At 71.3% G+C, this 52,449-nt stretch carries 36 protein-coding genes; 27 read left to right on the forward strand and 9 right to left on the reverse strand.

The annotated features are described in order from the left end of the window. Window positions 1–39: 39 nt before the first annotated feature. Window positions 40–1,131 (reverse strand): alpha/beta hydrolase, encoded by a 1,092-nt coding sequence (locus tag ESG85_RS07770; RefSeq protein WP_128977307.1) that lies wholly within the window; start codon window positions 1,129–1,131, stop codon window positions 40–42. A gap of 188 nt (window positions 1,132–1,319) precedes the next feature. Here ESG85_RS07770 and mqnC point away from each other — a divergent pair, with 188 nt between their 5' ends. The 4 genes from mqnC to ESG85_RS07790 all read left to right on the forward strand — a co-directional run bounded on the left by mqnC (window position 1,320) and on the right by ESG85_RS07790 (window position 5,504). Beyond that, window positions 1,320–2,534, forward strand: a complete 1,215-nt coding sequence (mqnC, locus tag ESG85_RS07775; protein WP_128977308.1) for a cyclic dehypoxanthinyl futalosine synthase — start codon at window positions 1,320–1,322, stop codon at window positions 2,532–2,534. 50 nt (window positions 2,535–2,584) lie between these two features. Then, entirely contained in the window at window positions 2,585–3,184 is a 600-nt protein-coding gene (locus ESG85_RS07780) for a hypothetical protein (RefSeq protein ID WP_128977309.1), read from the forward strand. Between the two features lie 53 nt (window positions 3,185–3,237). Continuing rightward, entirely contained in the window at window positions 3,238–3,933 is a 696-nt protein-coding gene (locus ESG85_RS07785; protein WP_128977310.1) for a demethylmenaquinone methyltransferase, read from the forward strand. Between the two features lie 284 nt (window positions 3,934–4,217). Beyond that, window positions 4,218–5,504, forward strand: coding sequence for a geranylgeranyl reductase family protein (locus ESG85_RS07790; RefSeq protein WP_128977311.1), 1,287 nt, complete (start codon window positions 4,218–4,220; stop codon window positions 5,502–5,504). Here ESG85_RS07790 and ESG85_RS07795 read toward each other — a convergent pair. Further along, the gene (locus ESG85_RS07795; RefSeq protein WP_128977312.1) at window positions 5,470–6,450 is read right to left on the reverse strand and encodes a GlxA family transcriptional regulator; all 981 of its coding nucleotides are present in this window, start codon (window positions 6,448–6,450) and stop codon (window positions 5,470–5,472) included. The genes ESG85_RS07790 and ESG85_RS07795 overlap by 35 nt on opposite strands. Before the next feature lie 103 nt (window positions 6,451–6,553). Here ESG85_RS07795 and ESG85_RS07800 point away from each other — a divergent pair, with 103 nt between their 5' ends. Further along, window positions 6,554–7,510, forward strand: a complete 957-nt coding sequence (locus tag ESG85_RS07800) for an NAD(P)-dependent oxidoreductase (protein WP_128977313.1) — start codon at window positions 6,554–6,556, stop codon at window positions 7,508–7,510. A gap of 65 nt (window positions 7,511–7,575) precedes the next feature. On the opposite strand, the gene ESG85_RS07805 is transcribed toward ESG85_RS07800, so the two are convergent. Continuing rightward, a complete protein-coding gene (locus tag ESG85_RS07805) occupies window positions 7,576–10,698 on the reverse strand; it encodes a VCBS repeat-containing protein (RefSeq protein WP_128977314.1) in 3,123 nt (1,040 codons plus the stop codon). Between the two features lie 376 nt (window positions 10,699–11,074). Here ESG85_RS07805 and ESG85_RS07810 point away from each other — a divergent pair, with 376 nt between their 5' ends. Both ESG85_RS07810 and ESG85_RS07820 read left to right on the forward strand, forming a co-directional pair. Next, window positions 11,075–17,743, forward strand: coding sequence for an RHS repeat-associated core domain-containing protein (locus ESG85_RS07810; RefSeq protein WP_128977315.1), 6,669 nt, complete (start codon window positions 11,075–11,077; stop codon window positions 17,741–17,743). Between the two features lie 106 nt (window positions 17,744–17,849). Beyond that, entirely contained in the window at window positions 17,850–18,818 is a 969-nt protein-coding gene (locus tag ESG85_RS07820) for a hypothetical protein (RefSeq protein ID WP_164986187.1), read from the forward strand. A 126-nt stretch (window positions 18,819–18,944) separates the two neighbouring features. Here the strand turns inward: ESG85_RS07820 and ESG85_RS07825 are convergent, their stop codons facing one another. After that, a complete protein-coding gene (locus tag ESG85_RS07825) occupies window positions 18,945–19,775 on the reverse strand; it encodes a C40 family peptidase (RefSeq protein ID WP_128977318.1) in 831 nt (276 codons plus the stop codon). 671 nt (window positions 19,776–20,446) lie between these two features. On the opposite strand from ESG85_RS07825, the gene ESG85_RS07830 reads away from it, so the two are divergent. The 14 genes from ESG85_RS07830 (at window position 20,447) to nuoN (ending at window position 36,495) form a co-directional block, all read left to right on the forward strand. Beyond that, window positions 20,447–20,806: an NADH-quinone oxidoreductase subunit A gene (locus ESG85_RS07830; RefSeq protein ID WP_030494815.1), complete on the forward strand. Its 360-nt coding sequence runs from the start codon at window positions 20,447–20,449 to the stop codon at window positions 20,804–20,806. Between the two features lie 17 nt (window positions 20,807–20,823). Then, the gene (locus tag ESG85_RS07835) at window positions 20,824–21,378 is read left to right on the forward strand and encodes a NuoB/complex I 20 kDa subunit family protein (RefSeq protein ID WP_053654534.1); all 555 of its coding nucleotides are present in this window, start codon (window positions 20,824–20,826) and stop codon (window positions 21,376–21,378) included. Window positions 21,379–21,466: 88 nt separating this feature from the next. After that, on the forward strand, window positions 21,467–22,198 hold the full coding sequence (locus ESG85_RS07840) for an NADH-quinone oxidoreductase subunit C (protein ID WP_128977319.1): 732 nt from the start codon (window positions 21,467–21,469) through the stop codon (window positions 22,196–22,198). Further along, entirely contained in the window at window positions 22,195–23,517 is a 1,323-nt protein-coding gene (locus ESG85_RS07845; RefSeq protein WP_128977320.1) for an NADH-quinone oxidoreductase subunit D, read from the forward strand. Before ESG85_RS07840 ends, ESG85_RS07845 begins: the two co-directional genes overlap by 4 nt. Before the next feature lie 71 nt (window positions 23,518–23,588). Beyond that, complete coding sequence (gene nuoE / locus ESG85_RS07850; RefSeq protein ID WP_128977340.1) at window positions 23,589–24,305, forward strand: NADH-quinone oxidoreductase subunit NuoE; 717 nt, start codon at window positions 23,589–23,591, stop codon at window positions 24,303–24,305. Beyond that, the gene (gene nuoF, locus ESG85_RS07855; RefSeq protein ID WP_128977321.1) at window positions 24,305–25,654 is read left to right on the forward strand and encodes an NADH-quinone oxidoreductase subunit NuoF; all 1,350 of its coding nucleotides are present in this window, start codon (window positions 24,305–24,307) and stop codon (window positions 25,652–25,654) included. The genes nuoE and nuoF overlap by 1 nt, the downstream gene beginning before the upstream one ends. Further along, window positions 25,651–28,176, forward strand: a complete 2,526-nt coding sequence (locus tag ESG85_RS07860) for an NADH-quinone oxidoreductase subunit G (protein WP_128977322.1) — start codon at window positions 25,651–25,653, stop codon at window positions 28,174–28,176. Before nuoF ends, ESG85_RS07860 begins: the two co-directional genes overlap by 4 nt. Window positions 28,177–28,205: 29 nt before the next feature. Continuing rightward, window positions 28,206–29,534, forward strand: coding sequence for an NADH-quinone oxidoreductase subunit NuoH (nuoH, locus tag ESG85_RS07865; RefSeq protein WP_246094874.1), 1,329 nt, complete (start codon window positions 28,206–28,208; stop codon window positions 29,532–29,534). Next, on the forward strand, window positions 29,527–30,144 hold the full coding sequence (nuoI, locus tag ESG85_RS07870) for an NADH-quinone oxidoreductase subunit NuoI (protein ID WP_246094872.1): 618 nt from the start codon (window positions 29,527–29,529) through the stop codon (window positions 30,142–30,144). Before nuoH ends, nuoI begins: the two co-directional genes overlap by 8 nt. Then, window positions 30,141–31,010, forward strand: coding sequence for an NADH-quinone oxidoreductase subunit J (locus ESG85_RS07875; RefSeq protein ID WP_128977325.1), 870 nt, complete (start codon window positions 30,141–30,143; stop codon window positions 31,008–31,010). Before nuoI ends, ESG85_RS07875 begins: the two co-directional genes overlap by 4 nt. Continuing rightward, a complete protein-coding gene (gene nuoK, locus ESG85_RS07880; protein ID WP_128977326.1) occupies window positions 31,007–31,306 on the forward strand; it encodes an NADH-quinone oxidoreductase subunit NuoK in 300 nt (99 codons plus the stop codon). The genes ESG85_RS07875 and nuoK overlap by 4 nt, the downstream gene beginning before the upstream one ends. 10 nt (window positions 31,307–31,316) lie before the next feature. Further along, on the forward strand, window positions 31,317–33,260 hold the full coding sequence (nuoL, locus tag ESG85_RS07885; protein WP_128977327.1) for an NADH-quinone oxidoreductase subunit L: 1,944 nt from the start codon (window positions 31,317–31,319) through the stop codon (window positions 33,258–33,260). A gap of 5 nt (window positions 33,261–33,265) precedes the next feature. Next, window positions 33,266–34,837 carry an NADH-quinone oxidoreductase subunit M gene (locus tag ESG85_RS07890; protein WP_128977328.1) on the forward strand — a complete coding sequence of 524 codons (1,572 nt, stop codon included), beginning with the start codon at window positions 33,266–33,268 and terminating at the stop codon, window positions 34,835–34,837. Continuing rightward, window positions 34,834–36,495: an NADH-quinone oxidoreductase subunit NuoN gene (nuoN, locus tag ESG85_RS07895; protein ID WP_128977329.1), complete on the forward strand. Its 1,662-nt coding sequence runs from the start codon at window positions 34,834–34,836 to the stop codon at window positions 36,493–36,495. Before ESG85_RS07890 ends, nuoN begins: the two co-directional genes overlap by 4 nt. Window positions 36,496–36,565: 70 nt before the next feature. Here nuoN and ESG85_RS07900 read toward each other — a convergent pair whose 3' ends face one another. Next, a complete protein-coding gene (locus ESG85_RS07900; RefSeq protein WP_128977330.1) occupies window positions 36,566–37,186 on the reverse strand; it encodes a hypothetical protein in 621 nt (206 codons plus the stop codon). 215 nt (window positions 37,187–37,401) lie between these two features. Here ESG85_RS07900 and ESG85_RS07905 point away from each other — a divergent pair, with 215 nt between their 5' ends. Then, complete coding sequence (locus tag ESG85_RS07905; protein ID WP_128977331.1) at window positions 37,402–38,352, forward strand: helix-turn-helix transcriptional regulator; 951 nt, start codon at window positions 37,402–37,404, stop codon at window positions 38,350–38,352. Window positions 38,353–38,488: 136 nt separating this feature from the next. Next, on the forward strand, window positions 38,489–39,313 hold the full coding sequence (locus ESG85_RS07910; protein ID WP_128977332.1) for a dioxygenase family protein: 825 nt from the start codon (window positions 38,489–38,491) through the stop codon (window positions 39,311–39,313). Window positions 39,314–39,571: 258 nt separating this feature from the next. Here ESG85_RS07910 and fahA read toward each other — a convergent pair whose 3' ends face one another. After that, entirely contained in the window at window positions 39,572–40,804 is a 1,233-nt protein-coding gene (gene fahA / locus ESG85_RS07915) for a fumarylacetoacetase (RefSeq protein ID WP_128977333.1), read from the reverse strand. A gap of 303 nt (window positions 40,805–41,107) precedes the next feature. Here fahA and ESG85_RS07920 point away from each other — a divergent pair, with 303 nt between their 5' ends. Further along, a complete protein-coding gene (locus ESG85_RS07920; protein ID WP_128977334.1) occupies window positions 41,108–42,367 on the forward strand; it encodes a COG1361 family protein in 1,260 nt (419 codons plus the stop codon). Window positions 42,368–42,690: 323 nt separating this feature from the next. Further along, window positions 42,691–43,986 (forward strand): LPXTG cell wall anchor domain-containing protein, encoded by a 1,296-nt coding sequence (locus ESG85_RS07925; protein ID WP_128977335.1) that lies wholly within the window; start codon window positions 42,691–42,693, stop codon window positions 43,984–43,986. 70 nt (window positions 43,987–44,056) lie between these two features. Here ESG85_RS07925 and ESG85_RS07930 read toward each other — a convergent pair whose 3' ends face one another. After that, window positions 44,057–46,108, reverse strand: coding sequence for a CocE/NonD family hydrolase (locus ESG85_RS07930; RefSeq protein ID WP_128977341.1), 2,052 nt, complete (start codon window positions 46,106–46,108; stop codon window positions 44,057–44,059). 283 nt (window positions 46,109–46,391) lie between these two features. On the opposite strand from ESG85_RS07930, the gene ESG85_RS07935 reads away from it, so the two are divergent. Then, window positions 46,392–47,402, forward strand: coding sequence for a polyprenyl synthetase family protein (locus ESG85_RS07935; RefSeq protein ID WP_128977336.1), 1,011 nt, complete (start codon window positions 46,392–46,394; stop codon window positions 47,400–47,402). Window positions 47,403–47,570: 168 nt separating this feature from the next. Next, complete coding sequence (locus tag ESG85_RS07940; protein WP_128977337.1) at window positions 47,571–48,758, forward strand: LolA family protein; 1,188 nt, start codon at window positions 47,571–47,573, stop codon at window positions 48,756–48,758. A 249-nt stretch (window positions 48,759–49,007) separates the two neighbouring features. Here the strand turns inward: ESG85_RS07940 and ESG85_RS07945 are convergent, their stop codons facing one another. Then, a complete protein-coding gene (locus ESG85_RS07945; protein WP_128977338.1) occupies window positions 49,008–50,339 on the reverse strand; it encodes a M28 family metallopeptidase in 1,332 nt (443 codons plus the stop codon). Window positions 50,340–51,082: 743 nt separating this feature from the next. Continuing rightward, on the reverse strand, window positions 51,083–52,057 hold the full coding sequence (locus ESG85_RS07955) for a helix-turn-helix domain-containing protein (protein WP_128977339.1): 975 nt from the start codon (window positions 52,055–52,057) through the stop codon (window positions 51,083–51,085). Window positions 52,058–52,449 lie beyond the last annotated feature (392 nt).

The following is a 52,449-nucleotide window of genomic DNA, read 5'->3' on the forward strand; positions in this document are numbered from 1 at the left end:
CGCCCGCCGGCCGCCCCGGCCCGCCCGCCGATCCTTCCGTCACCCCTCCGCCGCTGCCTCCGGCTCCGACCTGATCGGGCCCTGGATCTGCCGGCTGATCCAGGCGATCGTGCCGTCGTCCATGCCCCGCATGTACGAGCGGGCGTTGTGCTCGCCGTCCTGGATGACCTGGAGCCGGGTCTTGAGCGGGCCCTTCGTGTAGCGGCGCATGAAGGCCTTGATCCTGGCCATGCCCGACTCCTTGGTGCCGATCTGGAAGGCCACGTACGTCCGGTTCTCCGGCCTGTCGGGCTTCCGGCCGAGGGCGGCGGCCAGCTTCTCCGGGTTGTTGGCCTGGCGTTCGGCCTCGTGGCCCTTCCACAGCGGCGAGTCCGGAACGGTGTCCGGGCCGGAGGCGATGACGGCCTTGAACTTGTCGGGCTTCTGCAGCACGGACTTCAGCCCGGCGAAGCCGCCCGACGACGAGCCCATGAACGCCCAGCCGTCCCGGGAGTCGAACGTGCGGAAATTGGCCCGCACGAAATCCGGGACGTCCTCGGTCAGCCAGGTCCCCATTTTCGGCTGTCCGGGTATATCACTGCCGTCGTGGTAGAACTCGGCGCTCGGGTTGAGAACGGGCATCACGACGATGAACGGCTGGCTCTTCCCTTCCTCCGCCCAGCGGCTGATGTTCCCCTGGAGGTCGATGCCCTTGCCCGTCCAGTAATTCGTGGGGAAGCCCTTTCCGCCGGGCAGCGTGATGAGGACCGGGAAGCCGCTGTCGGCGTAGGCCGGGTCGAAATACTGCTTCGGCGCCCATACCCACACCCGGCCGGTGAATCCCGACTTCTCCCCGTGCAGCTCGGTGACGCCGATCCTGGTGCCGTCCTCGAGGGCGCGGTGCACGGTGAAGGACGACTTGGGGCCGGTGGGGAAGACGGTCCTCGGCACGGTGGCGCCCGTGCCCTGGCCCGTCCCCGCGCCGCCCGGCCCGTGCTGCTGGGCGGCCTGCTGCTGACCCGAGCGCTCGCCGCGCGGAGTGTCGAAGGAGAGCGGATCGCCCTCGTCGGAGCAGCCCGTGACCAGGCCGAGCGTGGTGCCGAGGGCGAGGGCGGCCGCGAGGATCCGGGCCGGGCGGCGGCGACGTTTCATGACGTGCTCCGGGTGCGATTCGGGCGATACGGAGGTTACGGGGGATTCCGGTAAAGGAGAGGGGCGGAGCGGCCGATCGGTTGGCTCAGGACCGGCACCAATCCGCGTGAGGGCCCTGGCGTAGGCTGGTTCGGTCCGTTCAGTACGCACCGGTTCGCGTACGCACGCCTCCGAAAGGGACACACCCGGTGACCGAGAACGCCGAACTCACGTCTTCTGATGTCACTGCCGTTCTCGACCGTGCCGCCGCGGGTGGCCGGATCACGCCCGAGGAGGCGCTCGACCTCTACCGCTCGGCGCCGCTGCACGCGCTGGGCGCCGCCGCGGACGCGGTGCGCCGCCGGCGGTACGCGGGGACCGAGCACATCGCGACGTACATCATCGAGCGCAACATCAACTACACGAACGTCTGTGTGACGGCGTGCAAGTTCTGCGCCTTCTACGCCGCGCCGAAGGACACCAAGAAGGGCTGGACCCGCGACCTCGACGACATCCTGCGCCGCTGCGCGGAGACCGTGGAGCTCGGCGGCACCCAGATCATGTTCCAGGGCGGCCACCACCCGGACTACGGCGTCGAGTACTACGAGAAGCACTTCGCGGCCATCAAGGCGGAGTTCCCACAGCTGGTCATCCACTCCCTCGGCGCGTCCGAGGTCGAGCACATGGCCCGGATCTCCGGCGTCTCCGTCGAGGAGGCCATCACCCGCATCCACGAGGCCGGCCTCGACTCCTTCGCGGGCGCCGGCGCCGAGCTGCTGCCCGCCCGGCCCCGGAAGGCCATCGCGCCGCTCAAGGAGTCCGGCGAGCGCTGGCTGGAGATCATGGAGATCGCCCACGAGCTGGGCGTCGAGTCCACCTCCACGATGCTCATGGGCACCGGCGAGACCAACGCCGAGCGCATCGAGCACCTGCGGATGATCCGTGACGTGCAGGACCGGACGGGTGGCTTCCGGGCCTTCATCCCGTACACGTACCAGCCCGAGAACAACCACCTGAAGGGCCGCACGCAGGCCACGATCTTCGAGTACCTGCGCATGATCGCCGTCGCGCGGCTGTTCCTCGACAACGTCGCCCACATCCAGGGCTCGTGGCTGACCGTCGGCAAGGAGGCCGGTCAGCTGTCGCTGCACTACGGAGCCGACGACCTGGGCTCGATCATGCTGGAGGAGAACGTGGTCTCCTCGGCCGGTGCCAAGCACCGCTCCAACCGCATGGAGATCATCGACCTCATCCGCAAGGCCGGGCGCGTCCCGGCGCAGCGGGCGACGACGTACGAGCACCTGGTCGTCCACGACGACCCGGCGAACGACCCGGTCGACGAGCGGGTGGTCTCCCACATCTCGTCCATCGCGATCGAGGGCGGCACGGCCCACCCCGAGCTGAAGCTGCTCGACGCCAACTGAGACCGGGCGGGGCGGGCCCGGGCCCGCGCGCCGCAGGAAGGGACAGGACTGTGCTGACGCTGCACGTCGCCGACGCCTCGCCCGAGGCCGCGGTCCTGGTCGACGGCGCGTTCGTCGCGGCCGTCGGCCCGTACGACGAGCTGGCCGAGGCGAACCAGGACGCCCGGCTGCGCCGCTGGCCCGGCATCCTCACGCCCGGGCTGCTCAACCCGTACGGCCCCGAACTCCTCGAACAGACCTACCACCCGGATCCGCGCGAGGCCGACACGTACGGCACCGAACCGATCTTCGGCGAGCGGGCGCGGGAGCTGTTCCACGCCGAGCCCGTACGGCTCGGCGCCAGCGCACGGCGCGGGGTGCAGCGGCTCCTCGCGCACGGGACGGTCGCCGTCGGCGGCGAGCTGCGCGGGCGGGCCGCCCAGGACGCGGTGCGCCGGGCCGGGCTGGCCGTGGGGCAGCGCCCGCCGAACCTGCCGGGCCCGCCGTCCCTCGCACCGCGCCCGCTCGTGCTGCTGCCCGCGCTGTCGGCGGGCCGCCCGGCGCGGTTCGCCGTCTTCGACGTCCCCGACCGCGCGGCCCTGGTCCGCCTGGGCCCGTCGACCTGCGTCGCCACCGTCATCGGCGGCCGCCTGGTCTACCGGGCGCGCTGAGCGCGGCGGGGCCGGTCCCGCCCGGAGGGAGGGGCGGCTGCAACAATGGTCCGGTGACCCGCGCATCCCTGGACAAGCAGCCGCACGAAGTCGCCTCGATGTTCGACGACGTGGCGGCGAACTACGACCTCACCAACGACGTCCTCTCGCTCGGGCAGGACCGGCGCTGGCGCAAGGAGGTCGCCAAGGCGGTCGACGCGCGCCCCGCGCAGAAGGTCCTCGACCTCGCCGCCGGCACCGCGACGTCCTCGCAGCCCTTCGCCCGCGCCGGCGCGTACGTCGTGCCCTGCGACTTCTCGCTCGGCATGCTCCGGGTCGGCAAGAAGAACCACCCGTGGATGCCGTTCACCGCGGGCGACGGCACGAAGCTGCCGTTCAAGGACGAGGTCTTCGACGCCGTCACCATCTCCTTCGGCCTGCGCAACATCCAGGACACGGACCAGGCGCTGCGCGAGCTGTACCGGGTGACGAAGCCCGGCGGCCGGGTCGTCATCTGCGAGTTCTCGCACGCCACCTGGGCGCCGTTCCGCACGGTGTACGAGGAGTACCTGATGCGCGCGCTGCCGCCGGTGGCGCGCGCCGTCTCCTCGAACCCCGACGCCTACGTGTACCTCGCCGAGTCCATCCGGTCCTGGCCCGACCAGCCGACCCTCGCGGGGATGCTGCAGAAGGCCGGCTGGGAGCGGGTGGCCTGGCGCAACCTGACGGGCGGAATCGTCGCGATGCACCGGGGCTTCAAGGCCGAGTAGGCGGCGCTTCGAGGCCGAGTGGGCGGGGCTTCGAGGCCGGGCAGGGCGGGGCTTCGACCCCGGCAGGGCGGGGCTTGGAGCCCGGGCAGGGCGGGGCCTGGAGGCCGAGCAGGACCGTCGGCCATCGGATGACCACGACAGCAGTGTCCGCGCACCGGCTCGAATTCCGCCGTGGGGGAACCGGACGGGCGGGACACCCTCGGGCGATGGCGCGATCGGCCCCCATAGACTGCCCCAGTACGTCCGTACCGCCCCCAACCGTCGAGTCTTCGGGAGACCCCGCCGTGACCGAGCAGCCCCTCTCCGAGCACAGCGCAGACGTGATCGTCGTCGGGGCGGGCCCGGCCGGCTCGACCACCGCGTACTACCTGGCCAAGGCGGGACTCGACGTCCTGCTCCTGGAGAAGACCGCGTTCCCGCGCGAGAAGGTCTGCGGTGACGGGCTCACGCCGCGCGCCACCAAGCAGCTCGTCGCGATGGGCATCGACATCTCCGAAGAGGCCGGCTGGCTGCGGAACAAGGGCCTGCGGATCATCGGCGGCGGCGTGCGGCTCGAGCTCGACTGGCCGGATCTCGCCTCGTACCCGGACTACGGACTCGTCCGCAAGCGCGACGACTTCGACGAGATGCTGGCCCGGCAGGCGCAGAAGGCCGGGGCGCGGCTGTACGAGCGCTGCAACGTCGGCGCCCCGATCGTCGACGACCGCACGGGCCGGATCACCGGCGTCCACGCCAAGCTCGGCGAGGAGAAGCGCGAGGTCACCTTCCACGCGCCGCTCGTCGTCGCCGCCGACGGCAACTCCACCCGGCTCTCGCTGGCGATGGGCCTGCACCGGCGCGAGGACCGGCCGATGGGCGTCGCCGTGCGGACGTACTTCACGACCGCGCGGCACCAGGACGACTACCTGGAGTCCTGGCTGGAGCTGTGGGACCGGCGGGGCCCGCAGGACCGGCTGCTGCCCGGCTACGGCTGGATCTTCGGCATGGGCGACGGCACCTCCAACGTCGGCCTCGGCATCCTCGACTCGTCCTCCGCCTTCCGCGAGCTGGACTGGCGCGAGGTCCTGAAGGCCTGGTGCGCGTCCATGCCGGAGGACTGGGGCTTCACCCCGGACAACATGACGACGCCGATCCGCGGCGCCGCCCTGCCGATGGCCTTCAACCGCCAGCCGCACTACACCAAGGGCCTGCTGCTCGTCGGCGACGCCGGCGGTCTCGTCAACCCGTTCAACGGCGAGGGCATCGCCTACGCGATGGAGTCCGGCCAGATCGCCGCCGACGTCATCGTCCAGGCCCACGCCCGCCAGACGCCCGCCCAGCGCGAACTGGCCCTGCGGAACTACCCGCAGATCCTCAAGGACACCTACGGCGGCTACTACACGCTGGGCCGCGCCTTCGTGAAGCTCATCGGCAACCCGAAGGTCATGAAGATCGCGACCCAGCGTGGCCTCACCCACCCGCTGCTGATGAAGTTCACGCTGAAGATGCTGGCCAACCTCACCGACCCGACGGGCGGCGACGCCATGGACCGCATCATCAACGGCCTGTCGAAGGTGGCCCCGAAGGCGTGAGCGCGAACGCGCGCCGGTAGCCGCCGGGGGACACCCCGAGCGCGCGGGTGAAGTGGCGGCGCAGGTTCGCCGCAGAACCCAGACCGCTCTCCCCGGCGACGCGTTCCACCGGCAGGTCGGTGGATTCGAGGAGCGTACGGGCCCGGGCCACGCGCTCGCCGAGCAGCCACTGCAGCGGCGTGGTCCCGTGCGCCTCGCGGACCCGCCGGTGGAAGGTGCGCGGGCTCATGTGGGCGCGGCGGGCCAGCTCCTCGACGGTCAGCGGCTCGTGGAGGTGCTCCACCGCCCACTGGAGGGCGGCCCCGAGGCCGTCCTCGCCGGACGGCGGCAGCGGGGCCTCGACGAACTGGGGGCGGTCGCCCGGCCGGTGGGCCGGGCCGACCATGCGCCGGGCGAGGGCCGCCGCGACCCCCGCGCCGAGGTCCTTCCGCACGAGATGCAGGCACAGGTCCAGGCCGGCGGCGGCGCCCGCGCTGGTGAGCACCCGGCCCTCGTCGGTGTACAGCACGGAGGCGTCGACGGTGACCCGCGGATGGCGGGCGGCCAGCGCGGGCGCGTAGTTCCGGTGGACGACGGCACGGTGGCCGTCGAGGACGCCGGCCGCCGCGAGTGCGAAGGCCCCGGTGCACATCGAGACCATGCGGGCGCCCGCCGCGTACGCCTCGCGCAGGGCCGCGCCGAGCCCGGCGGGCAGCTCCCGACGGCCCTCGGCCACCGCGTCCGGCACCGACGGCACGATCACGGTGTCCGCGCCCGCGAGTCCCGCCAGGCCGTGGGTCCCGAACGGAGCCGGGCCGCAGACCCGCAGCTCGTACCAGGGATCGGCCAGGTCGGCGTGCGGCGCCCCGAACACCATGGACACCGTGGACAGTTCGTACAGGTCCCACGGCGACAGGGTGCCCTGTTCGTCGGGCACGAGGACGACGGCGACCGTTCCAGCGCTCATGCCCACGACCGTACTCCAGCGGACTGACACCGTGGCAGGAACCGTGCGCCGCCCGTCAGTTACGCCGCTGTCGGCGGGCTCGGCGCGCTGCGAGCGTGGAGCCATGAACGAGACGCACAGCGACAACCACACCGACAACCACGGCGCCACGCACACCGACAACCACGGCGCCACGCACAGCTCCACGCGCAAGGAGAGCGTCACCGTCCTCGGCCTCGGCCGGATGGGCTCCGCCCTCGCCGGCGCCTTCCTCGACGCCGGACACCCCACCACCGTCTTCAACCGCAGCCCCGGGAAGGCCGACCCGCTCGTCGCCCGCGGCGCGCGCCGCGCCGCCACCGTCGCCGAGGCGGTCGCGGCGAGCGGGCTCGTCGTCGTCTGCGTCCTCGACTACGACGCCGTCCGCGGCCTGCTCGAGCCGGTCGCCGCCGAACTGCGCGGCAGGACCCTGGTCAACCTCACCTCGGGCTCGCCCGAGCAGGCCCGCGCGGAGGCCGAGTGGGCCGCCGGGCACGGCATCGGCTATCTCGACGGCGGGATCATGACCACCCCGCCCGGCATCGGCGACAGCGCCAACATGATCCTGTACGCCGGCGGTCCCGAGCTGCAGGCCGCGCACCGCCCGGCCCTGTCCGCCCTCGGCGACCCGGTCGACCTGGGCCCGGACGCGGGGCTCGCCTCGCTCTACGACGCCGGTCTGCTCGGCCTGATGTGGTCGGTCTTCGGCGGCTGGCTGCACGCGACCGCGCTCGTGGGCGCGGACGGGGTGCCGGCCAAGGAGTTCACGGCGGTCTCGGTGCGCTGGCTGCGCACGGTGTCCTGGTTCCTCACCATGTACGCCGACCAGATCGACGCGGGGGAGTACCCGGGCGACGACGCCACCATCGACATCCAGGTCGCGGGCATCGGGCACCTGCTGCACGCGGGCGAGGAGCGGGGGATCGACGGCCGGCTGCCGCGGCTGCACCTGGAGCTGATGAAGGAGGCGGTGGCGGCCGGACACGGCGGGGACAGCTACGCCCGGATCGTCGAGGCGTTCCGCGGGAAGCGGAGCGCGTGAGGAAGGGCGAAGGGCCGCCGCCCCCCGGGGGGAGCGGCGGCCCTTCGACGGCGTGACGACGCGGATCAGCCGATGGCCAGCTTGTTCTTCCAGCCGACGCCGCCGTCGGTGGCCGCGACGACCGTGACCGGTGCGCCGTGGACCTCCGCGCCGCCGGGGTAGAAGCGGGCGGAGTTGTCGCCCATCACGGCCCACATGTCCGGGATGCCGTCGCCGTTGGCGTCCGGCGTGCCGGTGAGCAGCCGGACGTTGGTCGGGGTCCAGCCGCCGGAGCCGTACACGCCGTCCTCGCCCTTGAGGGAGTTCGCGGCGGCCGCGAGCGAGGTGAGGCTGGTGCCGCTGCCGTCGCCGTCCTTCTTGCCGTAGCGGATGAGGAGGCGGTTGGAGGCGTACGTGCGGTAGACCAGGTCGACCGCGCCGTCCTTGTTGTGGTCGCCGACGGAGACGATGTCGCGCTCCGCCCACGGGCTGCTGGACAGCCGTACCGACTTGGAGACGGTGCCGCCGGTGTAGCCGAGGAGCGCCCAGATGGCGTCGCCCTCGGTGGCGAGCATGTCCGGCTTGCGGTCGCCGTCGATGTCGCCGACGGAGACGAGCTGGCTGAGCGCGGCCGGGCTCGGGGAGCCGGCCGGCAGCAGCATCTCGGTGCGGCGGCCGACGTCGACGCCGCCGAGGCCGTTGCCGGGGTAGATCCACAGCTTGCCGTCGGGCATCCGCGCGACGAGGTCCTGGAAGCCGTCGGCACCCCAGTAGTCGCCGTTGTGGGTGATCAGGGCGTTCTTCCAGTAGCCGCGGGCGACCTTGCCGTCCGCCTGGCCGGCCGCGTCGAGGGAGTAGTTGACGTCGCCCTTGGCCAGGTTGGGGTAGAGCCGCAGGTCGCCGTAGCCGTCGACGACGAACAGGTCGGCCAGCCGGTCGCCGGTGGTGTCGCCGGGGCCGTCGGTGCCGGCGGGCGGCGTGGCGTAGGTGAGGTAGTCGGCGCGGTCGGACCAGTTGCCGGCCTTGTCCTTGGTCTTCACGTAGAGGACGTTCGGGCCGGAGTGCACGGGCTTGAAGTCGATGTACCAGACGCCGTTCGCGTAGGTCGCCGGCTTGTCGTACGTGGTGGTGTCGACGCTGTACCAGTAGCCGGCGACGTCGTTGCCGCCGCCGGTGATGGTCACCCGGCCGGTGGTGCCGAGGGCCGGGCCCCACTTCTCCGTCTCGTCCCAGTCGGGCCAGACGGTGGAGGTGAGCACGGGCGGGCCGGGCTTGCCGGTGTCGACCGTGAAGTAGCAGGTGCTGGAGTACGCGGAGTGGGCGTCCTGGGTGTCCCAGGCCTGCGCCCGGTAGGCGTAGGTGCGGACGCTGTTCGCGGGGAAGGTCGCGGCGGTGAGCCGCTTGCTGACCGCGCCGGTACCGCTGAGGGTGGGCTTGCCGTCGTACAGGACGGGGCCGCCGGCCGGGCTGGTCTGCCAGATCTTCAGGTGGACGGACTTCAGGTTGTCGTCGGGGTCCGACGACTTGGCGGAGACGGTGACGTCGCCGATGCCGAGGCGCGGGCCGGGCGAGGTGGTGACGCACTTGCCGCCGGGGCTGGTGGCCAGGGAGCTCGGGGTCCGGGGCGGCCGGTTGTAGACGGTCGTCATCACCGGGTTGTCGCGGAACTTCTTCCACGAGTAGACGCTGGTCTCGCTGGTGGACCTGACGCCCAGGGTGATGTTGGGCCAGCCGGACGCGTTCGCCTTCACTGCGGCGTCCTTGGCGTTGAAGCCGATGTAGTCGTCCGGGCAGCTGGAGCTGTAGCCGTGCGAGGCGGACACCTTGTCGAGCTGGTCGGCCCAGGACGGCTGGTTGTCCCAGGTGGTGGACGAGGAGATGGAGCCGGTCAGCCACAGTTCGACGTCGCGCTTGGAGCAGGACCACGAGTGGGTCTCGTAGAGCCGGAACGTGGAGGACTTGATGATGGCGTCCTTGAGGTCCCAGTCGACGCGGAAGAAGGACCGGCCGGTGCCGTTGGTCTGGTTCTCGTAGCCGACGCGGGCCTCGTCGGTGCCGCCGTTGAAGCCGGCGCCGTTCCAGAAGTTGGACTTCGGGTAGCGCTTGTAGGCGAGCGTCCAGGCCTGGGTGTGGCCGTTGAACGACGGGTCGATGAAGACCGGGTAGGTGGTCTTCGGGTCGTCCAGGAGCGCGGTGTCGGGCTTCAGGGTGAGCGTGCCGCCCTTGAGTTCCGAGCCGACGACCGCGCTGTGCGTGCCGGGTTCGGGGCCTTCGAGGGCGTGCAGGCCTTCGAGGCCGGCGGGGAGGTTGGCGCGGTCCGGTGCGGCGCCGGTGTCGCCGGCGTCGTCCTTGCGGCCGGAGGAGTCCCACATCACGGGCGTGGGCGCGGTGACGACCTCCTTGCCGGAGGCGTCGGTGCCGGACAGGCCGCCGGCGGCGTTGCGCTTCAGGGCGAGCGTGGGGGAGTTCAGGGACAGCGTGAGCGCGCGGACGGCCGGACTGGCCGCCGCCTCGCGGTTCCTGACGATCCAGGACTGGGCGAAGCCGTCGTTCCTGGCCGTCAGGAGCAGGTCGACGCCGGGCAGGACGTCCGGGTAGAGCGCGCGCGTGCCGGCGACGCGGGGCGCGGGCAGGGCGGCGGGCCAGCCGACCTCGACCGTGTGACCGCCGGTGGCGAAGCGCACGAGAGGGCTTCCGGCGGGGACCGCGGGCTGTTCCGGGGTACGGGCGGCGGGGCCCGCGGCAGGTCCGGCCGCCGGTCCCGCGACCGGCCCGGTGGCCGGGCGGGCGGCGGCGCGGGCGGCCCGCTCGGTGCTGCCGGTGCCCGTACGCCCGTCGGTGCCCGTCCGTCCGTCGGTGCCGCCGGAGAAGGTCAGTGCTCCGGTCGTCGCCTTCGTGCGGAAGCCGCCCGCGCCGTCGGACCGGAGTGCGGTGTCGACCGCGGTCCAGGAGCCGTCCGGGGCCTTCACCCGGACCGGGGCCGTGGCCTGGTCGCGAGTGAACGTTCCGTCAGGGTTGGCGTACGTGGTGGCGTGGGTGGTGCGGAGGCCGGTCGCCTCGACGCGCTTGCCCGTCCTGCGGGCCTCCCGCATCGCGCCGTCCTCGTCGTACGGTCCCTTGGGCGCCGCCGCGGGCGACGCGGACCGGTGTTCCTCGTCGTCGAGCTGCGGCAGCACGGCGAGGCCCGTCGCGGTGACAGCGGCCGTCAACGACGCCGCCACCCACAGGCGTATGCGTCGTCGAGGCCGCGTGGGCCGTGTGGTCGTCACGGCACTTCCCCCCAATTCCTGTTCTGTTTTCCGGAACGGCGGTCTCATCGCGCCCCCCGGCATAGCGGCCGAATCTTTGCACGCCCGCACGGGAAGCTCCGAATCGCCCGTGACCAGCACGTTCCTGACCAAGGCTCAATGTCCGTTTAATGATCATCAGGGGTATTTATCCCCGCTTTATGCGGGTGATTTCCCTGTGCTGAGCCATTCCGGTCATACTTCGGCGACTTTCTTTGTTCGACACTTTGGGGGAATCAACGTGTCTGTGTTCCGGTCCGGACCGCCGAGGGGAGGTGGCGGGAGACCACGCGGAGCGGTGGGGGCCGTCCTGGCGCTCGCGATATCCGCCACACTCCTGCCCATCGAGGCGTGGGCCGACAGCCCGGTACGCGGTGGCGTCACTCTGCCCGACCTGCAGAGCACCAAGCCCGTACCCGGCACCGAAAGCGAGGCGGAGTACAAGCTCCCGCCCGCACCCGACACCCAGGGGGAATACGAGGTCGAGCGCACGGCCGCCCCGGAGAGCGGCACCGGCACCGTCGTCATCAACGGCGGTGCGGCGACGGCGACCCAGGAGTCGTCGCAGGTCCAGCCCTCCTCCGTGCGGCACGCCGTCTGGAGCGCACCTCGTGCCGTCCCGGCGCCCGTCACCGGCAAGCCCGGTGAGATGGTCCGCGTCGGCAGACTGCCGGTCATGCTCGGTGCCGTACCCGGCACCTTCGACAAGGACGCCACGACCAAGGCGCCCGCCGAAGGCGGCAAGGCATCCGCCGAGGGCGCGAAGACGCCCGCCGAGAACGCCTCCTTCGCCACCCCGGCCGAGGATCCCGCGCCCACCGGCACCTGGCAGGTCACCGTCGCCTCGCGCGAGGCGACCGAGGACGCCGGCATCGACGGCGTCCTGATGAAGCTGGAGCCGCAGGCCGGCACCACCGGCCCCGTCCAGGTCGGCGTCAACTACAAGGCCTTCGAGCAGCTCTACGGCGCCGACTGGGGCTCCCGCCTCCAGCTCATCCGGCTGCCCGAGTGCTTCCTGACCACCCCCGACGCCGAGGGCTGCTCGGACCCGATCGAGACCGGATCGGTCAACGACGCGGGCGCCGACGTCGTCTCCACCACCGTGGACCCCGCGGCGGCGGCCCCCGAGCCCGAGGTGACCCCGTCCGGCTTCAGCCGGGTCTCGCACAGCGCGATCCAGACCGCGGCCGGCGGCGGCTTCGTCCTCGCCGCGACCGGCGGCGGCGCGGGCTCGTCGGGCGACTACTCGGCGACCTCGCTCCAGCCCTCCGGCAAGTGGACCCACGGTGGCGCGGCCGGCGGCTTCAGCTGGGCCTACCCGGTCCAGGTTCCGCCCGTGATCGCCGGGCCCAAGCCCGACATCTCCCTGACCTACTCGTCGCAGATGGTCGACGGCCGCACCTCCACCACGAACAACCAGGCCTCGTGGATCGGTGACGGCTGGGACTACCACCCGGGCTTCATCGAGCGGCAGTTCCGCACCTGCGCCGACGACCGGGCCAAGGACTCGGCCGGGCGCCTGCCGAACACCACGAAGAAGAAGGGCGACCTGTGCTGGTGGGGCCCGACCGAGAACGCGGTCCTCAGCCTCAACGGCTCCGCGGCGCCCCTCGTCAAGGACGACAAGTCCGGCAAGTGGAAGCTCGCCAACGACGACGGCACGCGCGTCGAGTTCAAGACCGGTGCCGACAACGGTGACAAGAGCGACCCCGACGGCAAGGACGCGGGCGAGCACTGGATCATCACCACGCCGGACGGCGTCCGCTACCACTTCGGACTGAACAAGCTGCCCGGCTGGACCGAGGGCAAGCCGACCACCGACTCCGTCTTCACCGCCCCGGTCTTCGGCAACCACCCCGGCGAGCCCTGCTACAAGTCGGGTGACTTCGCGGGCTCCTCCTGCACGCAGGCGTACCGCTGGAACCTCGACTACGTCGAGGACACCGCGCACAACGCCATGGCGGTCTACCACAAGAAGGAGACCAACCACTACGCGCGCAACGAGAAGGTCAAGACGCCCGTCGAGTACGTGCGCGGCGGCCACCCGGTCCGCATCGAGTACGGACTGAGCAACCACACCGGCAACGTCTACGCCGCTCCGGCGCCCGCGCGGGTGGTCTTCACGACCCCCGAACGCTGCATGACGACCGAGACCTTCGACTGCGCCCCCGAGAAGTTCACCAAGAAGGGCCAGGACGCGCAGCGCTGGCCGGACACCCCGTCCGACACGTACTGCGCCGAGAAGAAGAAGTGCTACGTCTCCTCGCCGACGTTCTGGACCCGGATCCGGCTGAGCGAGATCACCACCGAGGTCGCCAAGTCCCCCGGCAGCACCGACTACCGCAAGGTCGACAGCTGGGAACTGAAGCAGAACTTCCTGCACACCCGGTACGACACCAACCCGCCGCTCTGGCTCGACCGCGTCGTCCGCACCGGCTACGACGCGTCCGGCGCGGCCAAGTCGCTGCCCCCGGTGGTCTTCCACGCCAACGGTGACCCGATGCCCAACCGGGTGTCCCGGCCGACCGACGACCGCCCGCCGTTCGAGCGGCTGCGCATCGCCTCGATCTACACCGAGACCGGCGCCGGCGTGAAGATCACCTACTCCAAGCCGTGCGACCCGGGCGCGGCGAAGCCGAAGCCCGAGGCGAACGGCAGCCGCTGCTACCCGGTCAACTGGACCCCGTCGGGCGAGGACACCACCAAGCCCGAGTGGTTCAACAAGTACGTCGTCACCGCGATCCAGGAGGACGACCACGTCGGCGGCGCGCCGCCGCAGGTGACCACCTTCGACTACGTGGGCGACGCCGGCTGGGCCAAGGACGACAGCGAGTTCACCAAGGCCAAGCAGCGCACCTGGAACGAGTGGCGCGGCTACGGGGCCGTGCGCGTCCGCACCGGCGAGACGAGCGCCGACGAGGGCACCACCCGCACCCTGGTCGAGAACCGTTACTACCGCGGTCTGCACGGCGACCCGCTGCCCGGCGGCGAGACCCGCAAGCAGATCGTCACCGACCACGCGGGCGCGAAGATCGACGAGGACCTGCCCGCCTTCCAGGGGCAGGTGGCGGAGACCATCACCTACCGGGGCGACACGACCCCGGCCGTCATCGACGGCACCGTGGTCAACCGGCTGTGGACCCGGGAGACGGGCCGCCACGCCCGCACCGGGGGCGCGAGCCCGCTGATCGCCCGCCAGACGGCCCAGCTGTCGACCACCACCACCGCGCACGTCAGCGGCGGGAAGACCCGGACGACGACGAACTCGACCCTCGAGTTCGACCCGGACTACCCGCTGCCGGTCAGGACGCAGACCACTGGTGACTCCGGCGCGCCCGGCGACGAGACCTGCTCGGCGATCACCTACCGGCACAACACCGCCGTCGGCCTCCTCGGCTACCCGGTGCAGATCCGCACCACCGCCGGCAGCTGCGCCACGGCCGCGACGGCCGGCCCGGACCGGCTGATGGACGACACCCGCACCTTCTACGACGGCCTCGCCTTCGGCGCCGTGCCCACCAAGGGCCTGGTGACCCGCACCGAGGACGTCCAGGCGGACGGTTCGGGCTACTCCCTGACCTCGGCCACGGCGTACGACAAGTACGGCCGCGCCACGGCGATCACCGACGCCGACGGCAAGGTCACGAGGACCGCGTACACGCCCGACGACGCGGTGCCGACCCGCACGGTCGTCACCAACCCCAAGGGCCACGAGCTCACCACCGACTTCGAGACGGGCCGCGGACTGGCCCTGTCGAAGACGGACGCCAACAAGCGCGTGACCCGCCTCGAGCACGACCCGCTCGGTCGTCTTGTCAAGGTCTGGTCGCCCGGACGGTCCGGCGCGGGGCAGGCGGCGGGCCTGGAGTACTCGTACCGGATCGACGGCCTCAAGCCGACCGTCGTGACCTCCCGTGCCCTCCGGGACAACGGCACCTACGCGACCACCAAGACGCTCTACGACGGCCGGCTGCGCGAGCGGCAGAGCCAGACGGACGCCGTGGGCGGCGGCCGCATCATCACGGACACGCTCTACAACTCCGGCGGCGGCGTGCGCCGGGTCAACGCCAAGTACTTCGCCGTCGGCAAGCCGTCCGACGCGCTGTACGTCCCGAAGAGCGACACCGAGATCCCGTCCTGGACCACCTCGGTCTACGACGGCATGAACCGCTCGGTGAAGCAGACCACCTGGCACGGCGACGTCAAGGCGTTCGAGGCCGGGACCGAGTTCGGCGGCGACTACACCACCACCCTTCCCCCGCCGGGCGGCACCCCCACCCGCACGTGGAAGGACGCGCTCGGCCGGGTCGTCAAGATCGACCACTTCACCGACGCGGCGCGCACGTCGTTCACCAGCACCACGTTCGAGTACGACGTCCGCGGTCAGCGCGTCAGGACCAAGGACGCCGAAGGCGTCGAGTGGACGTCCACCTACGACGTCCGCGGCCAGGAGCTCACGGCCACCGACCCGGACCGCGGCACCTCGTCGTTCACCTACGACAACGCGGGCCGCCAGCGGACCGTGAAGGACTCCCGGGGCGTCGTCCTGGAGACCGAGTACGACGAGCTGGGCCGCAAGACCGCCCAGTACCAGGTGGAGGGCGAGAAGCGCACCAAGCGCGCGTCCTGGCTCTACGACACCGTCGCCCTGGGTCTGCTCACCTCGTCCACCCGGTACGAGGGCACGGCGCAGTACGTCAACGAGGTCACCGGCTACGACGCCGAGTACCAGCCCACCGGCCGCAAGATCGTCATTCCGGACGCCGCCGGCGGCCTGAAGGGCGAGTACACCTACCGCTACACCTACACCCCGACCGGCAAGCCGGCCACCACCACCCTCCCGGCGGGCGGCGGCCTGACCGCCGAGCAGGTGGTGAACCGCTACACCCCCGAGGGCCTCGCCCTCACCACCTCGGGCATCGACTGGTACGTCAACGACACCAAGTACGACCCCCAGGGCCGCGTCCTGCAGACGACCGCGGGCAACGCCCCGTACCGGATGTGGACGACCAACTTCTACGAGCCGCACACCGGCCGGCTCACGCAGCAGATCAACGACCGCGAGGTCGCCGACCACCGCGTGAACGACGTCCGGTACAGCTACGACACGATCGGCAACGTCAAGAAGGCCACCGAGCACACGGGCAGCGGCGCCGGCAAGGTCACCGACACCCAGTGCTACGTCTACGACACCCTGCGCCAGCTCACCGAGGCGTGGACGTCGAAGACCCCGGACGTCTGCGCCGCCAAGCCGTCGGCCACCGAGGTGGGCGGACCGCAGCCGTACTGGCACTCGTACACCTTCGGCCCGACCGGCAGCCGTCTCACCGAGACGAAGCACGACCCCTCCGGTGACACCGCCAAGGACGTCAAGCGCCGCTACGCCTACCCGGACCCGAAGGCCGCCCGGCCGCACACCCTCAGCTCCGTCACCACCCAGGTCGGAAGCGGTGCCCCCACCACGACCGACTTCGCCTACACGGCGGCCGGTGACACGGAGGAGCGCACCGAGGGATCGGTCCGCCAGAAGCTCGACTGGGACGCCGAAGGCCGGCTCCAGCGGGTCGGGAACAAGGACACCGGCGGCGAGCTCGCGTCCTACGTCTACGACGCCGACGGCAACCGCCTGATCGGCAGGACGCCCACCGGCAGCACGCTGTACCTCGGCGAGACCGAGATCACCGCACTGCCCAACGGCACGCTCACCGGCACGCGCTACTACACCCACGTCGGGGCGCCGACCTTCGTCCGCGTCGCGAGCACGGCGCCCGGCGGCACGGACAAGGTGTCCGCGCTGATCACCGACTACCACAACACCGCGGCCTTCGCGGTGCTGCTGGCCCCGGGCATGACCGTCACGCCGCGCAAGCTCACGGCGTACGGCCAGCTCCGCGGCACCGCACCGGCCAACTGGCCGGGCAAGCGCGGGTTCGTCGGCGGCACGCTCGACGACACCGGACTGACGCATCTGGGCGCACGGGAGTACGACCCGGCGCTGGGCAGGTTCCTGAGCGTCGACCCGGTCATCGACATGCTCGACCCCCTGCAGATGCAGGGCTACAACTACGGGTACAACAACCCGCTCGCCTTCACGGACCCGGACGGTCTGTGGGGCTGGTCGGACATCACCCACGCCACCCTCGACGTCGTCGGCATGGTGCCGGTCGTCGGCGAGGCGGCGGACCTGGTCAACGCCGGCATCTACGCGGCCGAGGGCGACTGGGAGAACGCGGCCCTGTCCGCGGCCTCCGCCGTCCCGGTGGCGGGCAACGTCGCCACCGGTGCCAAGTGGGCCAAGAACGCCGGCAAGGCGATCGACGGGGTCCAGGCGGCCGGCAAGAAGGCCGACGACGCCCCCTCGCTCTCGAAGCAGGCACCTCCCACCAAGGAGGCGCCGGCCAAGAAGCAGGAGAACAACAACCGCAAGAAGGACAAGGACGACGACGAGGAGTACGTCGACCTGTACCACGGCACGACACTGGCCGCCGCGAAGAGCATCCAGGCGAACGGCGTCGACCCGGACTTCAAGCCGCGCAACATGGACTTCGGCACCGGGTTCTACACCACGAAGCTCGAGGACCAGGCGCGGCAGTGGGCCACGCGGCAGACGACGTACAAGGAGAACCGGGCGAAGGGCGGCGACCACGTCAAGCCCGCCGTCATCCACTTCCGGATCCCGAAGTCGGAGTTCAACAAGTTCAAGGGCAAGGTCTTCACCGAGGCCAACGACGAGTGGGCCAAGGAGGTGGCCAAGTTCCGGGCGGACTCCAACCCGCCGAAGCTGCGGCAGAGCCGTCCCTTCGTGGAGGGTCCGATGCTGATGAACAGCAATGTCTATCCGCACACCCCGCGCTCGAAGCCGGTGTCGGGCGGTCACCAGATCTCCTTCCACGTGGTGAAGAAGTTCAGCGCCTCCTTCTGGGGCCGCTGGTTCGCCAAGTGGTTCATGGGGATCATCACGTGGTAGCCACCTGATCCGTCCCTGATCACCGCCCCGGTACGCTCAGGCGTGCCGGGGCGGTGTCTTCTCCCCGCACCCGACCGAACGACTGGAAAGACCTGTGCACGACCGCATGGAAGACGACGACGCGTTCCCGGAATTCGATGATGAGTTCCCCGAATTCGACGAGGACGACGAGGACGACGACGAGGAGCCGGAGGACGGACCCGAGGCGCTCGAACCGGCCGCCTTCCCCGAGGGCGCGCAGGAGGACCGGGTCCGGGCGGCGGCGCTCATGGTCGTCCGCTACTGCTCGCTCCTGCTGCCCGTGGTGGCGACCCCGTGGTTCGGCCCGGTGCGCAACTGCCTGATCCGGGCGCACGGCACGGCCGAGCTGCTGCTGCGGGAGGGCTACGGCCCGGACGGCGCCGTCGGCGCCTTCGACATCGGGCTCACCCGCTGGATCCTGAAGGGCGTGACCGAGCTGCCGGAGGCCGCCCGCCGCCCCGAGGAGTCCGTCGACGGGCAGCGGGAGCTGGCCCGTGCCGTCTACGACGTCGTCGCGGACCCGGCCGACGAGGAGCGCTTCGCCGAGGCGTGCGCCCTCGCCGAGCGGCTCGCGGGGCCGGAGTTCGTGGCGGAGGAGCGTGAGCTCCGGGCCCGGGACCTCGCGGAACTCGCCGAGGCGCGGGAGGGCGGCCGGGAGCCGGACACCGAGGCGCTGTGGGCGCGCGCCGACGCCTTCGCCGGGCGCTACGCGGACCGCCTCCGGACGGAGCTGCGGGCGGCCGGGCACCACATCGGCGAGGAGATGACCGACTTCCCCGTGCCGGTGACCGAGCGGGGCGCGGACACCGTGCGCCACATCGTCGCGGCGCTGGCCGGGCGGTTCGGGGTGTCGGAGGAGGAGGCCCGCGTCCGGGTCTTCGCCTACTTCGCGGACTGGGACCTCACGGACGAGTCCGAGGTCGGCGATCTGGACCACATCGGCCACCAGACGCCGGAGGAGTGGGCGGGGCGCATCTATCTGGGCCTGGAGTTCCACGAGGTGGGTCCGGCCGCCGACCTCAGCGGTCACGAGCCCTGGCCGCTGCCGGAATAGCCCGCCCCCGCCGGATCACGGCGGACGGCGACCCGGCGCAGGACGGCGCGCGGGACGGTGAGACGGCGAAGGGCCGTCGCTCCCCCGAGGAGTGACGGCCCTTCCGCGTGTCCGGTGACGGACCGGTCAGAGGATGCGGACGGCGCCCGACGGCGTGTCCCAGTCCAGGCTGCGCTCGACGACACCGGTCGACGGGTTCTGCGCGCCGACGTACTTGCCGCCGCCGACGTAGATGGCGACGTGGTACGAGCCGCTGCGGCTGCCCCAGTAGAGGATGTCGCCCGGCTGGAGGTTGCTCAGGGAGACGGAGGTGCCCATGCTCGACTGCGAGCTGGAGATGCGCGGCAGGTCGATGTTGGCCTGGCGGTAGGCGGCCTGGACGAGGCCGGAGCAGTCCCAGGAGTTGGGGCCGGTGCCGCCGCGGACGTAGGCGTCGCCGACCTGGGCGCGGGCGAAGGCCACGATCGCGGCTGCGGAGCCGGTGGCGACCTGCGAGCTGCTGGAGGAGGAGCTGCCGACGGAGTCCGACGAGGAGGACGACTTCGCGGCGAGCGTGGTGCGCGTGGCGGTGCGGGAGGCGCGCTCCCTGGCCTCGGCGCGGGCCTTCTCGGCGCGCTCGGCCTCGGCCTTGCGGTCGGCCTCGGCCTTGGCCTTCTTGGCGTCCGCGGCGGCCTTCTTGAGGGCCGCCTCCTCCTGGGCCGCGAGGCTCTGGTCCAGGGCCTCCTGCTGGCTCGCCTCGGCGGAGGCGGCGACGGCGCCGGCGAGGTCGGCCTTGAGGGAGCCCAGGGTGGGCATCTCGAGGGTCGTCTCGGTCACCGGCTCGGCGTTGGCCGGCGCGGCGGCACCGGCCACCGCGATGGTGCTGAAGACGCCACCGGCAACTCCGGCCCGGAGCGCCATCTTCGAGGCGCTGCGGCGGGGCTTCCGGTGGCTACGTATGGGAGCGGTCTGGGACATGGGTACAACCGCTATCAGGGCTTCACGGTTCCCTTCAAGAAACGTGGGTTGCGCCACAGTTACGTTCGGAACCCCCTAATCCGCTTCCTCTGCGCCTTTATTGACGCCGTAACGGGCAAAACGGGCACGGCTCATCGGGGCCTTGATCACGGGTTTTCAAGGAAACGTCCGAATTGCCCGTCACTTACCACCTCTTCACCTCGATGGCCAAGCCCCGTTTTTCCGACGGACCCTCACTTGTGGTGCAGGTCACATTCGGGCTCGTGAACGCGTGCACGTGTCCACCCGCGTACGCGCGGCCCCCCGACCGGGCGACGGCCGGTTCCTTTATCACCCGTCGGCGCCCCAGGGCCAATTTGCGTGTAGCCCTCATCGCTTGATAGTGCAAGACCCCCTCCGACCAGCGATTTCCGATGCGGATGTCACATCTGGTGATCACCTGGGCGCTTCGCGTGGCAAGATCACCGCTCATCCGACTTCATGATCGTTCGTCAGGTGGTGGAGATCACAAAGTCCTTGGCGTACCCCGTGTCGCAGATCACAGAGGGGCGGGCTTAAGATACGCGGACGTCGGGCTTGTGAACTGCCTCACATGTTGGCGATCTTCGTGGAGGTCCCGTGGCTCGACGGTGCGGTCCAACGGTCAAGGACGACTGGAAGGAGCGAGGAGCGTGAATGCGTACGCGCCCATCCTCGTGCTCGGTGCCCTGGGAGCGGGGTTTGCGATCTTCTCCGTGGTCATGGCCACGCTTATCGGGCCAAAGAGGTACAACCGGGCGAAACTTGAGGCGTACGAGTGCGGCATCGAGCCCACCCCGACGCCTGCGGGCGGCGGCCGCTTCCCGATCAAGTACTACCTGACGGCGATGCTCTTCATCGTCTTCGACATCGAGATCGTCTTCCTCTACCCCTGGGCCGTCACCTTCGACGCCCTGGGGCTTTTCGGGCTCGTGGAGATGCTGCTCTTCGTGCTCACCGTCTTCGTCGCCTACGCGTACGTGTGGCGGCGCGGCGGCCTGGAATGGGACTGAGGGGCTGAGGAGCACCCATGGGACTCGAAGAGAAGCTGCCGAGCGGCTTTCTGCTGACGACCGTCGAACAGGCCGCGGGCTGGGTCCGGAAGGCCTCCGTCTTCCCCGCGACCTTCGGCCTCGCCTGCTGCGCCATCGAGATGATGACGACCGGCGCCGGCCGCTACGACCTGGCGCGGTTCGGCATGGAGGTCTTCCGCGGCTCTCCGCGCCAGGCCGACCTGATGATCGTGGCCGGCCGGGTGAGCCAGAAGATGGCGCCCGTCCTGCGGCAGGTCTACGACCAGATGCCGAACCCCAAGTGGGTCATCTCCATGGGGGTTTGCGCGTCTTCCGGCGGAATGTTCAACAATTACGCGATTGTGCAGGGCGTCGACCACATCGTCCCCGTCGACATCTATCTCCCGGGTTGTCCGCCGCGCCCCGAGATGCTGATGGACGCCATTCTCAAGCTCCACCAGAAGATCCAGACCTCCAAGCTCGGCGTGAACGCGAAGGAAGCGGCCCGCGAGGCGGAGGAGGCGGCGCTGAAGGCGCTGCCGACGATCGAGATGAAGGGCCTGCTGAGGTGACCGACGCACGTGCGGCCGCCGGGCCGCAGCCGACGACGAAAGCCGCGCCTCCGCGCCGCGCGGGCGGAGAAGGGAACGGGACGGAACGGTGAGCGACGAAACCCCGAACCCCGAGAAGGAACTCAGCGCGCAGAACCTGCCGGGGCAGCGCGGCGAGCACGGCGAGGAGGTCCGCGTCCAGCGCGGCATGTTCGGCGCCGAGAAGGGCGGCGACACCTCCGGCTACGGCGGCCTGGTCCGCTCGATCCGGCTCCCCGGCCCGGCCACCCGCCCGTACGGCGGATGGTTCGACGAGGTCGCCGACGAGCTCGAGGGCGCCCTGGAGGAACAGGGTCTCGTCCCCGAGAACGCGATCGAGAAGACCGTCGTCGACCGCGACGAGCTCACCTTCCACATCGCGCGCGAGCACCTCGTCCGGGTCGCCCGCACGCTGCGCGACGACCCGGCCCTGCGCTTCGAGCTGTGCACCGGCGTCTCCGGCGTCCACTACCGCGGCGACAAGGGCCGCGAGCTGCACGCCGTCTACCACCTGCGCTCGCTCACCCACGGCCGGCTGATCCGCCTGGAGGTCTCGGCGCCCGACGCCGACCCGCACATCCCGTCGCTCGTCCCGGTCTACCCGACCAACGACTGGCACGAGCGCGAGACCTACGACTTCTTCGGCATCGTCTTCGACGGCCACCCCGCCCTCACCCGGATCATGATGCCGGACGACTGGCAGGGCCACCCGCAGCGCAAGGACTACCCGCTCGGCGGCATCGCCGTCGAGTACAAGGGCGCCCAGATCCCGGCTCCGGACCAGCGGAGGTCGTACTCGTGAACAGCACACCGGCAGGAGCCCGGGACACCACCGAAGGCACCGTCTACACCGTCACCGGCGGCGACTGGGACGAGGTCGTCCAGTCCGCCGCCAAGGCCGACGACGAGCGCATCGTCGTCAACATGGGCCCCCAGCACCCGTCCACCCACGGCGTGCTGCGGCTCATCCTGGAGATCGACGGCGAGACCGTCACCGAGGCCCGCTGCGGCATCGGCTACCTCCACACCGGCATCGAGAAGAACCTCGAGTACCGGACCTGGACGCAGGGCACCACCTTCGTCACGCGCATGGACTACCTCACCTCGTTCTACAACGAGACGGCGTACTGCCTCGGCGTGGAGAAGCTGCTCGGCATCACCGACCAGGTCCCGGACCGCGCGAGCGTCATCCGGGTGCTCCTCATGGAGCTCAACCGGCTCTCCTCGCACCTGGTGTGCATCGCCACCGGCGGCATGGAGCTCGGCGCCACCACGATCATGATCTACGGCTTCCGGGACCGCGAGATGATCCTGGACCTGTACGAGCTGATCACCGGCCTGCGCATGAACCACGCGTTCATCCGCCCCGGGGGCCTCGCCCAGGACCTCCCGCCCGGCGCCGTCGACGCCGTGCGCGAGTTCGTGAAGACCATGCAGAAGAACCTGCCGGAGTACGACAAGCTCGCCACCGGCAACCCGATCTTCAAGGCCCGCATGCAGGACGTCGGCTACCTCGACCTCACCGGCTGCATGGCGCTCGGCGCCACCGGACCGATCCTGCGCTCCGCGGGCCTCCCGCACGACCTGCGCAAGACCGACCCGTACTGCGGCTACGAGACCTACGACTTCGAGGTGCCCACCGCCGACAGCTGCGACGCCTACGGCCGCTTCCTCGTCCGCCTGGAGGAGATGCGCCAGTCGCTGCGGATCGTCGAGCAGTGCCTCGACCGGCTGGAGCCCGGCCCGGTCATGGTCGGCGACAAGAAGATCGCCTGGCCCGCCCAGCTGGCCCTCGGCCCCGACGGGCTCGGCAACTCCCTCGACCACATCAAGAAGATCATGGGCACCTCGATGGAGGCCCTGATCCACCACTTCAAGCTGGTCACCGAGGGCTTCCGGGTCCCGGCCGGCCAGGCCTACGCGGCCGTCGAGTCGCCCAAGGGCGAACTCGGCGTCCACGTCGTCTCCGACGGCGGCACCCGCCCCTACCGGGTCCACTTCCGCGACCCCTCGTTCACCAACCTCCAGGCCATGGCCGCGATGTGTGAAGGCGGCCAGGTCGCCGACGTCATCGTCGCCGTCGCGTCCATCGACCCCGTGATGGGAGGCGTCGACCGATGACGGACGGACACACCGAGCACACGGAGCACGCCGGACACCCGGGGCCCGCCGGCGGCCCCACCGGTCTCGGCATGCCCCAGCTGCCCGCGCCCGACTACCCGGCCGAGGTCCGCGCCCGGCTCGAGGAGGACGCCAGGGCGATCATCGCGCGCTATCCGGGGTCCCGCTCCGCGCTCCTGCCGATGCTGCACCTCGTGCAGTCCGAGGAGGGGCACGTCACCCGTACCGGCATGCGGTTCTGCGCGGACATGCTGGACCTGACCACCGCCGAGGTCACCGCGGTCGCCACCTTCTACTCCATGTACCGGCGCAAGCCGTCCGGCGACTACCAGGTCGGCGTCTGCACCAACACGCTGTGCGCCGTCATGGGCGGCGACGCCATCTTCGAGGAGCTCAAGGAGCACCTCGGCGTCGGCAACAACGAGACCACCCCGGACGGCAAGGTCACCCTCGAGCACATCGAGTGCAACGCGGCCTGCGACTACGCGCCGGTCGTGATGGTCAACTGGGAGTTCTTCGACAACCAGACCCCCGAGTCGGCGAAGGAGCTCGTCGACGACCTGCGGTCCGGCCGTCCCGTGTCTCCCACCCGCGGCGCGCCGCTGTGCACCTTCAAGGAGACCGCCCGCATCCTGGCGGGCTTCCCCGACGAGCGCGAGGGGGCCGTCGAGGCCACCGGAGGGGCCGGCCCGGCCTCGCTCGTCGGGCTGCGGCTAGCCAAGGGCGAGTCCCCGCACCACAAGATCGTCCACCCGCGCGGCGAATCGGCCAGTGGGGAGGGGGAGTGATGACCTTGGCAGCCGAGATCAACAACAGCAGCCCCGAGAAGCTGCTCTCACCCGTCCTGTCGGCCTTCTGGGACCAGCCCGACTCCTGGACCCTGGACACCTACCGGCGGCACGAGGGCTACGAGGGCCTCCGCAAGGCCCTCGCGATGTCGCCCGACGACCTCATCGCGTACGTCAAGGACTCCGGCCTGCGCGGCCGCGGCGGCGCCGGCTTCCCCACCGGGATGAAGTGGCAGTTCATCCCGCAGGGCGACGGCAAGCCGCACTACCTCGTCGTCAACGCCGACGAGTCCGAGCCCGGCACCTGCAAGGACATCCCGCTCCTCTTCGCCAACCCGCACTCGCTCATCGAGGGCATCGTGATCGCCTGCTACGCGATCCGCTCCCAGCACGCCTTCGTCTACCTGCGCGGCGAGGTCGTCCCCGTACTGCGCCGGCTCCACGAGGCCGTACGGGAGGCCTACGCGGCCGGATACCTCGGCAAGAACATCCTCGGCAGCGGCCTCGACGTCGAACTCACCGTCCACGCCGGCGCCGGCGCGTACATCTGCGGCGAGGAGACCGCCCTGCTCGACTCGCTCGAAGGACGCCGCGGCCAGCCCCGGCTGCGACCCCCCTTCCCCGCGGTCGCCGGTCTGTACGCGTGCCCCACCGTCGTGAACAACGTCGAGTCCATCGCCTCGGTTCCCGCGATCCTCAACAAGGGCAAGGACTGGTTCACGTCGATGGGGACCGAGAAGTCCCCCGGCTTCACGCTCTACTCGCTCAGCGGCCACGTCGCCTCGCCCGGCCAGTACGAGGCCCCGCTCGGCATCACCCTGCGCCAGCTCCTCGACATGAGCGGCGGGATGCGGCCCGGGCACCGGCTCAAGTTCTGGACCCCCGGCGGCTCCTCCACCCCGATGTTCACCGACGAGCACCTCGACGTCCCGCTCGACTACGAGGGCGTCGGCGCCGCCGGCTCCATGCTCGGCACCAAGGCGCTCCAGTGCTTCGACGAGACCACGTGCGTCGTGCGGGCCGTCACCCGGTGGACCGAGTTCTACGCCCACGAGTCCTGCGGCAAGTGCACGCCCTGCCGCGAGGGCACCTACTGGCTCGTCCAGCTGATGCGCGACATCGAGGCCGGCAAGGGCGTCATGTCCGACCTCGACAAGCTGAACGACATCGCCGACAACATCAACGGCAAGTCCTTCTGCGCCCTCGGCGACGGCGCCGCCTCGCCGATCTTCTCCTCGCTCAAGTACTTCCGCGACGAGTACGAGCAGCACATCACGGGCAAGGGCTGCCCCTTCGACCCCGCCAAGTCGACGGCCTGGGCGGACAAGCACCGGGAGGTGAACGCATGACCGTCACCACGTCATCCCCGGGAGGGAACGGCAGCGCGGCGGTTCCGCCGGAGGACCTCGTGACGCTGACGATCGACGGCGTCGAGGTCTCCGTCCCCAAGGGGACCCTGGTGATCCGCGCCGCCGAGCAGCTCGGCATCGAGATCCCGCGCTTCTGCGACCACCCGCTCCTCGACCCGGCCGGCGCCTGCCGGCAGTGCATCGTCGAGGTCGAGGGCCAGCGCAAGCCGATGGCCTCCTGCACCATCACCTGCACCGACGGCATGGTCGTCAGGTCGCAGCTGACCTCGCAGGTCGCCGAGAAGGCCCAGCACGGCGTGATGGAGCTGCTGCTCATCAACCACCCGCTGGACTGCCCGGTCTGCGACAAGGGCGGCGAGTGCCCGCTGCAGAACCAGGCCATGTCGCACGGCCAGGCCGAGTCCCGCTTCGACGGGAAGAAGCGCACCTACGAGAAGCCGATCCCGCTCTCCACCCAGGTGCTGCTCGACCGCGAGCGCTGCGTGCTCTGCGCGCGCTGCACCCGCTTCTCCAACCAGGTCGCCGGCGACCCGATGATCGAGCTGATCGAGCGCGGCGCGCTCCAGCAGGTCGGCATCGGCAACGGCGACCCGTTCGAGTCGTACTTCTCCGGCAACACCATCCAGATCTGCCCGGTCGGCGCGCTCACCTCCGCCGCGTACCGCTTCCGCTCCCGGCCCTTCGACCTGGTGTCGTCGCCGAGCGTCTGCGAGCACTGCGCCGGCGGCTGCGCCACCCGCACCGACCACCGGCGCGGCAAGGTCATGCGGCGGCTGGCCGCCGAGGACCCCGAGGTCAACGAGGAGTGGATCTGCGACAAGGGCAGGTTCGCGTTCCGGTACGCGCAGCAGCGCGACCGGCTCACGACCCCGCTCGTCCGCGACCCCGAGACCGGCAGACTGGAGCAGGCGTCCTGGCCGGAGGCCCTGGAGGCGGCGGCCCGCGGACTCGTCCGCGGCCGCACCGGCGTCCTCGCCGGCGGCCGCCTCACCGTCGAGGACTCCTACGCCTACGCCAAGTTCGCCCGCGTCGCCCTCGACACCAACGACGTCGACTTCCGGGCCCGCGTCCACTCCGGCGAGGAAGCCGACTTCCTGGCCTCCGTCGTCGCCGGACGCGGCCGGGACCTCGACGGCAGCGGCGTCACCTACCGTGCCCTGGAGGCCGCCCCGGCGGTCCTCCTCGTCGGCCTGGAGGCCGAGGAGGAGGCACCCGGCGTCTTCCTGAAGCTGCGCAAGTCCTGGCGCAAGCGCGGCCAGCGGACGTACGCCGTCGCCCCGTTCGCCACCCGCGGCCTGGAGAAGGCCGGCGGCACCCTGCTCGCCGCCGCGCCCGGCACCGAGACCGAGTGGCTCGACGCCCTCACCTCCCGCGTCGGCCTCTCCCGCGAGGGCTTCGCCGCCGCCGAGGCGCTGCGCGAGGACGGCGCCGTGATCCTCGTCGGCGAACGGCTCGCCGGGGTGCCCGGCGCGCTGACCGCCGCCGTCCGGGCCGCGACCGCCACCGGCGCGCGGCTGGTGTGGATCCCGCGCCGGGCCGGCGAGCGCGGCGCCGTCGAGGCGGGCGCCGTCCCCTCCCTGCTGCCCGGCGGGCGGCCCGCGACCGATCCCCGCGCGCGCGACGAGGTCGCCGCCGTGTGGGGCGTGCGCGAACTCCCGCACGGCTACGGCCGCGACACCGGCCAGATCGTCGAGGCCGCCGCCACCGGTGAACTCGCCGCCCTGCTCGTCGGCGGCGTCGACGTCGACGACCTGCCGGACCCGGCACGCGCGCGTGAGGCACTCGACCGGGCCTTCGTCGTCTCCCTGGAGCTGCGCCCCGGCGCCGTCACCGAGCGGGCCGACGTGATCCTGCCGGTCGCCGCGGTCGCCGAGAAGCCCGGCACCTTCCTCAACTGGGAAGGCAGGGCCCGGCTCTTCGAGGCCGCGCTCAAGCCCGAGCAGATGACCCGGCCGCTCGCCCCGGCCGACGCCCGCGTCCTGCACATGCTGGCCGACGCCCTCGCCCGTGCCGAAGGCACTGATGAGAGGGGCCGCCTCGACCTGCCCGACCTGCGGTCGGTGCGCCGCGAGCTGGACCGGCTCGGCGGCTGGACCGGCGAGCGGGCCGGCGAGCCCGCCGAGCCCGGCCAGTCCGCGCCCCGGCCCGGCGACGGCGAGGCCGTCCTCGCCGGACACCGCCTGCTGCTCGACCTCGGCCGCCTCCAGGAAGGCGACGAGGCCCTGGCCGGCACCCGGCACGCCGCCGTGGCCCGGCTGTCGGCCGCCACCGCCGCCGACACCGGCGTCAAGGACGGCGACCTGCTCGAGGTCACCGGCCCGGCCGGCGCGGTGACCTTCCCGCTCGCCGTCACCGAGATGCCCGACCGCGTGGTCTGGCTCCCGCTGAACTCCGCGGGCCACGGCGTCCTCACCGGCGCCGGAGCCCGCCCCGGCGACCTGGTCCGCATCGGCCCGGCCACCACGGCCGCCACGTCCACGTCCACGGAGGTGCAGGCGTGAACACGCTGCTCGCCGCGGAGGACCTGTCCATGTTCGGGACGGACCCCTGGTGGCTCGTCGCGATCAAGGCGGTCTTCTGCTTCGCCTTCCTGATGGTGACCGTGCTCTTCTCCATCGTGTGGGAGCGCAAGGTCGTCGCCTGGATGCAGCTGCGCATCGGCCCCAACCGGCACGGTCCCTGGGGCATGCTCCAGTCGCTCGCCGACGGCATCAAGCTGATGCTGAAGGAGGACGTGATCGTCCGCCGGGCCGACAAGGTCGTGTACGTGCTCGCGCCGATCGTCGCCGCCATCCCGGCCTTCATGGCGATCGCCGTGATCCCGTTCGGCCCGGCCGGCAACGAGGTGTCGATCTTCGGTCAGCGCACCACGATGCAGCTGACCGACCTGCCGATCGCGATGCTGTACGTCCTCGCGATCGCCTCCGTCGGCATCTACGGCATCGTCCTCGCCGGCTGGTCCTCGGGCTCGACGTACCCGCTGCTCGGCGGACTGCGCTCGTGCGCGCAGATGATCTCGTACGAGATCGCCATGGGCGCCGCGTTCGCCTCCGTCTTCCTCTACTCCGGGTCGATGTCGACCTCGAAGATCGTGGAGGCGCAGGCCGACCGCTGGTTCGTCGTCCTGCTGCCGGTCTCCTTCATCATCTACATCGTCACCATGGTGGGCGAGACCAACCGCGCCCCGTTCGACATGCCGGAGTCCGAGGGCGACCTCGTCGGCGGCTTCAACACCGAGTACTCGTCCATCAAGTTCGCGATGTTCATGCTCGCCGAGTACGTGAACATGGTGACCGTCTCGGCCGTGTCCGTGACCCTCTTCCTGGGCGGCTGGCGGGCCCCGTGGCCGATCAGCACCTTCTGGGAGGGCGCGAACCACGGCTGGTGGCCGATGCTCTGGTTCGTCCTCAAGGTCCAGCTGCTGCTGTTCTTCTTCATCTGGCTGCGCGGCACCCTGCCCCGCGTCCGCTACGACCAGCTGATGAAGCTGGGCTGGAAGGTGCTCATCCCGGTCTCCGTGGTCTGGCTGATGCTGGTCGCCACGGTCCGGGCGCTGCGCAACGAGAACTACGACTTCCAGACGATCGTGCTGTACGTCGCCGGGGCGGTGCTCGCGGTGCTGCTGCTCTCCTTCGTCGCGGACCTGTTCCGCGACCGGAAGGCGAAGGAAGCCGAGCGGAAGGCCGCGCCCGAGGCGCCGTTCGACCCGATGGCCGGCGGCTTCCCCGTACCGCCCAAGCCCGGACAGTCCCTGCCGCCCGTTCCGCGGCGTCGGCCCCGCGGTGAGCGGGAGCTGATTGTCAGTGGTGGCCCCGATACTGCTACTGCGAGTGATGGAAAGGAGACGGACGGTGTCTGATTTCCAGAATCCGGTGGCCGGCTTCGGCGTGACCTTCAAGGCCATGTTCAAGAAGCGGCTGACGGAGCAGTACCCGGAGCAGCAGAAGACGACGGCGCCCCGCTTCCACGGCAGGCACCAGCTCAACCGGCACCCCGACGGCCTGGAGAAGTGCGTCGGCTGCGAGTTGTGCGCCTGGGCCTGCCCCGCCGACGCCATCTACGTGGAGGGCGCCGACAACACCGACGAGGAGCGCTACTCGCCGGGCGAGCGGTACGGCCGGGTGTACCAGATCAACTACGCCCGCTGCATCCTGTGCGGACTCTGCATCGAGGCGTGCCCCACGCGCGCGCTGACGATGACCAACGAGTTCGAACTCGCCGACTCCTCCCGCGAGAACCTCATCTACACCAAGGAGCAGCTCCTCGCGGGCCTCACCGAGGGCATGGTCGACACCCCGCACGCCATCTACCCGGGCACGGACGAGCAGGACTACTACCGGGGCCTGGTCACCGAGGCCGCGCCCGGGACCGTCCGCCAGCCCGCCGTCTCCAGGGGCGAGACCGTGCAGGAGGCCGAGTCGACCTTCGGCGAGTCCGAGCCGGCGTCGGGGAAGGCGGTCGGCCGATGAGCGTGCTCGCCGCCTCCACCACCTCCACCGGCGAGGCCGTCCAGTTCTGGGTGCTCGGCACCGTCGCCGTCATCGGCGCGCTGTGCACCATCCTGCTGAGGAAGGCCGTCCACTCGGCGCTCTGCCTCGCCGGCACCATGATCATCCTCGCGGTGTTCTACCTCGCCAACGGCGCGTACTTCCTGGGCGTCGTCCAGATCGTCGTCTACACCGGCGCGATCATGATGCTCTTCCTGTTCGTCGTCATGCTCGTCGGCGTCACCGCCGCCGACTCGGTGAAGGAAACCATCAAGGGCCAGCGCTGGTGGGCCGCCGCCTGCGCGCTCGGCTTCGGCATCCTGCTCGCCGGCGGCATCGGCAACGCCTCGCTGACCGAGTTCGACGGCCTGGGCACCGCGAACGCGGCGTACGGCGGAAACGTCGAGGGCATCGCCGCCCTCGTCTTCACCAAGTACGTCTTCGCCTTCGAGATCACCGGCGCCCTGCTCATCACCGCGGCCGTCGGCGCGATGGTCCTCACCCACCGCGAGCGCACCGAACGCGCCCGCACCCAGCGCGAGCTGGCCGAGCAGCGCGTACGGGAAGGCACGCACCTGCCGCCGCTCCCCGCGCCCGGCGTCTACGCCCGGCACAACGCCGTGGACATCGCCGGCCTGCTGCCCGACGGCACGCCGGCCGACCTGACCGTGATCTCGACCCTGCGCAAGCGCGGCCAGATCCGGGACGTGTCCGGCGAGGCGCTGGCCGACCTCAAGGCCCTCGAACAGCGCTCCGAGGAGCGCCTGGGCCGGGACCGGGAAGACGTCCGCGACATCCGGGACCAGGTCCCGGACCGCGACCGGGACGAGGAGGAGGCCTCGCGATGAACCCCGTCAACTACCTGTACCTCGCCGCGCTGCTGTTCACCATCGGCGCGACCGGGGTGCTCATCCGGCGGAACGCGATCGTGCTCTTCATGTGCGTCGAGCTGATGCTCAACGCCTGCAACCTCGCGTTCGTCGCCTTCTCCCGCATGCACGGCAACCTCGACGGCCAGGTCATCGCCTTCTTCACGATGGTCGTGGCCGCCGCGGAGGTCGTCGTCGGACTCGCGATCATCGTGTCCGTCTTCCGTGCCCGCCACTCGGCCTCGGTCGACGACGCCAGCCTGATGAAGCTGTGAGGGGCTGACCGTGGACAACCTCATTGCGCTGCTCGTCGCGGCGCCCCTGCTCGGAGCGGCCGTCCTGCTGACCGGCGGCCGGCGGCTCGACAAGGCCGGGCACTGGCTCGGCACCCTGCTCGCGGCCGTCTCCTTCGTGATCGGCCTGGTCCTGTTCGCCGACATGCTCGGGAAGAGCGCCGACGACCGGACGCTGCACCAGACGCTGTACACCTGGATCCCGGTCGAGGGCTTCCAGGCGGACATCGCCTTCCAGCTCGACCAGCTGTCGATGACCTTCGTGCTGCTGATCACCGGCGTCGGCACGCTCATCCACGTGTACTCGATCGGGTACATGGAGCACGACGAGCGCCGCCGCCGCTTCTTCGGCTACCTCAACCTGTTCGTCGCGGCGATGCTGCTGCTCGTCCTCGCCGACAACTACCTGCTGCTGTACTTCGGCTGGGAGGGCGTCGGCCTCGCCTCGTACCTCCTCATCGGCTTCTGGCAGCACAAGCCCAGCGCGGCCACCGCCGCCAAGAAGGCCTTCCTGGTCAACCGGGTCGGCGACATGGGCCTGTCCATCGCGATCATGCTGATGTTCACCACCTTCGGCACCTTCGCCTTCGGGCCGGTCCTGGACGCCGCGGCCGGCGGGGACGCGAGCGAGGGCAAGCTCACCGCCGTCGCGCTGATGCTGCTCCTCGCGGCCTGCGGCAAGTCCGCCCAGGTGCCGCTGCAGTCCTGGCTCGGCGACGCCATGGAGGGCCCGACCCCGGTCTCCGCCCTCATCCACGCCGCCACCATGGTGACGGCCGGCGTCTATCTGATCGTCCGCTCCGCCGACATCTTCAACGCCGCCCCGGACGCCCAGCTCGTCGTCACCGTCGTCGGCGCTGTCACGCTCCTCTTCGGTGCGATCGTCGGTTGCGCGAAGGACGACATCAAGAAGGCGCTCGCCGGCTCGACGATGTCGCAGATCGGCTACATGGTCCTGGCGGCCGGCCTCGGCCCCATCGGCTACGCCTTCGCGATCATGCACCTGGTGACCCACGGCTTCTTCAAGGCCGGGCTCTTCCTCGGCGCCGGTTCGGTCATGCACGGCATGAACGACGAGGTCGACATGCGCAAGTACGGCGGCCTGCGGAAGTACATGCCGGTCACCTTCGTGACCTTCGGCCTGGGCTACCTCGCCATCATCGGCTTCCCCGGCCTGTCCGGCTTCTTCTCCAAGGACAAGATCATCGAGGCGGCCTTCGCCAAGGGCGGCACCGAGGGCTGGATCCTCGGCGCCTGCGCCCTCCTCGGCGCGGCCATCACCGCGTACTACATGACCCGCGTGATGATCATGACCTTCTTCGGCGAGAAGCGCTGGCAGCCCGCGCCCGACCCGGACAAGGCGGCGAGCGTCGAACCCGGCGCCGACGCCCACCCGGGCGAGCTGCCCCACCCGCACGAGTCCCCGAAGTCCATGACCCTCCCGATGATCCTGCTGGCCGTCGGATCGGTCGGCGCCGGCGCCTTCTTCGAGTACGCCGGATTCGTCGAGTGGCTGGAGCCGGTCACCGGCTTCGAGCACGGACACTCGCCGCTCAGCGCGGCGGCCGTCACCACCGCCACCGTCGTCGTCATGCTCCTCGGCGTCGGCGTCGCCTACCTCCAGTACGGGCGCCGCCCCGTGCCGGCGGTCGCCCCGCGCGGCTCGCTGCTCACCCGGGCCGCCCGCCGCGACCTGCTCCAGGACGACTTCAACCACGTCGTCTTCGTCCGCGGCGGCACCCACCTGACCCGCTCCCTCGTCTACGTCGACCACAGCCTCGTCGACGGGGTGGTCAACGGCACCGCGGCCTCGGTCGGCGGGCTCTCCGGCCGGCTGCGCAAGCTCCAGAACGGCTACGCCCGGTCGTACGCGGTCTCCATGTTCGGAGGTACGGCGGTGCTCATCGCCGCGACCCTGCTGATGAGGGCGGTGTAACTGTCATGTCCTTCCCGCTCCTTACGGTGACGGCGGCCGTGCCCGCGGTGGGCGCCGTGCTCACCGCGGCCGTGCCCGCCGCCCGGCGCACCGCCGCCAAATGGCTGGCGCTGCTCGTCTCGCTCGCCACACTGGTGCTCGCCGCTGTCGTCTTCGCACGGTTCGAGCCCGGCGGCGACCGCTACCAGCTCACCGAGTCCCACGCCTGGATCAAGGACTTCGGCGTCCGCTACGAACTCGGCGTCGACGGCATCGGGGTGGCGCTCATCGGGCTCACCGCCCTGCTCATCCCGTTCATCGTCCTGGCCGGCTGGCACGACGCCGACCCCCTGGAGACGCAGTCCAAGAGGTGGCGCCCCACCCAGGGCTTCTTCGCCCTGATCCTCATGGTCGAGGCCATGGTGATCCTCTCCTTCGAGGCCACCGACGTCTTCCTCTTCTACATCCTGTTCGAAGCCATGCTCATCCCGATGTACTTCCTCATCGGCGGCTTCGGCGACCGCGCGCACAGCGGCACCGACGAGAACGCGGCGGCCCAGCGCTCGTACGCGGCGGTCAAGTTCCTGCTCTACAACCTGGCCGGCGGCCTGATCATGCTCGCCGCCGTCATCGGGCTCTACGTCGTCGCCGGCAACTTCTCGCTCACCGAGATCGCCGAGGCGCGGGCCAACGGACAGCTGGACATGGCGACCAGCACCGAACGCTGGCTGTTCCTCGGCTTCTTCTTCGCCTTCGCGGTGAAGGCCCCGCTGTGGCCGCTGCACACCTGGCTGCCCAACGCGATGGGGGAGGCCACCGCCCCGGTCGCCGTCCTCATCACCGCCGTCGTCGACAAGGTCGGCACCTTCGCGATGCTCCGCTTCTGCCTCGGCCTCTTCCCCGAGGCCAGCAAGTGGGCCACCCCCGCGATCATCGTCCTCGCGCTGATCAGCATCGTCTACGGCGCGCTGCTCGCCGTCGGGCAGCGCGACATCAAGCGCCTGGTGGCGTACGCGTCGATCTCCCACTTCGGCTTCATCATCATGGGCATCTTCGCGATGACCAGCCAGGGCCAGTCGGGCGCCACGCTCTACATGGTCAACCACGGCATCTCGACCGCCGCGCTCATGCTGGTCGCCGGCTTCCTGATCTCCCGGCGCGGCTCGCGGCTCATCGCCGACTACGGCGGCGTGCAGAAGGCCGCGCCGGTGCTCGCCGGCACCTTCCTCATCGGCGGCCTCGCCACCCTGTCACTGCCCGGACTCGCCCCGTTCGTCAGTGAGTTCCTGGTCCTCGTCGGCACGTTCGCCCGCTACCCGGTGGCGGGGATCGTCGCCACCACCGGCATCGTCCTCGCCGCGCTCTACGTCCTCGTCCTCTACCAGCGGACGATGACCGGACCGGCGAAGGAGGAGACCCGGAACATGCCGGACCTGCGGGCCCGTGAGCTCGTGGTGGTCGCCCCGCTGATCGCGGTGCTGATCCTCCTCGGCGTCTACCCGCAGCCGCTGACGGACGTCGTCAACCCGGCGGTGCGGCACACCATGTCCGATGTCCAGCAGAAGGACCCGAGCCCCGAAGTGGAGGCGGCCAAGTGAGCGCCACCGCCGTCGCACCCGTCGTCCACACCCTGTGGACGACGGCCGCCGGGCCGATCGACAAGATCCCGGCACCCCACATCGAGTACACCCAGCTGTCACCCGTCCTCATCGTCGTCGGCGCGGCCGTCGTCAGCGTCCTCGTCGAAGCCTTCGTGCCGCGCAAGGCCCGCCACCACACCCAGGTGTTCCTGAGCGTCCTGGCCCTCGTCGCCGCGTTCGCCGCGGTCGTCGGCCTCGCCGCCGGAGGGTACGGCTCCACCAAGGCCCACATCGCGGCCATGGGCGCCATCGCCGTCGACGGCCCCGCCCTGTTCCTGCAGGGCGTCATCCTGCTCTCCGCCGTCCTCGCGGTGCTCACCTTCGCCGAGCGCAGGCTCGACCCGGCCGACCACGGCCACCGGGTCGACTCCTTCGCGGCCGAGGCCGCCGCCGTGCCCGGCAGCGACCAGGAGAAGGCCGCCGTCAAGGCCGGCTTCACCACGACCGAGGTCTTCCCGCTGACCCTGTTCGCGGTCGCCGGCATGCTGGTCTTCCCGGCCGCCAACGACCTCCTGACGCTGTTCATCGCCCTGGAGGTCTTCTCCCTCCCGCTCTACCTGCTGTGCGCCGTCGCCCGCCGCAAGCGGCTGATGTCGCAGGAGGCGGCGGTCAAGTACTTCCTGCTCGGCGCCTTCTCCTCGGCGTTCCTGCTCTTCGGGATCGCCCTGCTCTACGGCTACGCGGGCTCCGTCTCGTACGCCGACATCGCCCAGGTCGTCAGCGGCGACGTCCCCGCGGTCGACCCGGCGCTCGCCCAGACCATGGGCAACGACGTGCTGCTGCTCATCGGCTTCGCCATGGTCCTCATGGGGCTGCTCTTCAAGGTCGGCGCCGTCCCGTTCCACATGTGGACCCCGGACGTCTACCAGGGCGCCCCGACGCCGGTCACCGGATTCATGGCGGCCGCGACGAAGGTCGCCGCGTTCGGCGCCATGCTGCGGTTCCTGTACGTCGTGCTGCCGGGCCTCACCTGGGACTGGCGCCCGGTCATGTGGGGCGTCGCCATCGTCACCATGCTGGGCGGCGCCGTCGTCGCCATCACCCAGACCGACATCAAGCGCCTGCTCGCGTACTCGTCGATCGCCCACGCCGGCTTCATCCTGGCCGGTGTCATCGCGGCCACGCCGACGGGCGTCTCGTCGGTGCTGTTCTACCTGGCCGCCTACTCCTTCGTGACCATCGGCGCCTTCGCCGTCGTCACGCTGGTGCGCGACGCGGGCGGCGAGGCCACGCACCTGTCCAAGTGGGCCGGACTCGGCCGCCGTTCGCCGCTGGTCGCGGCGGTCTTCGCGGTCTTCCTGCTCGCCTTCGCCGGCATCCCGCTGACCTCCGGCTTCTCCGGGAAGTTCGCGGTCTTCAAGGCGGCGGCGGACGGCGGCGCGGGCGCGCTCGTCGTCGTCGGTGTGATCTCGTCGGCGGTCGCCGCGTTCTTCTACATCCGGGTGATCGTGCTGATGTTCTTCAGCGAGCCGAAGGCGGACGGCCCCACGGTCGCCGTGCCCTCGGGCCTCACCTCGGTGGCGATCACGGCCGGCGTGGTCGTGACGCTGGCGCTCGGCTTCGCGCCGCAGTACTTCCTGGACCTGGCGAGCCAGGCGAGCGTGTTCGTGCGCTAGCGACACCGGACGCGCAGCAGAGGGGCCCGGATCCCGCCGCGAGGCGGGGCCGGGCCCCTCTCCCGTGCTCCTACGCCTTCGGGTGCGCGGGCTTCGTCTGGCCCGCCACCCCGTGATCGGGCTTCGCGTGGTCCGGCTTCGCGTGGCCGGGCTTCGCCCCGTCCTCCGTGCACGGGGTGCAGTGGACCCGCTGGTTGTACGGGGCGAAGACGCCCGCCGGGTTCTTCTTGAAGATCCAGGCGTGCAGCGAGTAGTGGGGTCCCACCGGCGGGAAGTCGAACGGCCCGTCGAAGCCGCGGTCGAAGAGCCGCGGCCTGGGCTGACCCGTGTTGGGCACGACCCACTCGACGGCGACGAGTTCGCGCTTGCCGGTCTTGTGGTCCGGCGCGTACAGCACGGCGGCGGGCTTCGTCGGGTCGGTGGAGCCGAGGTGTCCGGGCTTCACGTAGTGGTAGCCCATGCCGCCGAGTTCCGGATCCTCGACGCAGTCGTCGGTGCGCAGGTAGCCGTCGGCGATCGCCGCCTGCTCGGACCGGTACTTCTTGGTGGCCTCGTACGTCTTCTTCAGGTCCGGGTGCGGGAAGTCGTTGCCGACCGGTGCCTGCGCGGTGGCCGGGGCGGCCCCCAGGGCCAGCGACGTGACGGCGGCCAGCGCGAGCGCGGCCATGAGGGGGCGGGGTCGTGCGGACATGTGTGTCTGCTCCTCGGAAGGGGTGGGCGCGCCCCGAGCGGGCCGCCTGACGCGGACGGGCTCTCCCCGGCGCCCGCCGTCCCCTGCAGCGTCACCCGCGAGGCGGGGAGGCCGCACGTGGGGGTGACCCATTGGGGGGCACCGTGTCATCGTGAGTAACCGCCCGGATTGGTCTCGACCAGTGAGCCCGCGAGGAGAGAGAAGGAGGCCGCACGATGCGCGGCACCACCGCGTTGCCCGACAGTCCCTGCACCGCGTCCCGGCGCGGCGAACCGCCCGTGCACCGCCTGGAGGTGCGGCTGCCCGACGACGTGCCGTTCGCCGTCGGCAGCTTCGACAGCATCGGCCCGATGTCCCGGGCCGCCTTCCCGCACCGGCACACCTTCTACGAGATCGTGCACGTCACCCACGGCACCGGCACCCACGTCGTCGACCTCGACCGCTGGGAACTCCGCCCGCCGCAGCTCGGCCTCATCCTGCCCGGCCGGCTGCACCACTGGGAGGACGTCCGCGGACTCGACGGCTCCGTCGTCCTGTTCACCCCCGAGTTCCTCCTCGACCACCCCGGCGACCAGGACCTCCTGCGCCGCATCGGCGAACGCCCCTGGCTCCGTCTCGACCCGGCCGCGCACAGCCGCACCGGACGCCTGATCGCCGAACTGCGGGAGGAGTACGGGCACGGGGACGCCGGGTTCGCGACCGTCCTGCGCTCGCTGCTGCACGTCCTCCTCGTCCGCACCGCCCGGCTCGCCGGACCGGACCGGCCGGCCGTTCCGGCCGCGACGCCGCCCGGCCGGGACACGGCCGGTCGGCAGGTGGTCGGCCGACAGGCCGCCGTCGCCGAGGAGTTCGCCCGGCTGCTCGCCCGGACCGACCGGGACGGCGGGGCCGACGTGCCGCGCTCCGTGCGCGACTGCGCCGAGCGGATCGGCGTCACGCCCGGCTATCTCACGGAGGCGGTACGGGCCGCCGTCGGCCGCACCCCGGCCGGCCTGCTCCGCGATGCGCGCACGAAGGAGGCCCAACGGCTGCTCGCCCGTACCGAACTGACGGTACGACAGATAGCGGCCCGGACCGGCTTCGACGACCCCGCGTACTTCTGCCGCTTCTTCCGGAGGGAAACCGGCATGAGCCCGGGCGACTTCAGGAAGCGGCGCGATATCTGAGGGAGGGCTCCGGGGACGCCCCCTGCCGGGGGCCGTCGAAAGCACCACGACCACCGCGCTCCGTCCATCGAAGCACGCACCGCCCCGCGCCTAGGTTGCTGGTCGACCGGTCGATCCCCCCACCAGAGGAGCAGGCATGGACCGCGAGACCAGTACCGGACACGTCAGCCGCAAGACCGTGCTGCGCGCCGCGCTCGCCGCCGGCATGGCGGCGCCCGTCGTCCTCATGGGCGTCCCGGCGCTCGCCCGGACGCTCACCGACGGCGCGGGCACCCCGCCGCTGACCCCCGCCTGCGACGACGGCGACGACCTGACCGTCCCGCAGATCGAAGGCCCGTACTTCAAGCCCGACTCGCCCTTCCGCACCAGCCTGTCGGAGCCGGGAACGCCGGGTGTGCGGCTCACGCTCAGCGGCTACGTCTTCGGGCGGGCCTGCAAGCCGACCTCCGGGGCGCTGCTCGACTTCTGGCAGGCCGACGTCAACGGCGCGTACGACAACACCGGATTCCGCTTCCGCGGCCACCAGTTCACGGGCACGGACGGCGCCTTCGCGCTCACCACGATCGTGCCGGGCCTGTACCCGGGCCGCACCCGGCACATCCACGTCAAGGTGCAGGCGCCGGGCCGCCCGATCCTCACCACGCAGCTGTACTTCCCGGGCGAGCCCCGCAACAACACGGACTCGATCTTCGACCCGCGGCTGCTGATGACCGTGCGGGACGCGGGCGGCGCCAAGGAGGCGGCCTTCGACTTCGTCCTCGACGTGCCGCAGGACCCGGGCCCGGGCCCGACGCCCACGCCGACCTCGACGGCCCCGGGCGGCACGTGGGCGGTCGGCACGGCCTACCGGGCCGGGGACGCCGTCACGTACGCCGGGCGGGGCTATCTGTGCCTCCAGGCCCACACGGCCCAGCCCGGCTGGGAGCCGCCCACGGTCCCGGCGCTGTGGCGGGCCACGTGACGGACGGCGGACCGCCCGTCTGCGCGATGTGCGCCGTGCGCTGCGCGTGCGTCACGCGGGCCGCACCGCCCGCGGGCGCCGGTGGCGGCACCCGCGGGGCGCGTGGCCCCCACGGCACCCGTACCACGGGCGCCGCTCGCGCCGCGGGTGGCGGCAGCGCGCGGGGTGCCACGTGTGCCACGGGGGTCACGCGCGCCTCGCTGTTCTGGCGCCCGTGGCCCCCGTGGCGGAGGTGGGTGAGAAGGGCCGGCCGGACCCTCAGGCGCTGGTGTTCGGCGCGATCCGGCCGGTGACCTCGCCGAGGGCGACGCGGGTGCCGTCCGGGCCCGGGGCCCAGGCGGTCAGGGTGACCTCGTCGCCGTCCTCGAGGAACGTGCGCTTGCCGTCGGCGAGCTCGATCGCGTCGCGGCCGTTCCAGGTGAGCTCGAGGAGCGAACCGCGCTGGGCGACCTCGGGGCCGGAGACCGTGCCGGAGCCGTAGAGGTCGCCGGTGCGCAGCGAGGCGCCGTTCACGGTCATGTGGGCGAGCTGCTGGGCCGCCGTCCAGTACATGGAGGCGAACGGCGGCTCGGCCACCACCTCACCGTTGATGGCGACGCTGATGCGCAGGTCGAAGCCGCCGGGCTCCTCTTCGGCGGAGTCGTCCAGGTACGGCTGGAGCGCGACGTCACGGGCGGGCGGCGCGACCCGGGCCGCGTCCAGGGCCTCGAGCGGCGTCACCCACGCCGAGACGGACGTCTGGAAGGACTTGCCGAGGAACGGGCCGAGCGGCACGTACTCCCAGGCCTGGACGTCCCGCGCCGACCAGTCGTTGAGCAGGGTCAGGCCGAAGACGTGCTCGCGGAAGTCGCCGAGGGCGACCGGCCGGCCGAGCTCGGACGGCGTGCCGACGAGGAAGCCGACCTCGGCCTCGATGTCGAGCTTGACCGAGGGCCCGAAGACGGGCGCCGGGTCGGCCGGCGTCTTGCGCTGACCGGCCGGGCGCACGACGTCGGTGCCGGAGACGACGACGGTGCCGGAGCGGCCGTGGTAGCCGATCGGCAGGTGCTTCCAGTTCGGGGTGAGCGCGTCGCCGTCGGGGCGGAAGATCCGGCCGACGTTGGTGGCGTGGTGCTCGCTCGCGTAGAAGTCGACGTAGTCGGCGACCTCGTACGGCAGGTGCAGCGTGACGGCGTCGAGCGCGTGCAGCAGCGGCTCCACGACCGGCCGGTGCGCGGGCACGGTCACCCAGCCGGTGAGCGCCCGGCGCACGTCGCGCCACGCGGTGCGGCCGGCGGCCAGCAGCGGGTTGAGGCTCGGCTGCGCGAGCAGCGCGGCGTACGGCGACCCCAGGGCGTGCGCCGCGGCCCCCGCGTCGAGCACGTACCCGCCGATCCGGACGCCGAGCCGGCGGCGGTCGGGCTCGTCGGCGGTGGAGAAGACGCCGTACGGAAGGTTGTGCGGGCCGAAGGGGTCGCCCTCGGGCAGGTCGAGCGGGCTGTGCTCGGGCATCGGTGCTTGCCTCGCTTTCCAGGTGTGTGGGGGACACGTTACGGGTCGTGCGCCGAGGCGCTGATGACATGTGTCACACCGAAAGTGCGGCCTCCGTGGGCAACTGTCCGGGTTCACGTGCTTTGCGTTCCCTATGAGGGTCCTGTGGGGAGCGAGGGGTGTGACGGGCGCGTCAAACGCGCTTCGGGCGGGAGGCGTTCCGGTCATACGATCGGGTCGTCGTTGTGCCGCGTGAGGTATCCGCAGGCGCGCGCCCCACCACTCGTAGGTCTTTCGTCTCCGTCCGACCAGAAAAGGTCCCCCTTGAAGATCCGCCGCATTCTCGCGACCGCCGTGGCCGCCGCCGTGACCACCCCGGTCGTCCTCCTGTCCGCCGCACCGGCGTTCGCGGACACCAAGCCTGCCGCGCAGACGCAGGAGCAGAAGAAGACCGTCAAGGAACTGCAGCTCGCGGTCGCCAAGGCGCAGGCCGCCCTCGACGCCGCCGTCGCGCACCACAACGAGCTCCAGGCCGCCATGGACGCGTTCGACGAGGACCACCCCGACCTGGTCAAGGCCGTCGAGGAGGCCAAGAAGGCCGCCGACGAGGCCAAGGCGGCCAAGGCCGCGGCCGACCAGAAGGCGGCCGACGCGCAGAAGGCCCTGGACGAGCTGCCCGCCGACGCCACGGAGGACCAGAAGGCCGCCGCCGAGAAGGACCTCGCCGACGCCCAGGCCACCGCCGCCACGGCCAAGACCACGGCCGAGGCCAAGAACAAGGACCTCGCCGACGCGAACGACGCCTACGCGGACGCGCGCATCGCCGAACTCCGGAAGATCGGCGTCGCCAGGAAGGCCGTCGAGGACGCCAAGAAGGCCCTCGACGAGGCCAAGAAGGCCCTGGAGAAGGCGCTGGCGGAGCAGCCGGGCGAACCGTGCAAGGAAGACCCGAACCTCGTCACCTCCGTGACCGGCCCGAAGAAGATCACCGCCGGTTCCAGCGGCGTCTTCACCATCCGCATCACCAACAAGGGCGCGGTCGAGCTGGACGAGGTCGGCGGCTACGCCGAGGCGTTCAGCGTGGAGAGCCCCACGGCCAAGCACTTCCGCCTGACCTGGTCCTCCGCCAACAGCCCGAAGTGGCAGCCGGTCACCCTGGACGACGGCTTCTCCAGCCTGTCCGCCCTGAAGCCGGGCAAGTCCTTCGACATCAAGCTGAAGGTCGCGGTCGACGCCAAGGCGCCCGTCGGCGACGGTGTCGTGATCGTCGGCTCCGCGTACGTCAACGAGGACGGCTCCTGCGGCGGTGCCGATGAGGGCGCCTACACGGAGTTCACCGTCACCAAGCCGGCCAAGCCCGGCACCGGCACCACGGGTGGCAACGGCAACACCACCCAGCAGGGCGGCAAGTCGACCACTCCGGTGACGACCGGCACCACCGGTTCCACCACCGGGGGCAAGCTCGCCGCCACCGGCGCCGGCTCCTCCACGATGCCGATCGCCCTCACGAGCGCCGCCGCCGTCGCGCTCGGCGCGGGCGCGATGGTCGTCGTGCGTCGCCGTAAGGCCGGCGCCGACGCGTAAGCCGTCGGACGTCACAGCGTGGCGCGATCAAAGGAAGGCCCGCATTCCTATAAGGGGAATGCGGGTCTTCCTTCGCGTCCGGATCTGACATACCCAGGCTCCTCGGGTGTGACATGGTTCACCGGCCTCCATGAGCAACTGCCCCGATTCACCTGACTTCGCGGCAGGACCGCGGTGCGGAAGCACGCAGCGCGGCACGAATTCGGCCTGTGGCTGTTCGCGGCATTCCTAGGATGGCCGCAGCGTCGTGCCCGCGTGAGGTTGCCGCAGGCGCGTGACCCCCACACTTCCTGTCGTCTTCGTCCGACCCGAGAAGGGCTCTTGTGAAGATTCGCCGCACTCTGGCGACGGCCGTGGCCGCCGCCGTGACCACCCCGGTCGTCCTCCTGTCCGCCGCGCCGGCGTTCGCGGACACCAAGCCTGCCGGTTCCGCCGCTCGCGAGCAGCGGAAGCCGACGATCGAGGAGCTGCGGCGCGCGGTCGCCGAGGCCAAGGCGAAGGGCGATGCGGCCGACGTCATCGCTCAGCAGCGCCTCGACGAGCTGACCGACCTCGAGACCGGCAAGGGTCCGCTGAACGACGCCGTCACCAAGGCGGAGGACAAGGCGGCTCAGGCTTCCGGTGAGCAGGCGAACGCCGAGGAGGCCGTCCGGGTCGCCCAGGCCAAGCTGGACGCCGCCACCGACGACGCGGCCAGGGCCGAGGCGCAGCAGGCGCTGGACGCGGCGAAGGAGAAGGCGGCGGCAGCCGCCACCGCCAAGAAGGCCGCCGACAAGGCCGTGGAGCAGGCCGAGAAGGCCCTGGCGACCGCGATCAGCGAGGCCACCCGCACGTCGGAGGCAGCCGCGAAGGCGGCCGCTGACGCCTGGAAGGCCTACTACGAGGCGAAGGCGGCCCTCGCCGCGGCAGAGGCGGGGGACCCTTGCGTCGCCGGCTTCTCCCTCAGCGTGCTCATGCAGGGCGCCGGAGAGACCAAGGCCGGCGGCTCGGAGGTGAGCACGCTGCGCCTGACCAACGAGGGCGCCACGACCCTGACCAAGGTGCGGCCGATCGTGACGGTGAGCGCCTTCGGCAAGGATCACGAGTCGATCGACCGCTACCTGACACTGGAGTGGTCGACGAACGGCACCTGGCAGAAGTACGACCGGGTGAAGGGCATCCCGGACGTCGGTTCCCTCGCACCCAAGGCACACAAGGACGTCAGGGTGCGTCTGAGCATTGACCCGGGCGCGCCCGACGGGGAGGGCGCCTTCGTCTACGGCGCCGACTACCGGAACCCGGACGGCTCGTGCGGCAAGACGCAGGACCTGGATGTCAGCGCCTTCAGGATCTCCGCGAAGAAGGGCGGCGAGCCCGGCACCGGTGGCAGCACTTCCGGCTCCACGACCGGCACCGGCGCCGGCACCACGGGTGGCAACGGCAACACCACCCAGCAGGGCGGCAAGTCGACCACTCCGGTGACGACCGGCACCACCGGTTCCACCACCGGGGGCAAGCTCGCCGCCACCGGCGCCGGCTCCTCCACGATGCCGATCGCCCTCACGGGCGCCGCCGCCGTCGCGCTCGGCGCGGGCGCGATGGTCGTCGTGCGTCGCCGTAAGGCCGGCGCCGACGCGTAAGCCGTCGGGAGCGTGAACACGCGAGGGCCCTTCCCGGATGCCGGGAGGGGCCCTCGTCCATGGGGTGGGCTCAGCCCGCCGTGCGGGGGATGCGCTTCTCCCAGGTGCGGTGGAAGACGACCTCCTCGCCCTCCGTGCAGACCACCTCGTCCGACGTGAAGAACGCGTCCGCGTCGCACGTGATCTCCGAGCGCGTCTCGACGCGGACGTCCCACGGCGGCTCCGCGTCCGGGCGGTGGAGACGGATCGTCCGGTCCGAGCGGGTGCGGGCCGTCAGCGGGTCGGACTCGTCGATCGTGTACGTGTCCAGGGCCTCCTCGGTGACCTCCAGGCCGTCCGGGAAGACCCAGGTGCCCGCCGGGCACGGGGCCGCCTCCAGACGCCACTCGCCGCCGGCCACGTCACGCACCACCACCCGCTGCGGACGCGGCTCCTCCAGGGTGCCCGGGGAGGAGACGCCCAGCGGCTCGGACTGCTCCGGTTCGCCGAACTCGACCGCGTCGGCCGTGTGGGCGCGGACCGGGAGGGTGAGGGCGGAGCCCGCCGGGTCGAGGGTGAAGCCGGCGGCGTCCGGCTGGGGCCAGATCCACGGCCAGTACGCGGAGGAGACGGCGAGGCGGACCCGGTGGCCGGGCCGGAAGGCGTGGCCGATGGCGCTCAGCGGGAACGTGTAGCTCTCCCACTCGCCCACCTGCGCCTCGACCGCCCGGTCCGGGCCGTACCGGGCGGACAGGTTCAGCACGCCCCGCGTGACGAGGGTGGACGAGCCGTCCGGGGCGACGTCGCAGAGACGGGCGACGACCTGGCCGGTGGGCGCGGGCGTCATCAGGTGCAGCAGCACCGAGGGCGTGCCCAGGACCTCGACGGCAGGACCGGCCTCCGGCACCGGGAAGTCGAAGCACGCGGCGTGGGCGTCCTCCTCGCGCTGGTCCGGCGGCAGGTCCGCCTCGTCGCCCGACGGGACGAAGCCGCCCGCGTCGAGCCCGGTGCGCTGGGGCGAGCGCACCACCACCGGATCGCCCTGGAGGCCGTACGTCACCGGGCCGACGTACGGCGACGGCCAGGCCGGGTCCGTGACCCAGCGGCCCGGCAGCTCCCCGTACTCCGTCGCCGGCGGGTGCGAGTCGCTGATCCAGGAACGCAGCAGCGGCTCGGCCATCACGTCGTTGTCGACGCCCTTGAGGTGGTGGTCCCACCAGCGGAGGGTCTCCTGGAGGAAGCCGATCGCCGGGCCCGGCGACGTCCCGTGGTCGGGGTACCGGTGCGCCCAGGGGCCGATGACGCCGCGGACGCGGTCCTGGGGGAGGTGTTCGACGAGCCGGAGCACGGTGTCCCGGTACGGGTCGTGCCAGCCGCCCACGGCGAGCACGGCGACGTCCCGGATCGACGCGTGGGGCTGCTCGGCCCCGCCCGTGGTCACCCTGCCCGTGGTCACCCCGCCCGTGTCCACGCCGCCCCGCCGCCAGTAGTCGTCGCGGGTCTGGTGGGCGAGCCAGGTGTGGGTGAACGGCGCGACCGCCTCCAGGCGCTTCAGCCACGTCTCGCGCCACTGCTCGCCCACGTGGAGCGGGTCCGGCGGCCGGGACACGTGGGCGAGCAGGCCGGCGGCCCGGCCGTGCAGGCCGGCGGCGAGGACGGAGCCGCCGAGGTAGTGGGCGTCGTTGCCGTAGCGGTCGTCGCCGGCGCAGACGGTCACGACGGCCTTCAGCGGCGCGGGCGCCAGCGCGGCGATCCGGAGGCTGTTGCCGCCGCCCCAGCCGATGCCGAACATGCCGACCCGGCCGCTGCACCAGGGCTGCGCGGCGAGCCACTCCACGACGGCCACGCCGTCGGCCAGCTCGGTCGCGTCGTGCACGTCGCCGGGCAGCCCCTCGCTGTTGCCGTGGCCGCGCACGTCCACCCGTACGGAGGCGTAGCCGTGGCCCGCGTACCACGGATGGCGTTGCCAGTCGCGGGACGCGGTCCCGTCGGTGAGACGGTGGGGGAGGTATTCGAGCAGGGCGGGGACGGGCTCGTCGGTGAGGGGGCGCCACACGCGCGCGTAGAGGCGGGTGCCGTCGGGCAGGGGGATGCGGAGGTCGTCGTGGCGGGTCTCGTACGGGAAATCGGTCCGGATCTTCATCGCCTCGCCGTTCGGGCCGGTGTCGATCACTGTTCGGGACAAAAGGAAAACTTCTGGTCGTATCAGCTGATCACGAACATACCGGGGGTGACGGGAAGGCGCCCACGGTGATCGAAACGTGACCGGATACGCTGGCTTGAGCGAATGGACCGACACATCGACAATCCGAGTCGTCGGCGTGCGGAACGGCAGGCCGCGGCAGGTCGTCGACGTGCGGTCCTGACATCGTCAGAACAGCGTCAAGGGCAGCGTCATCAGGCGTCAGCAGACAGGAGATCCCCTCGTGACCGTCGTCGGGCCGTTCGGTCTTAGCGTGCGGGACCAGGCTCTCGAAGCCGATGTCCAGACCGGCTTGGCCGCCGTGGAGGCGGGTCTCCTCGACGCGACCAAGAGCGATGTCCCGTTCATCACGGAGGCCGCCCAGCACCTGGTGCTGGCCGGCGGCAAGCGGTTCCGGCCGCTGCTCGTGATGCTCGCGGCGCAGTTCGGCGACCCCTACGCGCCGGGTGTCGTGCCCTCGGCCGTCGTCGTCGAGCTCACCCACCTGGCGACGCTGTACCACGACGACGTCATGGACGAGGCGGCCGTACGGCGCGGTGTCGCCAGCGCGAACAGCCGCTGGGGCAACTCGCTGGCCGTCCTCACGGGTGACTTCCTCTTCGCTCGCGCCTCGCACACGCTCGCCGACCTCGGACCCGAGGCCGTACGCATCCAGTCCGAGGCGTTCGAGCGGCTCGTCACCGGCCAGATCCTGGAGACGGCCGGCCCGCAGGAGGGCCGCGACCCGATCGCCCACTACCTCGACGTCCTCAGCGGCAAGACCGGCTCGCTCGTCGCTGTCTCCTGCCGCTTCGGCGCGATGATGTCCGGCGCGGACGAGGGCACCGTCGACATCCTCACCCAGTACGGCGAGCGGCTCGGCGTCGCCTTCCAGCTCGCCGACGACGTGCTCGACATCGCCTCCGACTCCCACGAGTCCGGCAAGACCCCCGGCACCGACCTCCGCGAGGGCGTCCCCACCCTGCCGGTCCTCCACCTGCGCGCCGCCGCGGCCGCCCACGGGCGCCCCGAGGACCTCGAACTCCTCGCGCTCGTCGACGGCGACCTCACCGACGACGCCCGCCACGCCGAGGCCCTCCGCCGCCTCCGCGTCCACCCGGCCCTGGAACAGGCCCGCCGCGAAACCGTCCGCTACGCGAAAGAAGCCCGCGCCATGCTGTCCCCCCTCCCGGACGGCTACGCGAAGGCGGCCCTGGAAGAACTCTGCGACGCGGTGGTCCACAGGGCGGGCTGAGGGACTGCCCGATGCCTCCGCGGTGTCCGCGCGAGGGAGGAACCCTAGGGGCGGGTCATCCCGTAGGCGTACGTCAGGTTGCGTCCGGGGGCTGACGATTCCTCGTGGCCGTGCTGGTGGGATGGAGTCATCACGAAGGGTCCACGAAGGCACGGAGGGAACGCAGACATGGCAGGACAGCGCAAGGCGAGCCGTTACGTCGTCCCGGTCGCGGTGGCCGGGGTGGCCGCGGCGACCATCGGGCTGGTCCCGGCGCTCGCCGCGTCGGGTGACCCGGATCTGCCGGACGTCACCGCGCAGCAGCTCATCGAGAAGATCGCCGCCTCGGACACGCAGACGCTGTCCGGCACGTTCAGGATCAGCACCGACCTGGGGCTGCCGTCGTTCGCCGGGCTGATCCCGGGCGGCTCCGGTTCCGGTTCCGGTTCCGCAGACCCGTCCGAGCGGCTGACCCAGCTGGTCTCCGGCTCGCACACGCTGCGGATCGCGGCCGACGGCCCCGACCGGCAGAAGCTCACGGTCCTCGACGGCTCCGACGAGTACAGCCTCATCCACAACGGCGACGACCTCTGGGCGTACGACAGCAAGTCCAACGAGGTCTTCCACGAGAAGAACACCGACGGCAAGCACGACCGCGGTCGCCAGGACCGCGACAAGGAGCTGCCCGCCACGCCCAAGGAACTGGCCGACGAGGTCCTGAAGGCCGCCGGCGACACCACCTCCATCACCGTCGGCGGCACCGCCAACGTCGCCGGCCGGGACGCCTACCAGCTCGTGATCAAGCCCAAGCAGTCCGGCTCCACCGTCGAGTCGGTCAAGATCGCGGTCGACGCGTCCACCGGTACGCCCCTGAAGTTCACCCTCGACTCCATCAGCGGCGGCAAGCCGGTCGTCGACGCGGGCTTCACCAAGGTGGACTTCGCCAAGCCGGCCGCCGACACCTTCACGTTCAAGGCGCCCAAGGGCGCCAAGATCACCGAGGGCGCCGAGGGCCTCCACGGCGACCACGCCGGCAAGGCCGCCGATGGCCCCTTCGGCGGTGGCCTCGGCGACGGCCTCGGCGGGCTGTTCGGCGGGATCGAGAACGGCAAGGGCGGCGAGCCCACCGTCATCGGCGAGGGCTGGACCACCGTCGCCCGGATCGACACCGGCGCCCCCGCGCCCGAGACCGGCGAGGCGCCGAAGGAGGTCCAGGGCTTCCTGGACGCCCTCGGCGACAAGGTGAGCGGCTCGTTCGGTTCCGGCACCGTCTTCAAGACGAAGATCGTCAACGCGCTGATGACGGACGACGGCAAGGTCTACATCGGCGCCGTCACCCCGGACGCGCTCGTGAACGCGGCGAACTCCGCCAAGTAGCCCCGCGCGCCCCGCACTGGCACGGAAAACGGCTCCGCCGGGCAGACGGGTCTGCCCGGCGGAACCGGTGGAGATTGGGACCCCGGGTGGGTCGGGGCGTTGGTCACCGACCCACCCGGGAGCTTTCTGCGCGGCGGCTCGCGGCTCGCGGCTTTCGGCTTTCGGCTTTCGGCTTACGTTCTCGGCTCTCGACTCTCGGCTTCCGGCAGGGCCCGGGGCCGCCGCCTCGGGGCACCTGCCGCCTCGGGCCTACGGGAACGTCAGCTTGAAGCTGTTGATGTAGCCCGTGTCCCACGACGCCTTGTCCTGGACGCGGAGCTTCCAGACGCCGTTGGCGACCTCGGAGGAGGCGTTCACGGTGTAGGTCTGGTTGATGTTGTCGGTGCTGCCGCCCGACCGGTTGTGCAGGTTGTAGACCGAGCCGTCGGGCGCGATGAGGTCCACGACCAGGTCACCGATGTAGGTGTGGACGATGTTCACGCCGACCGCGAGGTTGCTCGGCGCGTTGCCGCTGACGCCGGAGACCGTCACGGAGGACGTCACCGCGGCGCCGTTGTCCGGGACGGTCACGTCGGCGGTGTTCTCGAAGACCGTGCCGTCCGGCGGGGTCGTCGTACCGGCCGACAGGTTCCACACCGCGTACGCGATGGCGTCGGAGTTCCGGTCCAGGGCGGTGTCGTTGATGTTCGACGTCGTGTCGCACGAGGAGTGGTAGCAGCGGTCGAAGGACGTGGTCGTACCGCCCCACTTCTGCACCTGCGCCGAGGACTTCGTACGGCTGGCGCCCGTGAACAGACCGCCGACGGGAATGCCCACGTTCTTGAACGACGCGTGGTCGGAGCGGCCGTCGCCCTCCGTCTCGATCTCCGTCGGGACGCCCAGGCCGGCGAAGTAGTTCTTGAAGGTCTGCTCGATCGTCGGGTCGTCGTCGTAGACGAAGTAGCCCGGGTTCGGCGAGCCGATCATGTCGAAGTTCAGGTAGCCCTTGATCTTCGAACGCTCGGTGCTGGGCAGGTTGTTGACGTAGTACTTCGAGCCGACCAGGCCCAGCTCCTCCGCGCCCCACCAGCCGAACCGCAGGTGCTTGGTGGGCTGGAACTGGGCGCGGGAGACGGCGAGCGCGGTCTCCAGGACGGCCGCCGAGCCGGAGCCGTTGTCGTTGATGCCGGGGCCGGAGGTGACCGAGTCGAGGTGCGAGCCCGACATGATCACCTGGTTCGGGTCGCCGCCCGGCCAGTCGGCGATCAGGTTGTAGCCGGTGGTGCCGTTGTACGAGAACTGCTGGACCGTCGTGGTGTATCCGGCCGCGTCCAGCTTGGCCTTCACGAAGTCGATGGACGCCTTGTAGCCGGCCCGGCCGTGGGCGCGGTTGCCGCCGTTGTTCGTGGCGATGGTCTGCAGGTCGGACAGGTGCTGCTTGACGTTGGTCACCGATATGTCGGGCGGCGTGGCGGCGGCACCCGCCGTGCCCGCACCCGGTGCGGCGGCGGCCGGGACGGCGCCGACGAAGGCACCGAGGACCAGCGCCGAGGCGCCGGCCAGGGCCGACATTCTGACGGACAGTCTCGCGGAGAGTTTCATGTGGGGGCTCCGGATTCCGAACTGGGGATGGGACGGAACGTGCGAGCGCCTCGCGCCGTGGGTGACGCGAGGCGTTGGAGCGTGATCAAGCGCGAGCTCGGTGGAACACGAGCTTGTCGAGCAGGAACGTGGTGGAGCACGAACGTGATGGAACGACGGGCCTGGTGGCTCTCAGGCCCGGTGGTGCACGAGCTCGGTCGAGAACGAACACGAGCGTGATCACGAATGGTGCGTGTGCGGCTGCGCTGTGTGTGACGAATGTTCAGGGAGAGTTTGACTTCTCGTCAAGAGCAGAAACCGGTCACGGGTGTTCGCTCACCGAACATGTGGGCGTCAGCGGGTGTGGCGTCGACGTCGGTCCGTCGAGCGGTGTCGACCTCACCTCGTCGAAAGGATGAGGCGAGCTACATCTCGTGGGGGCGCCGTCGATGGACATCTGGCGTCCGTCGTCCGCTCGCGTAGACGGGGATGCCCATGAGCGGGTGGTCCCGCAGCTTGCCGACCCGGTCGTTGTCGGGGTGGGAGCGGGAGACGGCCTGGATGGCCTCGATGGCCGCGATGAGGGTGCGAGGGGCGAAGGAGGCTCGGCTCCGTGTCGGCCTCGGCGATCACCATGACGTCGGGATGGCACGTGACGCCCTGCGGCTCGTCCTCGACGGCGGCATGGCCTGGTGGGCGGGGAGGCGGTCGTCATCGCGCCGGCTCCTCGTGTGTGCCCTCGGACCCGAGTCGTCGGCCTCACGCTAGGCGGCTTCTCTCTCGGCGGGGCGGCAGTCGCGGCAGCGTCCGGGCCGCGGCGCCCGGAAGGGCCGGTCGCACCCGTCGCACGTCTGGAACGGGTCGGGAGCCGGGGGCTGCGCGGGCAGGGGCGGGGGCAGGAGCGTGCGGAGGCGGTGGGCGAGGAAGCCGGCGGGGTGCGCGAGGTCGTCGGGGAGGCGGGCGGAGAGGGCCTGGAGGACGGCGTCGGGGTGGACGCGGCGTTCGAGCCAGACGGTGACGTCCGGGGCGAGGCGCAGGATGTCGCGCTCGGAGAGCAGGAGCCGGGGTGAGTGGAGCCGGAGGCGAGCGAGCAGCTCGGCGGCGGCGCGGTGACGGGCGGCGGAGGGCGGGTCGGAGGGCGGGTCGGCGGGCGGGGTGTTTGGGGCGGGAGCAGTGGGTGGTGAGGGTGGGGTGAGTGTGGTGGGCGGGGCGGGTGCGGCGGGTGCGGTGGATGTCGTGGGTGGGCTGGGCGGTGTGGGAGGGCTCGGTGGTGGCTCCGGGTCGGCGGACATCGGGCCGGTGGACGTCGGGGCCGGCGTCTCCGAGGCGGGGACCTCGGAGGCCTCGGGGGCCTCGGGGGCGGAGGGGGCCTGCCCGGGTGTCGACGGGAGGTGGGGGTGCTCAGCCTTCGGGCGGTTGTACGAGATCGTGCGCGATGCGATACGACCGTCGGGGAGGCGCTCCCGGAGGCGGGCCAGGTAGCCATGGGCCTCGAGCTCCCGCATGGCGCGGGCGACGCGCAGCTCGCTCTCGGGGACCTGGGCGGCGATGGCCTTGATGCCGACGGAGGCTCCGGCGGGCAGCGACTGGAGCAGGAGGGCCAGTCCGCGGGCGACGAGCGTGAGCTTGCGGTGCTGGGCGAGGTGGTTGCCGACGACGGTGTAGCGGGTGGAGTGCCGGACGTTGTCGTGAATGAGCCCGGAGGGGTGCGGGCGCACGCTAGTGTGCTGGGAAGCCATCGGGAAGCGTTCTCTTCCTCGGTGGTCAGGCCCTCGGTCGGGATTGCTACTCCCGTCGAGGGCCGACGTATGTCTGGGGTTGTGGCGTGAGCATATGCCAGGCAACCCGCCCGAAATCCAGCCCAGTTGGCGCGAATCACCCGAGTGGGTGACATGGCGGACGAGGGGAGGCTGGAGGGGTTGGGTGGGGTAATTCCCCCCGTACTTACGTCTTTTACGTCGAACCCCACCGCGTCGCGGGGACCCGCGTCGCGGGGGTGGGGGTGTGGGTGTGGGGTGTGGGGGGCGTGGTGGGGTGGGGGTGCGGTGGGCGGGGGTGCGGTGGGGCTTCTGGGGTTGGTGGGGCGGGCCGTGTCTGGTGGGCTTCTGGTGCGGCCGCCCTTGTTCCGAGT

This window comes from Streptomyces roseicoloratus (genome assembly GCF_004117935.1).
Taxonomy (GTDB): domain Bacteria; phylum Actinomycetota; class Actinomycetes; order Streptomycetales; family Streptomycetaceae; genus Streptomyces; species Streptomyces roseicoloratus.

Coding starts and splice junctions, on each gene's coding strand:
- ESG85_RS07770 (WP_128977307.1), bottom strand. CDS start 1,131: ATGAAACGTCGCCGCCGCCCGGCCCGGATCCTCGCGGCCGCCCTCGCC.
- ESG85_RS07795 (WP_128977312.1), bottom strand. CDS start 6,450: ATGAGCGCTGGAACGGTCGCCGTCGTCCTCGTGCCCGACGAACAGGGC.
- ESG85_RS07800 (WP_128977313.1), top strand. CDS start 6,554: ATGAACGAGACGCACAGCGACAACCACACCGACAACCACGGCGCCACG.
- ESG85_RS07820 (WP_164986187.1), top strand. CDS start 17,850: ATGGAAGACGACGACGCGTTCCCGGAATTCGATGATGAGTTCCCCGAA.
- ESG85_RS07825 (WP_128977318.1), bottom strand. CDS start 19,775: ATGTCCCAGACCGCTCCCATACGTAGCCACCGGAAGCCCCGCCGCAGC.
- ESG85_RS07835 (WP_053654534.1), top strand. CDS start 20,824: ATGGGACTCGAAGAGAAGCTGCCGAGCGGCTTTCTGCTGACGACCGTC.
- nuoE (WP_128977340.1), top strand. CDS start 23,589: ATGCCCCAGCTGCCCGCGCCCGACTACCCGGCCGAGGTCCGCGCCCGG.
- nuoF (WP_128977321.1), top strand. CDS start 24,305: ATGACCTTGGCAGCCGAGATCAACAACAGCAGCCCCGAGAAGCTGCTC.
- ESG85_RS07860 (WP_128977322.1), top strand. CDS start 25,651: ATGACCGTCACCACGTCATCCCCGGGAGGGAACGGCAGCGCGGCGGTT.
- nuoH (WP_246094874.1), top strand. CDS start 28,206: ATGTTCGGGACGGACCCCTGGTGGCTCGTCGCGATCAAGGCGGTCTTC.
- ESG85_RS07875 (WP_128977325.1), top strand. CDS start 30,141: ATGAGCGTGCTCGCCGCCTCCACCACCTCCACCGGCGAGGCCGTCCAG.
- nuoK (WP_128977326.1), top strand. CDS start 31,007: ATGAACCCCGTCAACTACCTGTACCTCGCCGCGCTGCTGTTCACCATC.
- ESG85_RS07890 (WP_128977328.1), top strand. CDS start 33,266: ATGTCCTTCCCGCTCCTTACGGTGACGGCGGCCGTGCCCGCGGTGGGC.
- ESG85_RS07900 (WP_128977330.1), bottom strand. CDS start 37,186: ATGTCCGCACGACCCCGCCCCCTCATGGCCGCGCTCGCGCTGGCCGCC.
- ESG85_RS07905 (WP_128977331.1), top strand. CDS start 37,402: ATGCGCGGCACCACCGCGTTGCCCGACAGTCCCTGCACCGCGTCCCGG.
- ESG85_RS07910 (WP_128977332.1), top strand. CDS start 38,489: ATGGACCGCGAGACCAGTACCGGACACGTCAGCCGCAAGACCGTGCTG.
- fahA (WP_128977333.1), bottom strand. CDS start 40,804: ATGCCCGAGCACAGCCCGCTCGACCTGCCCGAGGGCGACCCCTTCGGC.
- ESG85_RS07930 (WP_128977341.1), bottom strand. CDS start 46,108: ATGAAGATCCGGACCGATTTCCCGTACGAGACCCGCCACGACGACCTC.
- ESG85_RS07940 (WP_128977337.1), top strand. CDS start 47,571: ATGGCAGGACAGCGCAAGGCGAGCCGTTACGTCGTCCCGGTCGCGGTG.
- ESG85_RS07945 (WP_128977338.1), bottom strand. CDS start 50,339: ATGAAACTCTCCGCGAGACTGTCCGTCAGAATGTCGGCCCTGGCCGGC.
- ESG85_RS07955 (WP_128977339.1), bottom strand. CDS start 52,057: ATGGCTTCCCAGCACACTAGCGTGCGCCCGCACCCCTCCGGGCTCATT.